Here is a 56,662-nt window from a genome sequence, read left to right as displayed (position 1 = left end):
GTTCGAGGCGATCCGCAACGCGGGCGCGGCCTTCGGCTTCGGCGAGGCCTTCACCGTGATCTTCACGGTGATCGCGGCGGCCGTGATCGTGGTGATCGCCCGGCTCGCCCGCAAGCTCTACAGCCTGCCCTGGGCGATCGCGCTCGGGCTGCTCCTCGGCGGTGCGCTCGGCAACCTCACCGACCGGATCTTCCGCTCGCCGGGCGTCTTCGAGGGCGCCGTCGTGGACTTCATCGCGCCCAAGCACTTCGCGGTGTTCAACCTCGCGGACTCCGCGATCGTGTGCGGCGGCATCCTGATCGTGCTGCTGTCCTTCAAGGGACTGGACCCGGACGGGACCGTCCACAAGGACTGAGGGGCGGCGGGCGCGGCGGGGGCGGGGTTGTCCACAGGCTCGCGTCGGGGGCGTCGGCGCTGTCCGGCATACTCGTCGGGTGAGCACGATTCCCGAGATCCGCACCCTGCCCGTGCCCGACGGCCTGGAGGGCGAGCGTGTCGACGCCGCCATCTCCCGCATGTTCGGCTTCTCCCGCACCAAGGCCGCCGAGCTTGCCGCGGCGGGGAAGGTCACGGTCGACGGCTCGGTGGTCGGGAAGTCCGAGCGGGTGCACGGCGGCGCCTGGCTCGAGGTGGAGATGCCGCAGGCGCCCGCGCCCGTGCAGATCGTCGCCGAGCCCGTCGAGGGCATGGAGATCGCGTACGACGACGATGACGTGGTCGTGATCGTCAAGCCGGTCGGCGTCGCCGCGCACCCCTCGCCCGGCTGGACCGGGACGACCGTCATCGGCGGCCTCGCCGCGGCCGGCTACCGGATCTCGACCTCCGGCGCCGCCGAGCGCCAGGGCATCGTGCACCGCCTCGACGTCGGCACCTCCGGCCTGATGGTGGTCGCCAAGTCCGAGCGCGCGTACACGTCGCTCAAGCGCCAGTTCAAGGAGCGCACGGTCGACAAGCGCTACCACACCCTCGTGCAGGGCCACCCGGACCCGACGAGCGGCACCATCGACGCCCCCATCGGCCGCCACCCGAACCACGACTACAAGTGGGCGGTCACCGCCGAGGGCAAGCCGTCGATCACCCACTACGACCTCATCGAGGCGTTCCGCGCGGCCTCCCTGCTGGACGTGAAGCTGGAGACCGGCCGCACCCACCAGATCCGCGTCCACATGGCCGCCCACCGCCACCCCTGCGTCGGCGACCTCACCTACGGCGCCGACCCGACCCTCGCCAAGCGGCTGGGACTGACCCGGCAGTGGCTGCACGCCGTCCGCCTCGGCTTCGAGCACCCCGGGGACGGCGAGTGGGTGGAGTTCGCCAGCGACTACCCGGCCGACCTCCAGCAGGCCCTGGACCAGGTCCGCGAGGAGACGTACGGATGAGCCTGCCGCCGTACACCGTGCGCGTCGCCGAGGACCCCGCCGACCGCGAGCTGTGCTTCGCGGTGCGCAAGGAGGTCTTCGTCGCCGAGCAGGGTGTGCCGGAGGATCTGGAGTACGACGAGTACGACGCCGTCGCGGTCCATGTCCTGGCCGTCCGTGCGGACGGGGTGCCGCTCGGGACCGGGCGGCTGCTGTACGGCCCCCAGGCCGCGGAGAAGGTCGGCGGTGACCTGACGCTGGGGTCGCTCGGGCGGCTCGCCGTCGCGCAGGAGGCGCGCGGGCTCGGGGTCGGGGTCGCGCTGGTGCGGGCCATCGAGGACGCGGCACGCGCGCGGGGCCTGGCGGCGGTGGATCTGCACGCGCAGACCCATGCGCTGGGGTTCTACGAGCGACTCGGGTACGAGGGGTACGGGCCGGAATACCTGGAGGCGGGGATCGCCCACCGGGGGATGCGGCGCGCTCTGTAGCACGGGCGCTGAAAACGCTGGTGGGAATGGTGGCGTGGCAGGCTTGAGGTCTGTCGTCCGAACGCCGAGAGCCCATCGGAGTACTGACCGTGGATCAGTTGGCCCTGTTGTTCGTGCTGTTGCTCGGGGCCGTGGTGAGTGTCCCGGTCGGGGACCGGTTCGCGTTGCCGGCGCCGGTCCTGATGACCCTGCTCGGGATAGTCCTCGCGCTGCTCGACTTCGTACCGAACGTCGAGATCTCGCCGGAGCTGATCCTGCCGCTCCTGCTGCCGCCGCTGCTCTACGCGGCCGTACGGCGCACCTCCTGGCGGCAGTTCGCGGCCAACATCAGGCCGATCTTCCTGCTGGCCGTGGCGCTGGTGTTCGTCACCACCCTGTGTGTGGCCGTCGTGGCCCACGCGATCGTGCCGGGGCTGCCGATCGCCGCCGCGGTGGCGCTGGGGGCGCTGGTCGCGCCGCCCGACCCGGTCGCGGCGACCGCCGTCGCCGGGCAACTGGGGCTGCCGCGCCGACTGGTGTCGATCCTGGAGGGCGAGGGGCTCTTCAACGACGTGACGGCGATCGTGCTGTACCACGTGGCCATCGCCGCGGCCGTCAGCGGCACGTTCTCCCCGTGGCAGGCCGGCCTCGACCTGGTGCTGTCCGCCGTGGTCGCCGTCGTGGTCGGGGTGGTGCTCGGCTGGGGCGCCAACAAGCTGATGGACCTGCTCGGCGACGCGACCCTCCAGATCGGCCTGACCCTCCTGGTGCCGTTCGCCTCCTATGTGCTGGCCGAGGAACTGCACGGCTCCGGAGTGCTGGCCGTGCTCGCCACCGCCCTCTTCCTCGCCGAGTACGCCACGGACCCCGACGACGTGCTGACGCGGCTCGCCGGGCACACCTTCTGGGACATCGTCGACACGCTGGTCACCGGCGTGGCCTTCGGGCTGATCGGTCTGGAGCTGCACAACGCGATCCGGACCGCGTCCGGGCGGTGGGGCGAGCTGCTCGGCTGGGCGGCCGCGATCGTGGGGGTCGTCATCCTCGTACGGCTGCTGTGGCTGCTGCCCGCGACCTGGGTCGCCAAGCGGCTGCACGCCAAGCAGGACTACGCCGAGGAGGTCCCGATGAGCTGGCGGGAGACCGTCGTCATGTGGTGGTCCGGGATGCGCGGGGTGGCGTCCGTGGCACTGGCGCTGGCGGTCCCGCTGAAGACCGACGAGGGGTCCCCCTTTCCCGACCGGGACGAGATCGTGTTCATCGCGTTCGGCGTCATCATGGCGACCCTCGTCCTCCAGGGCCTGACCCTGCCGTGGCTCGTGCGGAAGCTCGGGGTGAAGGCGGACACCGAGCGGGAGAAGGAGTTCGAGAAGGTGCTGGCGGTCCGGGCGGCCAAGGCGGCCAAGCGCAGGTTGCGGGAGATCGAGGAGGACGAGGAGCTGTCGGAGGAGCTGACCGAGCAGCTGCTGCGGCGGGCGTTCGAGATCGGGGTGCGGATCAGCCCGGACATGGCGGACGAGGAGCGGCGGGAGGCGCACGAGCAGCGGGTGAAGCGCCTGCGGCGGATCCGGCGGATCCAGGCCGAGATGATGAGCGCCGCGCGGCACGAGGTGCTGGCCGCGCGCAGTGAGGCGGGGTCCGATCCCGAGGTCGTGGACCGGGTGTTGCGGCACCTGGACGTGCGCAGTCTGCGGTGATCCGACCGTCGTATGGCGGTCGTGTAAAGGGCAACGACTTTGCGGGCGGGCCTTCTTAGGGTGGGGGCATGGCTCGCAACATCGTGATCAGTGGTGGCGGAACGGGAATCGGGCTCGCGGCGGCGCAGGCCTTCGCGGCGGACGGGGATCGGGTGCTGCTCCTCGGGCGGCGGGCCGAGGTGCTGGAGAAGGCCGGGGTGCCGGGGGCGCTGACGTACGCGGCCGATCTGAGCGACCCGCGGGAGGTGCGCGGGGTCGCCGCCTTCGTGGCCCGGGAGTTGGGGACCGTGGACGTGCTGGTGCACGGCGCCGGTGGTGCCGGGCAGCTCGAACCGCAGGCCGAGAGCGACGATCCGCTCGATGTCGTCGCCCATCGCTGGACCGTCAACTTCCGGATCAATGTGCTGACCGCCGCGCTGCTCACCGAGGCCCTGAAGGACCGGCTCGCCGAGCCCGGCGGGCGGGTGCTGTTCATCAGCTCCGTCGCCGCGTACCGGGGCTCCGGGACCGGGGCGTACGGGGCGGCCAAGGCGGGGCTGCATCCGTACGCCCATGACCTGGCCCGGGAGCTCGGCCCGCGCGGGATCACCGTGAACGTGGTCGCGCCGGGCTACATCGAGGACACCGAGTTCTTCGGCGCGGCCATCGACCCCGCCCGGCGCGAGCGGCTCGTCGCCGAGACCGCGAACGGGCGTGCCGGGACGCCCGGAGACGTCGCCGGCACGCTGCACTGGCTGGCCTCCCCGGGCGCCGCGCACGTCACTTCGCAGATCGTGCAGGTCAACGGGGGTGCCGAGCGCGGGCGTTGAGGGTCGGGGGTCAGCGGTCCGCTCGGGGTGTGTCGTGGGCGCGGCGTGGGCCGTCGCCGTCCAGGGACGGCCGGTGGCCGTTGACGCCTTGCGGCAGGGCCGCGTCCGCGGTGTTCACGCGGGGCAGGGCGTACGGGTGGTGGTCGGACAGCCAACGGAGCATGCGTTCGCGGACCGTGACCCGGACCGTCCAGATGTCGTCCGCGTCCTTGGCTGTCACCAGGGCCCGCACCTGCATGGTGTTCGGCGTGGAGTCCGTGACGGTCAGATCGCAGGCGCGGCCGTCCCAGGCCGGGCAGTCGCGCAGGATGTCGCGCAGCTGCTGACGCATCGCCTCCATCGGCGCCGAGTGGTCGAGATGCCAGTAGACGATGCCGGTCATCTGGGCACCGCCGCGCGACCAGTTCTCGAACGGCTTGGAGGTGAAGTACGAGACGGGCATCGTGATCCGGCGCTCGTCCCAGGTCCGCACGGTCAGGAAGGTCAGGGTGATCTCCTCGACCGTGCCCCACTCGCCGTCCACCACGACCGTGTCCCCTATGCGCACCATGTCGCCGAACGCGATCTGGAGCCCGGCGAACATGTTGCTCAGCGTGGACTGGGCCGCGACACCGGCGACGATGCCGAGGATGCCGGCCGAGGCCAGCAGCGAGGCACCGGCCGCGCGCATCGCCGGGAACGTCAGCAGCATCGCCGCCACCGCCACCACACCGACGACCGCGGTGACCACTCGCGTGATCAATGTCACCTGGGTTCGGACGCGCCGGACCCGGGCCGGATCACGCTGGGCCCGCGAGTAGCGCGTGTACGTCGTCTCCACGACGGCGGCCGCGATCCGGATCGTCAGCCAGGCCGCCGCCCCGATCAGTATCAGCGTCAGCGTTTTGCCGATGCCGATCCGGTGCGCCTCCAGCACCTTCGCCGAGTCGTACGACCCTCTGAGCAGGGCCGCGCAGATGACGAGCTGGTAGGGGATGCGGGCCCGGCGCAGCAGGCCCCACAACGGGGTCTCGCCGTGCCGTGCGTCGGCCTTGCGCATCAGGAGGTCGGTCGCCCAGCCGATGAGGAGCGTGAGCACGACCGAGCCACCGATGACGATCAACGGGCGCAGTACGTTCTCCATGCCTTCGACCGTACTGGCACGATGGCCTCATGAACATCATGCTCTTTCACTCGACGTACGGTCTGCGGCCCGCGGTGCGCGCGGCCGCGGACCGGTTGCGCGCCGCCGGACACGAGGTGTGGACGCCGGACCTCTTCGAGGGGCGCACGTTCGAGACGGTCGAGGAGGGCATGGAGTTCAAGGAGGGCGTGGGCAAGGACGAGCTGCTCAAGCGGGCCGTACTGGCCGCCGCGCCCTACTCGGAGCGGGGGCTCGTCTACGCCGGGTTCTCCTTCGGCGCCTCCGTCGCGCAGACCCTCGCCCTCGGCGACGAGCGGGCGCGCGGGCTGCTGCTTCTGCACGGCACCTCCGACATCGCCGCCAACGCGTCCGTGGACGAGCTGCCGGTGCAGCTGCATGTCGCCGAGCCGGACCAGTTCGAGACGGACGACTGGCTGAGCTCCTGGTATCTCCAGATGGGCCGGGCGGGCGCCGACGTCGAGGTGTACCGGTACGCCGGGGCCGGTCATCTCTACACCGACCCCGACCTGCCGGACTACGACGAGGAGGCCGCCGAGGCCACCTGGCGGGTGGCGCTCGGCTTCCTCGACTCGCTCTAGAGGGCTCAGCCGGCCGCCCGGTACGCCGCCCAGTTCTGCTGCATGCGCGTCACCTGGCCGGAGGTGAACTGGTACATGCAGTCGTCGTACGTGTAGTCCATGAAGTTGTGGATCGGGTCGACGCCCGTCTTGTTGGTGCAGGTGTCGCGGCCGGTCGGGCACTCGTAGGCGGCGCTCTTCTCGGCCGGGGTGTCGTCGACGTAGTCGCCCTTGCCGTTACAGCCGCCCTGGAAGGTGTGGTAGAGCCCCATCCAGTGGCCGACCTCGTGGGTGCCGGTGTCGCCCTTGTTGTAGTTGGTGGCCGAGCCGCCGGGCAGGGACTCGTCGAGGATGACGACACCGTCCATGCTGGGGCTGGACTTGTAGGAGCTGGGGAAGGTGGCCCAGCCGAGGAGGCCGTCGCCGAGGTTGGCGGTGTAGACGTTGAGCGCGTTCGCGCCGCCCTTGCGCAGGGCCGACTTCATCGCCTTCTCCGCCGCGGAGCCGTAACCGACGTTGTACCAGGTCGCGTTGTCGGTGTAGTCGGTGCCGGCCAGCGTGAACCGGTAGCCGGAGTCGACGTTTCCGGTGCCCTGGCCGGCGTAGGCCGCGTTCAGGACGTTCAGCTGGGCGCTGATGTCGGAGGAGCTGAGCTGTCCGGTGGCGCCGTCGTGGATGACGTGGAAGTACACCGGGATGGTCGTCGAGGCGGCGGCGGTGAGGCTGCGGCTGCCCGAGGACGGCAGCTTGTCGAGCTTTCGCTGGAGGTCGGCGTCCATCGACTGGGCCTTGGCGGCGCTGACCTCGTTGGGCTCGGCGACGCTGTTGCCGTGTGCGGGGTGGGCTTCGCGGGCCGCAGCGTGGGTGTCCGTGTCGGCGCAGTCGGCGGTGGCCGACAGCTGGGTCGCCGCGAGTCCGGCGGGTGCCGACAGCGGGGAGAGCATCAGGGTTCCGGCCACGACGCCGGTGGCGAGCAGACGTCTGGATATCCGGGCAGGCGCACGCATGTTGGCTCCTGGGGAGATGCGGTGAGGGATGGCGCACAGGGGTCTTCCTGGCCGCCGCCCGGGAGATTACGTGTACATGCTCATCCTGTAAATGCCCCTGGCGGGGCCGGTGGTGCGACCGGATCCGAACGCGGTTCGCACCACCGACCGTTGGCCTGAAAACGCCCTATGGTGAGATCGACTCACACGGGGTCGTACGTCCGCTCCACCTTCTGCGTGCCGCTGCGCGTGCGGTACGAACGGGCCCAGGACGAGGTCGCGTTGGCCTTCGTCTTGTCGGAGAGGACGTAGTAGTCCATCTGCGCCCGTTCGGCGGTGATGTCCAGGACGCCGTAGCCGTGGCGGTCCGTGTCGACCCAGTGGACATGCCGGTTGGCGGCCTTGATGATCGGCGAGGCGAGCGCGGAGACCACGCCCTCGGGGACCTTGAGGATGTCGTCGAGGTTGTCGGAGGTCACCGAGGTGACGACGAACTCCGTGGCGGCCGAGGCGGACAGCGGATACGTACCGGCGTCCACCGGTACGTCGTTGGCCCAGGCCATGTGGATGTCGCCGGTCAGGAAGACGGTGTTGCGGATGGCGTTCGAGCGCAGATGGGCCAGCAGTTCGCGCCGGTCGTCCGTGTAGCCGTCCCACTGGTCGGTGTTGAGGGCGAGGCCCTCCTTCGGCAGGCCCAGCAGCTCGGCGAGCGGCTTGAGGAGATCCGCGGAGAGGGAGCCGATGGCGAACGGCGAGATCATCACCGAGTTGCCGACCAGCCGCCAGGTGGCGTCGGAGGACTTGAGGCCCGCCTTCAGCCAGTCGAGCTGGGCGCGGCCGGTGAGCGTACGGTTCGGGTCGTCGACCGAGCCGTTGCCCACGGCCACCTGCTGCGAGCGGAACGAACGCAGGTCGAGCAGCGACAGATCGACCAACTTGCCGAAGCGCAGCCGGCGGTAGGTGGTGCCGGCGATCGCCGTGCGCACCGGCATCCACTCGAAGTACGCCTGCTTGGCGGCGGCCTGCCGGGCGGCCCAGGCGCCCTCCGCGCCCTCGGTGTGGTTCTCCGCCCCGCCGGACCAGGCGTCGTTGGCGAACTCGTGGTCGTCCCAGATGGCGACGACCGGCGCGGCCGCGTGCAGCGCCTGAAGATCGGCGTCGGTCTTGTACTTCCCGTGCCGGGTGCGGTAGTCGGCCAGCGAGAGGATCTCGTGCGTCGGCGCGTGCTGTCGTACGACGGTGTCGCGCGTCCCGTACTCGCCGGTGCCGTACTCGTAGATGTAGTCGCCCAGGTGCAGCCAGGCGTCCAGGTCGCCGCGGGCCGCGAGATGGCGGTACGAGGAGAAGTAGCCGGCCTCCCAGTTGGCGCAGGAGACCACGCCGAAGCGGAGGCCCGTGACGGCCGCGTCCGCCGCCGGCGCGGTGCGGGTGCGCGCCGCCGGGGAGTCGGTGCCGCCCGCGGAGAAGCGGAACCAGTAGTCGGTGGCCGGTGCCAGACCGCGGACGTCGGCCTTGACGGTGTGGTCGGAGGCGGCGGTCGCCGTGACGGAACCCTTGGCGACGACGTTCGTGAACGCCTTGTCCCGGGCGACGATCCAGCCGACCTCGGTGTCCGGGCCGAGCCCGGAGCCGGGTATCGCCTCGGCGGTGGGCGTCACCCGGGTCCACAGCAGGACGCCGTCGGGCAGCGGGTCCCCGGAGGCGAGCCCGTGCAGGAAGGCGGGGGTGTCGGAGGCGGCCCGGGCCGGCAGTGCGGCGGCGAGGGGACCGGCCAGAACGGCGCCGGCCGCCGCGGCCTTGACGACCGTACGGCGGCGCGGTGACAGGGAGTTGAGACGCTCGGATGCTCTGAATCTACTGGTCACGAGCGATCAGGTTACTGGCCGGTATGCACGAGAGCGGGCGAACCGGTGAAAGTTCGCCCGCTCTTCAGCCCGCGGTTGTCTCAGGCCCTGTTCAAAGCCTGGTCAGGCCTTGAGGGCCGCCGTGATCGCCGTGTTGAAGTCGGCCACCGTCATCGGCGCGTTGTCGCTGCCGGGGCTGGTCAGGGCCTTGCCGTCCATCTTCAGGGTCGGGGTGCCCTTCACACCGCTGTCGTCGAACTTCTTGGACATCTCCAGCGCCCACCTGTCGTAGGTGCCGTTCTTCACGGCGTTCTGGAAGGTCTTGTTGTCCTTCAGGGCGTCGACCGTGTTCGCGATCTCGATGAGGTAGGAGTCGTCCTTGAACTTGTCGTCGCTCTCCTCGGGGTGCCACTTCTTCGAGTACATCGCGGTCTTGTACTCGAGGAAGGCCTCGGGGCTGACGTTGAGCGCCGCGCCGAGCGCGCTCAGCCCGTTCTTCGAGCCCTCGCCGCCCAGGCCGTTGTCGAGGAAGGTGGCACCGATGTACTGGATCTTGTACTTGCCGTCCTCGACGCCCTTGTCGACCGTGGCACCGACGGTCTCCTCGAACTGGGCGCAGACGGGACAGCGCGGGTCCTCGTACATCTCGAGGGTCTTCTTGGCGCTGCTCTTGCCGATGACGACCGTCGTGCCGTTGGTGCCCGTGGTGTTGGCCGGCTTGACGAGCTTGTCGTCCTTCGCGGCCTCCCAGTACGCGGGCTTGTTGTTCTGGACCACGGCGTAGCCGATGCCACCGGCTATCGCGAGGACGCCGACGACGGAGCAGGCGACGATGACCTGCCGCTTGATCTTGTCCTTCTTGGCCTGGCGCTCGCGCTCCTGGCGCAGCCGCTCGCGCGCCGCCGTCTTCGCCGACTGGCTGTTCCGCTTGCTCATGGGTGATCTCCGTAAGGGGACGCGCACACGTCGTGTGCGGGGATACGTAAAGAGGGGTGGTGGTGCTCGGATGCTCGCGTGGTTCAGGCGAGCGCGGCCGAGCACGGCGGTCCACGCCGTCCCAGGGAGTGCACGAGAATCCGGTCCCGGACCAGGGTCGTACGGCGACCGGGGTGCCGCGGGGCACGCGCCGCCGGGGTCCGGCGTACCGCCACCGCGGCGACGGCCAGCAGGAGCGGGCGGAACGTGGTCGCCGTCGCCGCGCCGAGCAGCTGGGCCAGGGCCCGCTCACCTCGGCGCAGCCAACCCGCCGCGAGCAGGCCGACGCCGATGTGCGCGGCGAGCAGCAGCCAGGCGGCGCGCGGGTCGGTGTGGGCGAGGGCGCCCGCGAGGCGGTCGGTGTCGGTGCCGGTCACGCGGGCCAGCGGGCTGCCGACGCTCGTGCCGTCGCCGCAGAACACGTCCCAGCCGACCGAGCGCAGGGGGCCGGTGACCGGGCCGCCCGCGGCGCCGTAACAGATGTGCTGACCGGCGGTGAAGACGGTGTCGGCGGCCAGCTCCAGCGGGATCAGCAGGGCGGCGATCCGCCCGAAGCTCCGCTCGCGGCCGGCGAGGGCGTAGGCGAGCAGGAACACGGTGGCCGCCACGAGGGCCACCGTGTTCAGCGGCAGCGGGACCCGGGACAGCAGCACGTGCGACGCGGTGCTGAGCGTCACGACGAGTGCCGTGAACAGCGCCGCGCGCAGCGCTCGCAGTCGGGTCCCGGATATGTCCATAGCGCAGAGAGTCTGTCACGCGGGCCTGTAAGGGACCCCTAAAGGGAGCCTGTGCGCGGCCCTATCGTTATCGATCCCACAGCCTGATCCGGGCTAGAGGCCCGGGATGCGGCCGTTGCGGAACAGGTCCACGAAGATCTGGTGGTCGGTACGCGCGCGTGCGCCGTAGTCGTGGGCGAAGGAGACCAGCAGGTCCGCGAAGCCGTCCTCGTCGGCAGCGATGGCCGCGTCGATGGCCCGCTCGGTGGAGAAGGGCACCAGGGACTCGCCGGACTGGTCGTCGGCGGCCGCGTGCATGGTGGCGGTGGCCCGGCCGAGGTCGGCGACGACCGCCGCGATCTCCTCCGGGTCGTCGATGTCGCCCCAGTCCAGGTCCACCGCGTACGGCGAGACCTCGGCGACCAGCTGGCCCGAGCCGTCCAGCTCGGTCCAGCCCAGCCACGGGTCGGCGTGCTGCTGGAGGGCGCGCTGGGAGAGCACTGTGCGGTGGCCCTCGTGCTGGAAGTAGTCGCGGATCGCCGGGTCGGTGATGTGCCGGGAGGCGGCCGGGGTCTGGGCCTGCTTGATGTAGATCACCACGTCGTTCTCCAGGGCGTCGCTGTGCCCCTCGAGAAGGATGTTGTACGACGGCAGCCCCGCCGAGCCGATGCCGATGCCGCGCCGGCCGACGACGTCCTTGACCCGGTAGGAGTCCGGGCGGGCCAGCGAGGTCTCCGGCAGCGTCTCCAGGTAGCCGTCGAAGGCCGCGAGGACCTTGTAGCGCGTGGCCGCGTCCAGCTCGATGGAGCCGCCGCCCGGCGCGAACCGGCGCTCGAAGTCCCGGATCTCGGTCATCGAGTCCAGGAGGCCGAAGCGGGTCAGCGAGCGGGCGTCGCGCAGCGCGTCCAGGAGCGGGCCCTCGGCGGTGTCCAGGGTGAAGGGCGGCACCTCGTCGCTCTTCGCGCCCGTGGCCAGGGCGTGGACGCGCTCGCGGTACGCGCCCGCGTACACCTGCACGAGCTCGGTGATCTGCTCGTCGCCGAGCGCCTTCGCGTAGCCGATCAGCGCGATGGAGGCGGAGAAGCGCTTGAGGTCCCAGGTGAAGGGGCCGACGTAGGCCTCGTCGAAGTCGTTGACGTTGAAGATCAGCCGGCCGGTGGCGTCCATGTACGTGCCGAAGTTCTCGGCGTGCAGGTCACCGTGGATCCACACGCGCGAGGTGCGCTCGTCCAGGTACGGGCCGCCCCGCTTGTCCGAGTCGAGGTCGTGGTAGAAGAGGCACGCCGTACCCCGGTAGAACGCGAACGCCGAGGCCGCCATCTTGCGGAACTTCACGCGGAACGCGGCCGGGTCGGCGGCCAGGAGCTCGCCGAAGGCGGTGTCGAAGACGGCGAGGATCTCCTCGCCGCGACGCTCGTCATTGAGCTGCGGTACCGACATCGCTGGGTGCCTCCTGGTGCATGTGTACGACAGCGTTTCTGTCGTCTCAACGGTCGGGACGGGACGAAAGTGCCCGCGACTCTCCCGCTGTGAAGGTACGTGGGGAACCGGTCCGAGTGTCAGTGCCGAGGCATAGACTTCGACGCTGTCCCCCAGACTGTCCGGAGCCGGTGGGACACCCTTTGCCGTCTGTTTCCCCTGGAGGCCGAAGCCGTGTCAAAGCCGCCGTTCACGCACCTGCACGTCCACACCCAGTACTCGCTGCTGGACGGTGCCGCGCGGCTCAAGGACATGTTCAACGCGTGCAACGAGATGGGCATGACCCATATCGCGATGTCCGACCACGGCAACCTGCACGGGGCCTACGACTTCTTTCACACCGCGAAGAAGGCCGGGGTCACCCCGATCATCGGCATCGAGGCCTATGTCGCCCCCGAGTCCCGGCGCAACAAGCGCAAGATCCAGTGGGGCCAGCCGCACCAGAAGCGGGACGACGTCTCCGGTTCGGGTGGTTACACCCACAAGACGATCTGGGCGGCCAACGCGACGGGCCTGCACAACCTCTTCAAGCTCTCCTCGGACGCGTACGCCGAGGGCTGGCTCCAGAAGTGGCCCCGGATGGACAAGGAGACCATCTCCCAGTGGTCCGAGGGGCTCATCGCCTCCACCGGCTGCCCGTCCGGCGAGCTCCAGACCCGGCTGCGCCTCGGCCAGTTCGACGAGGCCCTGAAGGCGGCCTCCGAGTACCAGGACATCTTCGGCAAGGACCGCTACTTCCTGGAGCTGATGGACCACGGCATCGAGATCGAGCACCGGGTCCGCGACGGCCTCCTGGAGATCGGCAAGAAGCTCGGCATCCCGCCGCTGGTGACGAACGACTCGCACTACACGTACGCGCACGAGGCGACCGCCCACGACGCCCTGCTGTGCATCCAGACCGGCAAGAACCTCTCCGACCCGGACCGCTTCCGCTTCGACGGCACCGGCTACTACCTGAAGTCCACGGACGAGATGTACGCCGTCGACTCCTCGGACGCCTGGCAGCAGGGCTGCGCCAACACCCTCCTGGTGGCCGAGCAGATCGACACCACCGGCATGTTCGAGGCCAAGAACCTCATGCCGAAGTTCGACATCCCCGAGGGCTACACCGAGGTCACCTGGTTCCGCGAGGAGACCATGCGCGGCATGCACCGCCGCTTCCCGAACGGCATCCCGGACGACCGGATGAAGCAGGTCGAGTACGAGATGGACACCATCATCTCGATGGGCTTCCCGGGCTACTTCCTCGTCGTCGCCGACTTCATCATGTGGGCCAAGAAGCAGGGCATCGCGGTCGGCCCCGGCCGAGGCTCCGCGGCCGGTTCGATCGTCGCCTACGCCATGGGCATCACCGACCTCGACCCGATCCCGCACGGCCTGATCTTCGAGCGGTTCCTCAACCCCGAGCGCATCTCGATGCCCGACGTCGACATCGACTTCGACGAGCGTCGGCGCGTCGAGGTGATCAGGTACGTGACGGAGAAGTACGGCGCCGACAAGGTCGCCATGATCGGCACCTACGGCAAGATCAAGGCCAAGAACGCCATCAAGGACTCCGCGCGCGTGCTGGGCTACCCGTACGCGATGGGCGACCGCCTCACCAAGGCGATGCCCGCCGACGTCCTCGGCAAGGGCATCGACCTCGACGGCATCACCAACCCCTCGCACCCGCGCTACAACGAGGCGGGCGAGATCCGGGCGATGTACGAGAACGAACCGGACGTGAAGAAGGTCATCGACACCGCCAAGGGCGTCGAGGGCCTGGTCCGGCAGATGGGTGTGCACGCGGCCGGCGTGATCATGTCCAGCGAGCCCATCGTCGACCACGCCCCGATCTGGGTGCGGCACACCGACGGCGTGACCATCACGCAGTGGGACTACCCGCAGTGCGAGTCGCTCGGCCTGCTGAAGATGGACTTCCTCGGCCTGCGCAACCTGACGATCATGGACGACGCCGTCAAGATGGTGAAGTCCAACAAGGGCATCGACCTCGACCTGCTGGCCCTGCCGCTCGACGACCCCAAGACCTTCGAACTCCTCCAGCGCGGTGAGACCCTCGGCGTCTTCCAGTTCGACGGCGGCCCCATGCGCTCGCTGCTGCGCCTGATGAAGCCCGACAACTTCGAAGACATCTCCGCCGTGTCGGCGCTGTACCGACCGGGCCCGATGGGCATGGACTCGCACACCAACTACGCGCTGCGCAAGAACAAGCTCCAGGAGATCACCCCGATCCACAAGGAGCTGGAGGAGCCGCTCGAGGAGGTCCTCGCGGTCACCTACGGCCTGATCGTCTACCAGGAGCAGGTGCAGAAGGCCGCCCAGATCATCGCCGGGTACTCGCTCGGCGAGGCCGACATCCTGCGCCGCGTGATGGGCAAGAAGAAGCCCGACGAGCTGGCGAAGAACTTCGTCCTCTTCCAGCAGGGCGCCCGGAAGAACGGCTACAGCGACGAGGCCATCCAGGCCCTGTGGGACGTCCTGGTCCCCTTCGCCGGCTACGCGTTCAACAAGGCGCACTCCGCCGCGTACGGACTGGTCTCGTACTGGACCGCCTACCTCAAGGCGAACCACCCCGCCGAGTACATGGCCGGACTGCTCACCTCGGTCAAGGACGACAAGGACAAGTCCGCGATCTATCTGAACGAGTGCCGGCGCATGGGCATCAAGGTGCTCCCGCCGAACGTCAACGAGTCGGTGCACAACTTCGCCGCCCAGGGCGACGACGTGATCCTCTTCGGCCTCGAAGCGGTGCGCAACGTCGGTACGAACGTGGTCGAGTCGATCATCAGGAGCCGCAAGGCCAAGGGGAAGTACGCCTCCTTCCCCGACTACCTCGACAAGGTCGAGGCGGTCGCCTGCAACAAGCGCACCACGGAGTCGCTGATCAAGGCGGGCGCCTTCGACACCATGGGGCACACCCGCAAGGGCCTCACCGCGCACTTCGAGCCGATGATCGACAACGTCGTGCAGGTCAAGCGCAAGGAGGCCGAGGGCCAGTTCGACCTCTTCGGCGGGATGGGCGAGGAGGAGAGCAGCGAGCCCGGCTTCGGACTCGACGTGGAGTTCACCACCGACGAGTGGGACAAGGCCTATCTGCTCGCCCAGGAGCGGGAGATGCTCGGTCTCTACGTCTCCGACCACCCGCTCTTCGGCCTGGAGCACGTGCTCTCCGACAAGGCCGACGCCGGCATCGCCCAGCTCACCGGAGGTGAGCACGCGGACGGCGCGGTCGTCACCATCGGCGGCATCATCTCGGGCCTCCAGCGCAAGATGACCAAGCAGGGCAACGCCTGGGCGATCGCCACCGTCGAGGACCTCGCCGGCTCCATCGAGTGCATGTTCTTCCCGGCGACCTACCAGCTCGTCTCGACCCAACTCGTCGAGGACGCCGTGGTGTTCGTCAAGGGCCGCCTCGACAAGCGCGAGGACGTGCCGCGCCTGGTCGCGATGGAGCTCCAGGTCCCCGACCTGTCCAACGCGGGCACCAACGCGCCCGTGATCCTCACCATCCCGGCGACGAGGGTCACCCCGCCGATGATCAGCCGCCTCGGCGAGATCCTCACCCACCACAAGGGCGAGAGCGAGGTCCGGATCAAGCTCCAGGGCCCGACGAAGACCACGGTGCTGCGCCTGGACCGGCACCGGGTGAAGCCCGACCCGGCGCTCTTCGGCGACCTGAAGGTGCTGCTCGGCCCGTCCTGCCTGGCGGGTTAGCGCAGGAGAAGACACAGGAGGAGAGGGCGTGCCCGCAAGCCGGGTACGCCCTCTCCGTGTGCCTGGGTCTCAACAACCCGTTACGCAGATTCAGTTGTGGCCGAAGCGCTTCTGCTTACCCTTGCGGGCCATGTCACCCGGAGTCACCTGGGTCATGCGCTGCTCGGCCTGCGCCTCCATGGAGGACTGCTGGGCCTGCTGCTGACCACGCTCGGACTGCGGCTGCTTGCGGTCACTCTTCTTGTTCTTGGCCATGGTGATCTGCCTCCTGAGGGGGATCTAGGGGCCAGGGCCGGGACCAGATTCACATAGGCTGACAAAGAACGCATTTCGGATAATTACCGTCTGTGACAGGGCTTGTCGCCCGGCGATGTTCCGAAACGCCACGCCGAAGATCGAGTTCCGGCCGTTAACCTCCGCGCGGTCGGGCAGACTCGAAGGAAGCCCGAAGTAAACCGCCTCGGAAGAGGGTGAGTCGCGTGGACCGCTGCATCGTCCTGGTGGACGCCGGGTATCTGCTGGGCGCCGCCGCCTCCCTCCTCGCGGGGGAGCCATCGCGATCCCGGATCACCGTCGACCACGCCGCCCTCATCCAGGGACTGCGCGACCGCGCCGAGTCGGACACCGAACGGCCCCTGCTGCGCATCTACTGGTTCGACGGCGCCCCCGACCGCGTCCCGCAGCCCGAGCACCGCCGGCTGCGCGTGATGCCCCGGGTCACCGTCCGGCTCGGCGCACTGACCCGCAGCGACGGCCGCTGGGCCCAGAAGGGCGTGGACGCGGCCATGCACGCCGAGCTCACCGAGCTGGCCCGCAACCGCGCCTGCTCCGACATCGTCCTGGTCACCGGCGACGGCGACCTGCTGCCGGGCATGATGGCGGCCAAGGAGCACGGCGTCGCCGTACACCTGTGGGCCGTGCAGGCCGCCGACGGGGACTACAACCAGTCCGAGGACCTGGTCGCCGAGGCCGACGAGCGGCGCGTCCTGGACCGTACCTGGATCACCAAGGCCGTACGCGCCAAGGAGCTCGGCGGGATCTGCGCGCCGCCGCCCGCGCCGCGGCCCGAGATCGCCGCGATCCTGTCCGCGCCGCTGCCCGACTCCGCGCTCGCCGCGGCCGCCGAGCGGTCCGCCGAGGAGGGCGAGCACGCCACGGCCGGCACCGGCTCGGAGAACGGCACCCAGGAGCGGGTGCCCGCGCCCAAGGGCGTGCCCACCCCGAAGGACCTGGCCGCGCTGCGGGCCCCCGGCGTCCAGCCCCAGCAGCCCGCGAACGCCACCCTGCGCTGGTCCTCCGACAAGGGCTGGGTCGACCGCCCCGGCGGCGCCGCCGAGCCGCCCGAGGTCGCCTCCATGCCCACCCTCGCCCAGGTGACCACCGCCGAACAGCGCTGGGCGGACCGCGAGGAGGACATCACCACGGTCGGCGGCGATCCCTTCGAGGTCGGACAGGTCTTCGCGCGGCGCTGGATGGAGCGGCTCGGCGACCAGAGCCACCTCCAGAAGCTGTCCGGCATGTATCCGCGCATCCCGCACCGCATCGACGGCGAGCTGCTGCGCTACGCCGCCCGCTTCGGTCTGCTGGCCCACAAGGACGACCAGATCGACGAGCACGACCGCTACGCCATCCGTGCCGGGTTCTGGCGTGAGATCGACGTACGGACCGCCGCCGAACACGCGTCCGCGGGGGAGTGAAACGGCACATACGCCGCCCCCAGGGGCGAGCGGAGCCGACCGACCCCGTACTCTCGTCCCTTGTGAGTACGCGCGCGGCACAGGCATTTCGACACGGTGACGATGTCGTGTGCGCGGTGCGCGGGCTGACCAAGACCTATCCGGCGGTACGCGGCCGGCGCGGGGTTCCCGCGACTCCCGAGGTGCGGGCCACCGACGACGTGCGGCTCGACATCGGGCGCGGTGAGATCTTCGGGCTGCTCGGGCCGAACGGCGCCGGCAAGTCCACCCTCGTACGCCAGCTCACCGGGTTGATGCGGCCCGACCGGGGCAGCGTCGAGATCCTCGGCCACGACATCGTGCGGCACCCGGAGCGGGCCGCGCGGATCCTGGCCTACCTGGGGCAGGAGTCCACCGCCCTCGACGAACTGACCGTCTCGCTCGCCGCCGAGACCACCGGGCGGCTGCGCGGGCTCGAGGCGCGGGCGGCGCGGGCCGAGCGGGACGCCGTACTCGACGAACTGGGGCTCGCGCCGCTGGCCGGGCGGGCGATCAAGAAGCTGTCGGGTGGCCAGCGGCGGCTGGCGTGTCTGGCCGCCGCGCTGGTCGGGGAGCGGCCGCTGCTGGTCCTCGACGAGCCGACCACCGCGATGGACCCCGTCGCCCGCCGGGCCGTGTGGTCCGCCGTGGACCGGCGGCGGGCCGAACGCGGGACGACCGTGCTGCTCGTCACCCACAACGTCATCGAGGCCGAGACCGTGCTCGACCGGGTCGCCGTCCTCGACCAGGGACGCGTGATCGCCTGCGACACCCCCGCCGGGCTCAAGGAGCGGGTCGCCGGGGAGGTCCGGGTCGACCTCGTGTGGCGCGAGGCCGCGCCGCTGCACGTCCCCGAGGTCGCGGCCCTCCAGGACCGGGCCGTCGCCTCCGGGCGCCGCTGGACGCTGCGGCTGGCCCCCGAGGAGGCCCGCGCGGTCGTCGCGACCGTGACCGGCGGTGCCGCGTTCGCCGCGCTGGACGACTTCACGCTGGCCACGCCGAGCCTGGAGGACGTGTACCTGGCGCTGGGCGGGGCGGCGCAGCAGGGGCTGGTGAAGGCGTGAGGGCGACGAGAGACCTTGAGCCGGGCTTGAGCGCGCGGGCCGTAGCATCCGTACGGAAGGCGAACGCCGGAGTGAACCCGTTTGTGAAAGGGAGCAGCGCCACGTGAGTGTCGTACCCGCCGAGGTTCTGCCGGGCAGCGCACGGGCCGTCGAGAAGACGACCCGCGACGCGGCCGAGCTCGGGCCGCGCGCGCGGCTGTGGCCGTCGCTCGTGGCCGTGTACCGGGCGCAGCTGTCCCGGGCCCGGGTCGCGCGTATCCCGCTGCTGTTCGTGGCGACCTTCCAGTCGGTCGGGATCATGATCCTGATGCGCGGGGTCGTCGACGGCGGGGCCGAGGCGCAGGCCGTGGTCGCGGGCTCCTCGGTGCTCGTCGTGGCCTTCGTCGCGCTGAACCTGCTCGCGCAGTACTTCGGGCAGCTGCGGGCGAGCGGCGGCCTCGACCACTACGCCACGCTGCCGGTCCCGCCGGCCGCCGTCGTGCTCGGGGCGGCGGGGGCGTACGCCTCCTTCACCGTGCCGGGGACGGTGGTGACCGCGGTGTTCGGGTGCGTGCTGTTCGGGCTGCCGCTGACCCATCTGTGGGTGCTCGTCGCGGTGATCCCGCTGGCGGGCGCGGCGCTCGCGGGGCTGGGGGCCGCCTTCGGGCTGCTCGCGCCGCGGCCGGAACTGGCCACCGTGCTCGGCCAGTTGGGCATGTCCGCGGCGCTGCTGCTCGGAGTGCTCCCCGCCGACCGGATGCCGGAGGCGGTGCGGTTCCTGCGGGATCTGCTGCCCTCGACGTACGGCGTGGAGGCGTTCGCGCGGACGTTCGGGCCGCATCCCGACTGGGCGTTCGTGCTCGGTGACCTCGCCGTGTGCGGGGTCGTGGGCGTCGTGTCGCTGGCCGTGGCCACCTGGGCGTACCGTCGGGCGGCCGTCCGGTGACGCGCCGCACAGGGGCGCCTGGCACGATGTCAGTGTGACCGCACCGTTGACTCCGCCTCCGCCGCCGAACGAACCGTCCGCGCACCCCGCGTGGCAGTCGCCTGCCACGGGGTACATGGCTCCTGCGCCCCACGAGGCCGTGTACGACGGCCCCGGCATGGCGACCGAAGTGCGCGAGGCCGCCATCGTCACCGTCGCCATGGCGCTCGGCGGTGTGCTGCTCGGGGTGCTGTGGTGGTGGCTGGCCCCGCATGTGCCGCTGGTCGGGGACATCGTCAACAAGCGCTGGACCGTCTTCATCCAGGACAGCGAGGGCGAGCAGGCGATCGGCGTCGACGGAACGTTCACTCTGCTGGCGCTGGCCTTCGGCCTGGTGAGCGCGCTCGTGGTGTTCCTGGTGCGGCGGCGCGGCGGTGTACCGCTGGTTGTGGCGCTGGGTGTGGGCGGGCTGCTCGGGTCGCTGCTGGCCTGGCGGGTCGGGGTCTGGCTCGGGCCCGCCCAGGACGTCATCGCCCACGCCCGGTCGGTGGGCCGGGGGGTCACCTTCTCGGCGCCGCTGAAGCTGGAGGCGAAGGGGGCGTGGCTGGCGTGGCCGCTGGCGGCGCTGCTGGTGCACCTGGGGCTCACGGGGCTCTTCGGACCCCGGGACGCCGACCCGTATCTCCAGCAGCAGGGGCCGTATCAGCAGCAGGGGCCCTACGGGGCTCCCGGGAAGCCGTCGGCGTAGGACGGGCGTAGGACTGGGGGCTGCGGGCCCCCAGACCTCCGGTCCGGCCTGAGGATCGCGCTATGCCGGTCGCCTGCCGTGGTTCGAGCGGCCCTTCTTGATGCGCCACTTCCGCTTCCGCGTTTTCTTCGACATGTCCCTCGTACTTAACCGAGGAACCGACCCGCGTCGAGAGGTCACGCACGCCCGACGGGGGCCACCACCGCTTCGGTCAGCTTCGCCAGGTCCTCGGGGGAGAGCTCGACCTCCAGGCCGCGGCGGCCCGCCGAGACGCAGATCGTGCCGTGCGCCGACGCCGAGGCGTCCAGGACCGTGGGGAGCTTCTTGCGCTGGCCCAGCGGGGAGATGCCGCCCCGGACATAGCCCGTGGTGCGCTCCGCCAGCGCCGGGTCGGCCATGGCGGCTCGCTTGCCGCCCACCGCTGTCGCCAGCGCCTTCAGGTCCAGCTGCCCCGCGACCGGGACCACCGCCACCGTCAGGGCGCCGTCGACGTCGGCCACCAGGGTCTTGAAGACGCGCTCCGGCGAGACGCCCATCGCCTGGGCCGCCTCTTCGCCGTAGGAGGGGTGCGCCGGGTCGTGGTCGTAGGCGTGGACCGTGTACTCCACGCCGGCCGCCGTCAGAGCCACCGTCGCGGGTGTGCCGCCCGGCTGCTGCTTCTTGGACTTCTTCGCCATCGAGGGTCCCCGGCTCAGTTCAGACTCGTCGGGCCGCGCGTCAGGTCCGACGCGGGCAACGACGGCAGGTTACGGATGATCGAGGTCTCGGAGCGAAGGAGTTTCAGCTCGTCGCGCAGCCGGGACGCGGCGTCGGGAGCCTGGAGCAGACGCTGCTTGGTCGGGGTGTCCAGCATCATCGCCGCGGCCACCAGGTAGGAGACCACGGAGGGTTCGTCCGGCAGCTCCGAGCCCGTGGTGAGCGAGCGTTCACGGGCGCCCGCCAGCCGCTTCTGGTACTGCCGGAAGGCCCGCAGCACCCCCTCCGCCAGCGCCCCCGCCTCCTCGCCCGGCGACTCCGGCAACTCCTCGAGCTCCGCCGTCAGGAACGGGCCCGAGGCGTCCACCGACAGCAGACGCACCCGCTGTGTGCCCGTGGCCAGCACCTCGAACGTGCCGTCCTCCCGCTCCCGGATCGTCGCCGCGTCCGCCACGCACCCGGTGCCGTGGAACGCCTTGATCGGGTCGGTGCCGAACCCCGCGGCGGGCCCGCGGTCGGGCAGGGCCGTGGGGTCGGGCATGCCGGGTGAGCTCGCGGCGACCTCCAGGCCGTCGCGGATCGCCACGACGGCGAAGCGGCGCGGTTCTTCCTCGGGGGTCTTCAGCAGGTCGCGCATCATGGCGCGATAGCGCTCCTCGAAGACGTTCAACGGAAGCACCAACCCCGGGAACAGCACCGAGTTCAGGGGGAAGAGCGGGAGACGGACGGTGGTCACGGCGCAAAAGCCTAATGGTCGTCGGAGTGTGCGCGTCCGGCGTGCCCACGTTGTGGATGTCCGGAGGCCGAGCGGAGGCGGATCTCCTCGCGCAGTTCCAGGAAGCGGCCCAGCGGATCGTCCGAGAGCCGGTCCCAGGGGAACGAGGTCGCGTAGGGGCCGATGAGCCTCACCTGTTCGAGCGCGTCCGTCCAGCGGTCCAGCCGGGACAGGACGTACACCAGCTTGTTCCGCATCTCCGCCGGCCACGGGTCGGCCGCCGGGAACCGGGCCGACAGCGCGATCGCCCGGTCCGCCGCCGCGTCGAGCCGCTCGCGCGGTACCTCGGGGCCGCAGCCGTCGGTCAGATAGGCGAAGGCGGCGCGCGTCGGCAGCGCCTGGACCAGGGAGTCGGCGGGGGCGTCCTGTGCGGCCGTCTCGGCGAAGTCGAAGCACTCGCGGTGCGATCCGTGCCAGCTGTCGGCGAGATAGCGCAGGGCGGCCGCGTGACAGCCGTAGTGGTGCGGGGCGCGGCGGATCGCCGCCTCCCAGAGCTCCTCGAAGTACTTGTGCCCGGCGTTGGAGCCGTGCGCGTGGTCCAGGGCGAGCCGCCACGGCACCGGGTCGCGGTCGTCGCCGCGCGCGGCGGCCGTGATCAGGGGGCTCAGCTCGCGCAGCAGCTCCGCCCGGGCGGGCGACTCCCAGGCGCGGGCCACCGCGAGCTGGGCGCCGACCAGCAGCTGGTCCGGGTCGTGCGGGGCGGCCTTGCGCCAGTCCAGGAACCACTCGGGACGCGAGTACGCGAAGGACGCCAGGCGTACGACGTACCGGTCGCGGTTCTCCCAGGCGGCGCCCGCGCGGGTCGCGGTGAGCAGCTCGGAGGCGGTTTGCCAGCTGCCCTGGCCGGCCGCGACGAGGGCGGGGCCGAGGTTGTCGTCGGGCGCGTCGAGGAGCACCTCGTCGTCGGCCGGAAGCACGACGGCGGGATGCTGGGCGACGGTCCTGGCCGTCCGCGAGGTGCGGACGAACGGGGGCAGCAGAGCCATGGTGTCGACCATTGAAAAGCGGCTGGTCGGGGATGCGCCAGAGGTTCCGGGCAAAGGACGGAAAGTTGTACGCTCTTCGGTCAAGAGTCGGTAAAGCGTTTACTGTTCAACAACTGTTCGAACGTTGTGGGCCGCACCGGGCCCGGGCGGCTAACTCCGGCGCAGCAGCCTCGTCGCCCCCGCCGCCACCGTGGTGGCCAGGATCCAGCCCAGCAGGATCATCGCCGCCGCCAGCCACTGCCAGCCGCCCCTGAGCTGCCAGAACCCGACCTGCCCCAGGTCGATGACCGGCAGCAGCAGGTCCAGGGCGAACAGCGCCGGGTTCCAGTACGGCGCCTCGCCGCTCTTGATCGGCGGATGGTGGGCGTGCGCGAAGGCCAGCGAGCCCGCCGCCCACAGCACCGCCATCCAGACCAGGGCCCGCCCCGGCCGGTACCCGTAGGCGACCGTCCAGTCCTGGACGTACCCCCACAGCTTGGCCGCGGGCGGCAGCGTCTCGCGGCGCCGGCGCTGCTTGGCGAGCAGCACCTCGCGCGCGTCCTCGTCCTCGCCGCCGGACCGCAGCACGGTCGCCAGCCGCTCGTACGGCTCCGGGTTGTACTCCGCGGTCGCCGCGGTCACCCACTCCAGCCGCTCGTCCAGCGGGAACGGGCCCCTCGGCACCAGGTTCTCGTAGCTGAAGCCGCCCATGTGCAGCCGCCCCGGGCCCGGCCAGCTGTCCGTGCGGTCCATCAGGTTGACCACCCGCGCACCCGACAGCACCACCCGCCCGCGCGCCGGCCGCTCCCCGAGGAAGCGCAGCTCCGGCGTCTGGATGCGGCGCAGGGACACCTCCTGGTCGTCGGTGAGGGTGAACCGGGCCCGCTCGAAGTCCAGCGCGTCCCCGAACCGCCCGTCGTCCAGGCGCAGCCCGCCCTCGCAGGTGAACCGCTGGATGCGCGTCCCCTGCGCCGGGGTCGCCCCGCTCAGCAGCGAGCTGCCGATGCCTGCCGGGGTCAGGTACATCGAGCGCTCGACGGTCAGCTGCGGGGCGTTCAGCGCGAGCCGCGTGTAGGGGTTGGCCAGCTTCGCGCCGCGCAGGCTCAGCGAGACGCCGATCTTGGCGCTGCGCAGGCTCAGCTCGCCGTGCGACTCCAGCAGCTCGGCCTGGAGGTCCTGCCCGACGGTCATGCCGTCCGCGGCGATGGAGCGGCCGCTGCGGTCCCGGTAGACGATCGCCTGGTTGAGCAGCAGATCGGTGCCGATGTGGGCGTCGGTCAGCCGGACGCCGTTGTGGAAGCGGCAGCGGGGCAGGTGCAGATCGCCCTCGGTGTGGATGCGGGCCGCCTCCAGGCGGGGCACCGAGCAGTCCACCATCCGCAGGGTCGTGAAACGGGCCTCCGGCAGCAGGACGTCCCGCTCGAAACGGCAGCCGCGCAGCTCGACGTAGGGCACCACGATGCCGCCGGCCAGCTCCAGCGTGCCGCTGATCTGCACCCCGCTGAGCTTCAGGGACGACACCCGGCCCGCCAGCGCGGGCGGCCCGTCCAGCAGCAGCCAGCACACGATGCGGGCCCGTACGGTCCGCTCCGGGCCCCACGGGTGCCCGCCGTGCGGATCGTCGACGATCGCGTCGCCGCTGCTCAGGTCGTACACGCTGCCGTTGCGGAAGGCCTGCCACATCCCGGCCTCGGCGGCGGTCAGATCGTCCGGCAGATCCCCCTCGGTCACCGCTCCTCCCTCCCTGTTCCCGCACCACCGGTGATGCCCGCTGCGTCACACCCGAAGCACAGGACGTGAAGGAGATCTTCCGGGTTGCGTACCAGGCCGCGTATCAGCCACTGGAATGCCCGAACGACGCCCAACCGCGGTCTGAGAGAATTGTTGTCGTGATCTCCCGAATCGATCTGCGCGGCGACGCCCTCCCCGAGGGCCCCGCCCTGCGCGACCTGCTGCCCCGAGCCGACTTCGACGTCTCGGCCGCCCTGGAGAAGGTGCGTCCGATCTGCGAGGCCGTGCATCATCGGGGCGACGCGGCGCTGATCGACTTCGCGGAGAAGTTCGACGGAGTGCGGCTGGAATCCGTACGGGTCCCGGCGGAGGCGATCGCCAGGGCGCTCGAGGAGCTCGACCCGGCCGTCCGCGCGGCCCTCGAGGAGTCCATCCGGCGCGCGCGTCTCGTCCACCGCGAGCAGCGCCGCAGCACCCACACGACCCAGGTCGTGCCCGGCGGCTCGGTCACCGAGAAGTGGGTCCCCGTCGACCGCGTCGGGCTGTACGCGCCCGGCGGGCGGGCCGTCTACCCGTCGTCCGTGATCATGAACGTGGTCCCGGCCCAGGAGGCCGGCGTCCCGTCCCTCGCCCTCGCCTCCCCGGCGCAGGCCGAGTTCGGCGGACTGCCGCACCCGACGATCCTCGCCGCGTGCGCGCTGCTCGGCGTCGACGAGGTGTACGCCGCCGGTGGCGCGACCGCCGTCGCGATGTTCGCCTACGGCACCGAGTCCTGCCCGCCCACCGACATGGTCACCGGCCCCGGCAACATCTGGGTCGCCGCCGCCAAGCGCTACTTCACCGGCAAAATCGGCATCGACGCCGAGGCCGGCCCGACCGAGATCGCGATCCTCGCGGACGACACCGCCAACCCGGTGCACGTCGCCTCCGACCTGATCAGCCAGGCCGAGCACGACCCCCTCGCGGCGGCCGTGCTGGTCACCGACTCCGTGGCGCTCGCGGACGCGGTCGAGAAGGAGCTGGAGCCGCAGGTCGCGGCCAGCAAGCACATCGAGGACCGGATCCGCCCCGCGCTCGCGGGCCGGCAGTCCGCGATCGTCCTGGTCGACGGCGTCGACGAGGGGCTGCGGGTCGTCAACGCCTACGGCGCCGAGCACCTGGAGATCCAGACGGCCGACGCCGGCGCGGTCGCCGAGCGGGTCCGCAACGCCGGCGCGATCTTCATCGGCCCCTGGGCGCCCGTGTCCCTCGGCGACTACGCCGCCGGGTCCAACCACGTGCTGCCCACCGGCGGCTGCGCCTGCCACTCCTCCGGGCTCTCCGTGCAGTCCTTCCTGCGGGGCATCCACATCGTCGACTACACGCAGGACGCGCTGGCGGACGTCGCGCATCACGTGGTCACGCTGGCGGAGGCGGAGGACCTGCCCGCGCACGGCGCGGCGATCAAGGCTCGGTTCGGTTGGAAGGTACCTGAGAGCAAGTGACCGGCATCGACGATCTCCCCGTACGGGACGAGCTGCGCGGCAAGTCCCCCTACGGCGCGCCCCAGTTGGACGTGCCCGTACGGCTGAACACCAACGAGAACCCCTATCCGCTGCCCGAGCCGCTGGTCGAGCGCATCGCCGAGCGGGTCCGGGAGGCCGCCCGGAACCTCAACCGCTACCCGGACCGGGACGCCGTCGAGCTGCGCACCCGGCTCGCGAAGTACCTGACGGACACCTCCGGCCACGAGGTCGGGCTCGCCAACGTGTGGGCCGCGAACGGCTCCAACGAGGTCCTTCAGCAGCTGCTCCAGACCTTCGGCGGACCGGGCCGTACGGCGATCGGCTTCGAGCCGTCGTACTCCATGCACGGGCTCATCTCGCGCGGCACGGGCACGGGCTGGATCTCCGGTCCGCGCAACGAGGACTTCACCATCGACCTCGCCGCCGCCGAGAAGGCGATCGCCGAGCACCGGCCGGACGTCGTCTTCGTCACCACGCCCAACAACCCCACCGGCACGGCGGTCCCGGCCGAGACGGTCCTCGCGCTGTACGAGGCCGCGCAGGCCGCCAAGCCCTCGCTGGTCGTGGTGGACGAGGCGTACATCGAGTTCAGCCACGGCGCCTCGCTGCTGCCGCTGATCGAAGGCCGGCCGAACCTCGTCGTCTCCCGGACGATGTCGAAGGCCTTCGGCGCGGCAGGGCTGCGCCTCGGCTACCTCGCCGCGCACCCCGCGGTCGTGGACGCCGTACAGCTCGTACGGCTGCCCTACCACCTGTCGGCGATCACCCAGGCGACCGCCCTGGCCGCCCTGGAGCACACCGACACCCTGCTGAAGTACGTCGAGCAGCTGAAGTCGGAGCGGGACCGGCTGGTCACCGAGCTGCTGGCGATCGGGTACGAGGTCACGGCGTCGGACGCCAACTTCGTGCAGTTCGGGCGGTTCGACGACTCCCACGCCGTATGGCAGAAGATCCTCGACCGGGGTGTCCTGGTCCGGGACAACGGGGTGCCGGGCTGGCTGCGGGTCACCGCCGGGACCCCCGAAGAGAACGACGCGTTCCTGGACGCGGTCCGTGACATCAAGAAGGAGCAGAGCGCATGAGCCGCGTTGGACGTGTGGAGCGAGTCACGAAGGAGACCTCCGTGCTCGTCGAGATCGATCTCGACGGCAGTGGCAAGGTCGATGTGTCGACAGGCGTCGGCTTCTACGACCACATGCTCGACCAGCTCGGCCGGCACGGCCTGTTCGACCTCACGGTGAAGACCGAGGGCGACCTGCACATCGACTCGCACCACACCATCGAGGACACCGCCCTCGCCCTCGGCGCCGCCTTCAAGCAGGCGCTCGGCGACAAGGTCGGCATCTACCGCTTCGGCAACTGCACGGTCCCGCTGGACGAGTCCCTCGCCCAGGTGACGGTCGACCTGTCGGGCCGGCCGTACCTCGTGCACACCGAGCCCGAGAAGATGGCGCCGATGATCGGCGAGTACGACACCACGATGACCCGGCACATCCTGGAGTCCTTCGTCGCCCAGGCCCAGATCGCGCTGCACGTGCACGTGCCCTACGGCCGTAACGCGCACCACATCGTGGAGTGCCAGTTCAAGGCGCTGGCCCGGGCGCTCAGGTACGCGAGCGAGCGCGACCCGCGCGCGGCGGGCATCCTCCCCTCCACGAAGGGCGCGCTGTGAACGGCCTGTCGACCGTCCTGATCGTCGTCGGCCTCTTCCTGGTCGGCGGGATCTACTCCTTCGTCAAGCAGGGGATGCCGAAGCAGCTCATCGTGCTGCTGTCCATCGGCGCCGCGATGTGTCTCGTCGCCGGTGTCCTGAGGCTGGAGGTGTGGAATTGAGCGCGTCCACCGCCAAGAAGGTCGTCGTCTTCGACTACGGCTTCGGCAATGTGAGGTCCGCCGAGCGCGCCCTCGCGCGTACCGGGGCCGAGGTCGAGATAACGCGTGACTTCGACAAGGCCATGAACGCCGACGGGCTGCTGGTGCCGGGCGTCGGCGCCTTCGCCGCCTGTATGAACGGCCTCAAGGAGGCACGCGGCGACTGGATCATCGGCCGCCGGCTGTCCGGCGGGCGCCCGGTCATGGGCATCTGCGTCGGCATGCAGATCCTCTTCGCGCGCGGCATCGAGCACGGCGTGGAGACCGAGGGCCTCGACGAGTGGCCCGGCTCGGTCGAGCCCCTCCAGGCCGACATCGTGCCGCACATGGGCTGGAACACCGTGGACGCGCCGGCCGGCTCCGAGCTGTTCGCCGGCCTGGACGCGGACGCCCGCTTCTACTTCGTGCACTCCTACGCCGTCCACGACTGGACCCTGGAAACCGCCAACCCGGCGATGAGGGCCCCCCAGGTCACCTGGTCGACGCACGGCAAGCCCTTCGTGGCCGCCGTGGAGAACGGCGCCCTGTGGGCCACGCAGTTCCACCCCGAGAAGTCCGGCGACGCCGGTGCGCAGCTGCTGAACAACTGGATCGGAACCCTCTGATGCCTTCCCAGCTCGAACTCCTCCCCGCCGTCGACGTCCGCGACGGCCAGGCCGTCCGCCTCGTGCACGGCGAGTCCGGCACGGAGACCTCCTACGGCTCCCCCCTGGAGGCCGCCCTCGCCTGGCAGTCGGCGGGCGCCGAGTGGCTGCACCTGGTCGACCTGGACGCCGCGTTCGGCACCGGCGACAACCGGGACCTGGTCCGCCAGGTCACCGAGGCGATGGACATCAAGGTGGAGCTGTCCGGCGGCATCCGGGACGACGCCTCGCTGGCGGCGGCCCTGGCCACCGGCTGCACCCGGGTGAACCTCGGCACGGCCGCCCTGGAGACCCCGGAGTGGGTCGCCAGGATCATCGCCGAGCACGGCGACAAGATCGCGGTCGGCCTGGACGTACGCGGTACGACCCTGAAGGGCCGCGGCTGGACCCGCGACGGCGGCGACCTCTACGAGACGCTGGAGCGCCTCGACAAGGAGGGCTGCGCGCGGTACGTCGTCACCGACATCGCCAAGGACGGCACCCTCCAGGGCCCGAACCTGGAGCTGCTGCGCAACGTCTGCGCGGTGACGGACCGGCCGGTCGTCGCGTCGGGCGGTGTGTCCTCCCTAGACGACCTGCGCGCGATCGCCGAGCTGGTACCCCTCGGCGTCGAGGGCTCCATCGTCGGCAAGGCCCTGTACGCGAAGGCCTTCACCCTGGAAGAGGCCCTGGAGGCGGTGGCCAGGTGAGCGAGCTGCGACGCGTCTCGAACGGCACGCCCTGGGAGGAGGCCTTCGGCTACTCCCGCGCGGTGGAACTGCCCAGCGGCCTGGTGCTGGTCTCCGGCTGCACGTCGACCGTGGACGGCGAGATCGTCGGGGGCGGTCCGTACGAGCAGACGGTCAACGCCTTCAAGGTCGCGTTCGGCGCGCTGGAGCAGCTGGGGCTCGGCCCGGAGCATGTCGTGCGGACGCGCCTGTACCTCACCCATGCCCGGGACGTGGAGGAGGTCGGACGCGCTCACAAGGAGCTGTTCGACGCCGTCCGGCCCGCCGCATCCATGATCATCGTCTCCGGCTTCGTGGACCCCGGTCTGGTCGTCGAGGTCGAGGTGGAGGCGTTCCGCCCCGGCGGAGAACACGGAGTGACCGCATGACCCTCGCCGTACGAGTCATCCCCTGCCTGGACGTGGACAACGGCCGGGTCGTCAAGGGCGTCAACTTCCAGAACCTGCGCGACGCGGGCGACCCCGTCGAGATGGCCAAGGTCTACGACGCCGAAGGCGCCGACGAGCTCACGTTCCTGGACATCACCGCCTCGTCGGGCAACCGCGAGACGACCTACGACGTGGTGCGCCGCACCGCCGAGCAGGTCTTCATCCCGCTGACGGTCGGCGGTGGCGTCCGCACCGCCGAGGACGTGGACAAGCTGCTGCGGGCGGGCGCGGACAAGGTCGGCGTCAACACCGCCGCGATCACCCGCCCCGACCTGATCCGCGAGATCGCCGAGCGCTTCGGCCGCCAGGTGCTGGTCCTGTCGGTGGACGCGCGCCGCACCCCTTCCCGCAGTGGCTCGGAGAGCTCCTTCGAGGTCACCACCCACGGCGGCCGCAAGGGCACCGGCATCGACGCCGTCGAGTGGGCGCACCGGGCCGCCGAGCTGGGCGCGGGCGAGATCCTGCTCAACTCGATGGACGCGGACGGCACGAAGGACGGCTACGACATCGAGATGATCCAGGCCGTACGCAAGCACGTGACGGTCCCCGTCATCGCCTCCGGCGGCGCCGGCCGACTCGCCGACTTCCCCCCGGCCGTCGAGGCGGGCGCGGACGCGGTGCTCGCCGCGTCGGTGTTCCACTTCGGAGACCTGCGCATCGGCCAGGTGAAGGACGCGCTGCGCGGGGCCGGGCACCCGGTGCGGTGACGGTTCACGAGCGATGAGGTAAGCCCCGGGCACCTGGTGGTCGGGGCTTACCCATGAGCGCAGTCGATCTTGTTCAGTCGTTCAGAGGCCCAGTTCCTTGGCCTCGTGCAGCTTGGCGATCGCGTCCTTGTCGCCGTCCAGTTCCACGGTGGCGGCGTTCTGCCGGCCGTAGAGGAAGAGCAGCAGCTCGGAGGGCTCGCCGGTGGCCGTGACGACCGGGGTGCCCCGGTGGGCGACCGCTGTCTGGCCGTCAGGGCGGCGCAGGACGAGGCCGGTGGGGGTGCCCCGACCCATGAGGCGGGCGGTGCGTTCCAGGCGGGTCCACAGGGCGTCCTGGAAGACCGGGTCGAGCTCGCGTGGGGTCCAGTCGGGCTGGGCACGGCGGACGTCCTCGGTGTGGACGTAGAACTCGATCGTGTTGGACGCCTCGTCGATCTGCTTGAGCTGGAACGGCGAGAAGCGCGGCGGGCCGGTACGGATCAGCTGGATCAGTTCCTCGTACGGCTTGGCCGCGAACTCCTCCATCGCCTTGTCCAGGCGGGCGGCGAGCTGCTTGATGAGCAGGCCCGCTGAGGCGTCGGGGCGGCGCTCGCGCACCACCACGTGCGCGGCGAGGTCCCGGGTCTGCCAGCCCTCGCACAGGGTGGGGGCCTCGGGACCGGCGGTCTCCAGGAGGTCGGCGAGCAGAAGTCGTTCACGCTTGGCGAAAGTCGACATGCCGTCAGCCTACGACCGCGCCGAAGGTCCGCACAGTGGACGCCACCCCTGAGCTGTCAGTGGCGCGCGGCACAATGGCACCCATGACCAGCACGCCCCCGCCCAGCAGCCTCGCCCCGGAGATCGCAGCGCGCCTCAAGCGCAGCGCCGACGGGCTCGTCCCCGCCATCGCCCAGCAGTACGACACCGGTGAGGTGCTGATGCTCGGCTGGATGGACGACGAGGCGCTGCACCGCACGCTCACCACCGGCCGCTGCACCTACTGGTCGCGCAGCCGCAGGGAGTACTGGGTCAAGGGCGACACCTCCGGCCACTTCCAGTGGGTCAGGTCGGTCGCGCTGGACTGCGACGCCGACACCCTGCTGGTCAAGGTCGACCAGGTCGGCGCCGCCTGCCACACCGGAGCGCGTACCTGCTTCGACGCCGACGTACTGCTCAAGGACGGCGCCGGCACCGACCAGGGCGCCGCCGATTCCGGCGTACCCGCCTCGGATCAGTAAGGTCAGCCGCCATGGACCTCGAGACCTTCCGCAAGCTCGCCACCGACCGGCGTGTCATCCCGGTCACCCGCAAGCTCCTCGCCGACGGCGACACCCCGGTCGCGCTCTACCGCAAGCTCGCCGCCGAGCGCCCCGGCACCTTCCTGCTGGAGTCCGCGGAGAACGGCCGCTCCTGGTCCCGCTACTCCTTCGTGGGCGTGCGCTCCGCCGCGACCCTCACCGCGCGCGACGGCCAGGCCCACTGGGTCGGCGCCCCGCCCGTCGGCGTCCCCGTCGACGGCGACCCGCTCGCCGCCCTGCGCGCCACCATCGAGGCCCTCCACACCCCGCACCAGGAGGGCATGCCGCCCTTCACCGGCGGCATGGTCGGCTACCTCGGCTACGACATCGTGCGCCGCCTGGAGAAGATCGGCCCCGGCGAGCGGGACGACCTGAAGCTGCCCGAGCTGACCATGCTCCTGACCAGCGACCTCGCGGTGATGGACCACTGGGAGGGCTCGGTCCTGCTGATCGCCAACGCGATCAACCACAACGACCTCGACACCGGCGTCGACGAGGCCTACGCCGACGCGGTGGCCCGCCTCGACACCATGGAGGCGGACCTCTCGCGCGCGGTCGCCCAGCCGCCCGCCGTGCTCCCGCCCTCCGAGCTCCCCGAGTACACCGCGCTGTGGGGCGGCCCCGACTTCCAGGAGGCCGTCGAGGACATCAAGGAGCGCATCCGTGCGGGCGAGGCCTTCCAGGTCGTCCCCTCCCAGCGCTTCGAGACACCGTGCACGGCAAGCGCGTTGGACGTGTACCGGGTCCTCAGGGCCACGAACCCGTCGCCGTACATGTACCTCTTCCGGTTCGACGGCTTCGACGTCGTCGGCTCGTCCCCCGAGGCCCTCGTCAAGGTCGAGGACGGACAGGCGATGGTCCACCCCATCGCCGGCACCCGGTGGCGCGGGGCGACCCCGCAGGAGGACCAGGCCCTCGCCGACGAACTGCTCGCCGACCCCAAGGAGCGCGCCGAGCACCTGATGCTCGTCGACCTCGGCCGCAACGACCTGGGACGGGTCTGCGAGCCGGGCTCGGTCGAGGTCGTGGACTTCATGTCCGTCGAGCGGTACTCCCACGTCATGCACATCGTCTCGACGGTCACCGGAAAGGTCGCCCAGGGCCGCACCGCCTTCGACGTCCTCACGGCGTGCTTCCCGGCGGGCACCCTCTCCGGCGCCCCCAAGCCCCGCGCGATGCAGATCATCGACGAACTCGAGCCCTCCCGGCGCGGGTTGTACGGTGGCTGCGTCGGCTACCTCGACTTCGCGGGCGACTCCGACACGGCCATCGCCATCCGCACGGCCCTGCTCCGCGACGGCACGGCCTACGTCCAGGCGGGCGCCGGCATCGTCGCCGACTCCGACCCCGTCGCCGAGGACACCGAGTGCCGCAACAAGGCCGCGGCGGTGCTGCGCGCGGTGCACACGGCGAACCGACTCGGGCAATAGGGCGCTTCTCATACGAACCCCGGGTGACGGTTCGCCCGGGGTTCGGGCGATAGTGGAGTACGTGACTGCCGTACCGCACCCCCGTTCCGAAGCCGCAGGACCCGCCAGGGCCGGCCGCCTCAGCCTCGCCGTAGCACTGCTGTCCGGCGCGCTCGGCGCCGCCGTGGCGCTGCTCGCGACCCGCCAGCAGTGGTCCCAGGGCACCGCCACGGTGGCCGGCGGCGACTTCCCGCTGACCGCCACCGGCAGCGACGTCACCGGCGTCCCCGCGGCCCTCGCCATAGTGGGCCTCGCCGCGCTCGTCGCCGTCTTCGCCGTTCGCAGGGCGGGCCGCTTCGCGGTCGCCGCGCTGCTCGCGCTCGCCGGCGCGGGGATCGTGGCCGCCTCCCTGTTCGGCGCGTCCGACAGCTCCGCGCTCGACGAGCAGGCCGCGAAGGCCTCCGGCGACGCGTCGGCGACGGTGACTGCGCTGAGCCACACCGCGTGGCCGTACGTCGCCGCGGCCGGCGGGGCGCTGATCCTGCTGGCCGGGTTGCTCGCGCTGCGGTACGGGCGGCTGTGGCCTGCGATGTCCGGTCGGTATGAGCGGAGTGGGGCGCCGCGTCCCGTCCGTAGGCCGAAGGCGGTCGATCCTGACCGGCCCGAGGAGATGTGGAAGGCCCTGGATCGAGGGGAAGACCCCACAGGGGCGTAGCGGTCGCGTGGAAGCTGCGGGCCGGTGGGGGCTTGTCGCGCCCGCGCGGCGGTAGCCGCAGATCAGATACAGCCCCGCGCCCCTTAGGTTGGTTGGACCACCCCCGATCACTTTGTCCGCGCGCGTGCGGAACAATGGATGCTGAGCGTCCGGCTCAGACACGTTTACAGCAACGAGGAGCAAGTCATGGCGGGCAGCAGCCACGGTCACACCCCGGCCGCCTGGACCGGTGTCACTATCGCCTTCATCGGTTTCTGCGTCGCGGGCGCCTTCATGGTGCTGGCCGAGCCGCTGGGATTCTGGGCGGGCATGGTGATCGTGGTCGCCGGTGGCATCATCGGCTGGATCATGAGCGCGATGGGTCTGGGTATGCCGAAGGACGCACACAAGGCGCTCGTGACCTCGGCGCAGACCGAGAGCTGATCGCCGTACGGCAGTCGCGTACGACTTCTCGAGGGGCGGCCCCGTGCCGCCCCTCACGCGCGTCCGGGCCCGGGCGGGGCACAATGCGAGGCGTGAACGCCGACAGCCACAGGGTGACGCCGTACGCGGCGCGGGCGGGCCGCCTGGCCGTGCCCGCGGGGATCCTCGCGGCCGTCGCCGGGGCCTTCGCGTACGTCGCCGCCGTGGACCCCAACGAGCCGGGCCACTACCCGGTCTGCCCGCTGCTGCGTCTCACCGGCCTGTACTGCCCGGGCTGCGGCGGACTGCGCAGCGCGCACGCCTTCGCCCACGGGGACTTCCTGACCGCGCTCCAGGCCAACGCGCCCGCCGTGCTCGGCTATCTGGGGTTCGCCGTGCTGTGGACCGTCTGGGTGGTGCGTACCGCGCGCGGACGACCGCTGCGGCTCGATCTCGGGTCCGTGCACCTCTGGACGGTCGGCGTATCGCTGCTGGTCTTCACCGTTGTCCGGAACCTGCCGTTCGGTGGCTGGCTGCATCCTTGATCAATTGGCGAACGTCCAGGTAGTGGGACCGGCGTCAACCGGATGTGAGGCCTACGCCTTCCTCCGGATACCATCGAAGTGACCACCTGTTCTCACTGGTCGCTGGAACTGTCAACCGTCTGGAAGGGGGCCGCTCGCGTGAGTGTGCTCGACGAGATCATCGACGGAGTCCGTGCCGACCTCGCGGAGCGGCAGGCGCGCGTCAGCCTCGACGAGCTCAAGGAGCGCGCTGCGAAGGCTCCCGCCGCCAAGGACGGGGTGGCCGCGCTGCGCGGCGACGGCGTCAAGGTCATCTGCGAGGTCAAGCGCTCCAGCCCCTCCAAGGGCGCGCTCGCCGCGATCGCCGACCCGGCCGGGCTCGCCGCGGACTACGAGGCGGGTGGCGCGGCCGTCATCTCCGTCCTCACCGAACAGCGGCGCTTCGGCGGCTCGCTGGCCGACCTGGAAGCCGTCCGCGCGCGCGTGGACATCCCGGTCCTGCGCAAGGACTTCATCGTCACGTCGTACCAGCTCTGGGAGGCCCGCGCGTACGGCGCCGACCTCGCCCTGCTGATCGTGGCGGCCCTCGACCAGCCCGCCCTGGAGTCGCTCATCGAGCGCGCGGTGTCCATCGGACTCACCCCGATCGTCGAGGTCCACGACGAGGACGAGGTCGAGCGCGCGGTGGACGCCGGTGCCAAGGTCATCGGTGTCAACGCCCGCAACCTCAAGACCCTCGAGGTCGACCGCGGCACCTTCGAGCGCGTCGCCCCCGAGATCCCGGACCACATCGTCAAGATCGCCGAGTCCGGCGTCCGCGGCCCCCACGACCTCATCGCCTACGCCAACGCCGGCGCCGACGCGGTCCTGGTCGGCGAGTCCCTGGTCACCGGCAAGGACCCGAAGTCCGCGGTCTCCGACCTGGTCGCGGCGGGCGAGCACCCGGCCCTGCGGCACGGGCGCAGTTGATCTTTCGATAGGCTTGTTCCGATGACGCTCACCATGACACCCACGGACAGGTACGCCCGCCTCGCGCGTGGCTGCCGCCCCCGTGGCTGCCGCGCCCCCGCACGCAGGGTGCACGGCAGGCGTGTGCGCTACGTCATCGGGGACGAACCCGGGCAGGTGAACGGCATGCGATGGCAGCGCCCCGTCAGGGGCGCGGGGAACTGCGCGACCAGCCACAACGGTCCCGCAGTCCACTGACCATCCCTGCCCCCACGGCGATCAGTGCTGTTCACACACCACTCACCGTGAGGTTCACCCATGCCCAGCGAGTTCTTCATCCCCGACCCCGAGGGTCAGGTCCCCAGCGCCGAGGGCTACTTCGGCGCGTTCGGCGGCAAGTTCATCCCGGAGGCCCTCGTCGCCGCCGTGGACGAGGTCGCCGTCGAGTACGACAAGGCCAAGCACGACCCCGAGTTCGCCCGCGAGCTCGACGACCTGCTCGTCCACTACACCGGCCGCCCCAGCTCCCTCACCGAGGTGCCGAGGTTCGCCGAACACGCCGGTGGCGCCCGGGTGTTCCTCAAGCGCGAGGACCTCAACCACACCGGCTCGCACAAGATCAACAACGTGCTCGGCCAGGCCCTGCTCACCAAGCGCATGGGCAAGACCCGGGTCATCGCCGAGACCGGCGCGGGCCAGCACGGCGTCGCGACGGCCACGGCCTGCGCGCTGTTCGGCCTCGAGTGCACGATCTACATGGGTGAGATCGACACCCAGCGCCAGGCCCTCAACGTGGCCCGGATGCGAATGCTCGGCGCCGAGGTCATCGCCGTGAAGTCCGGCAGCCGCACACTGAAGGACGCGATCAACGAGGCGTTCCGCGACTGGGTCGCCAACGTCGACCGCACGCACTACCTCTTCGGCACGGTCGCGGGGCCGCACCCCTTCCCGGCCATGGTCCGCGACTTCCACCGGGTCATCGGTGTCGAGGCCCGCCGGCAGATCCTGGAGCGGACCGGCCGGCTCCCCGACGCGGCCGTCGCCTGTGTCGGCGGCGGCTCCAACGCCATCGGCCTGTTCCACGCCTTCATCCCGGACGCCGACGTACGCCTCATCGGCTGCGAGCCCGCCGGGCACGGCGTGGAGACCGGCGAGCACGCGGCGACCCTGACCGAGGGCGAGCCCGGCATCCTGCACGGCTCCCGTTCCTACGTCCTTCAGGACGAGGAGGGCCAGATCACCGAGCCGTACTCCATCTCGGCCGGTCTGGACTACCCGGGCATCGGCCCGGAGCACTCCTACCTCAAGGACAGCGGCCGCGCCGAGTACCGCGCGGTCACCGACGACGCGGCCATGCAGGCACTGCGCCTGCTGTCCCGCACCGAGGGCATCATCCCGGCCATCGAGAGCGCCCACGCGCTGGCCGGTGCCCTGGAGGTCGGCAAGGAGCTCGGCAAGGACGGGCTGATCGTCGTCAACCTGTCCGGCCGCGGCGACAAGGACATGGACACGGCCGCGCGCTACTTCGGCCTGTACGACACCGACGCCGCCGTCGCGGCGAACGAGGCCGGCACCGGCGCGGAGATCGAGGGGGACGCCAAGTGAGCGGCAACATCCAACTGCTGTCCGACACCCTCGCCGCCGCCAGGGCCGAGGGACGCTCCGCGCTCATCGCCTACCTCCCGGCCGGGTTCCCGACCGTGGACGGCGGCATCGAGGCGATCAAGGCCGCCTTCGACGGCGGTGCCGATGTCGTCGAGGTCGGTCTGCCGCACAGCGACCCCGTCCTCGACGGCCCCGTCATCCAGACCGCCGACGACATCGCCCTGCGCGGCGGCGTCAAGATCGCGGACGTGATGCGCACGGTCCGGGAGAGCCACGAGGCGACCGGCAAGCCGGTGCTCGTCATGACGTACTGGAACCCCATCGACCGCTACGGCGTCGAGCGCTTCACCGCCGAGCTGGCGGAGGCGGGCGGTGCCGGGTGCATCCTGCCCGACCTGCCCGTCCAGGAGGCGGCCCTGTGGAGGGAGCACGCCGAGAAGCACGGGCTCGCCACGGTCTTCGTGGTCGCGCCCAGCAGCAAGGACGCGCGGCTCGCCGAGATCACCGCGGCGGGCAGCGGCTTCGTCTACGCCGCCTCCCTCATGGGCGTCACCGGCACCCGTGAGTCGGTGGGCGCGCAGGCCCAGGACCTGGTCGAGCGCACCCGTGCCACCCGCGCCGACCTGCCCGTCTGTGTCGGGCTCGGGGTCTCCAACGCCCAGCAGGCCGCGGAGGTGGCCGGCTTCGCCGACGGTGTGATCGTCGGCTCGGCGTTCGTGAAGCGGATGCTGGACGCGCCGGACGACAAGGCCGGCGTCGAGGCCGTCCGTGAGCTCGCGGGTGAGCTGGCGAAGGGCGTGCGCGGCCAGGCGTAGCAAGGTCGGACATTTCGTACAGGTCACTCGAACGGGTGGACCTGGGACCGGGGAGGCGCGCTGCGCCTCCCCGGTTCGTTCTGCGGGTGTGAGCGAGAAGAACCGTGAGGGAAAGCGCACCGCCCGCGAGCGGCTGGCGGTCGAGCGTGAGAAGCAGAAGGCCGCGGAGAAGCGGCGGCGAACGCTGATCGTGGGCGCGAGCGTGGTCTGTGTCCTGGGCCTCGCGGCGGTGATCGGAGTGGTCGCCGCCAACGCGGGCAAGGACGACGGCAGCGACTCCGCGGGCCCGGTCGTGGTGCCCTCGGGGGCCAACGGCGACGACAACCTGGCCCTCCCGGTCGGAAAGGCGAGCGCCAAGTCCTCGCTCACGATCTGGGAGGACTTCCGCTGCCCGGCCTGCAAGTCCTTCGAGGACGCCTACCGCTCGACCATCCACGAGCTGACGGCGTCCGGCGAGCTCAAGGTCGAGTACCACCTCGCGACGATCATCGACGGCAACATGGGCGGCTCCGGCTCCCGCAAGGCGGCCAACGCGGCGGCCTGCGCCCAGGACGCCGGCAAGTTCACGGCGTACCACGACGTGCTGTACGAGAACCAGCCGCAGGAAACCGACGACGCCTTCGCGAAGAACAGCAAGCTCATCGAGCTGGCGAAGAAGGTCGACGGCCTGGACACCGCCACGTTCCGCACCTGTGTCGAGGACGGCACCCACGACAGCTGGGTCACCAAGTCCGCGGCGGCCTTCCGCAACGGCGGATTCAGCGGCACCCCCACCGTCCTCCTCGACGGCAAGAACATCTACCAGGACCAGACCATGACCCCGGCCAAGCTGAAGAAGCAGGTGCAGGAGGCGAACAAGGGGTAAGAGTTCCGACCTTCCCGTTATGGACCCGTAGCCGGGCTGCCTGCCGTGGGCGGCGCCCGGCACGGTAGCGTCGGACCTGCCATGGAACTTGCCTATATTCCCAGTCCGTCGCACGGGGTGTACCACCTCTTCGGCGTCATTCCGCTGCGCGGCTATGCGTTCTGCATCATCATCGGCGTCTTCGTTGCCGTCTGGCTCGGCAACAAGCGCTGGCTCGCCCGGGGCGGGCGGGCCGGCACGGTGGCCGACATCGCTGTCTGGGCCGTGCCGTTCGGTCTGCTCGGCGGTCGGCTCTACCACGTGATCACGGACTACGAGCTGTACTTCAGCGCGGGCCGTGACTGGGTGGACGCCTTCAAGATCTGGGAGGGCGGTCTCGGCATCTGGGGCGCGATCGCGCTCGGTGCGCTGGGCGCCTGGATCGGCTGCCGCCGCCGGGGCATCCCGCTGCCGGCCTACGCCGACGCCATCGCCCCCGGTATCGCCCTCGCCCAGGGGATCGGACGCTGGGGCAACTGGTTCAACCAGGAGCTCTACGGGCGGGAGACGGACCTTCCGTGGGCCCTGCACATCACGTCCTCGACGGACGGCCGGGTACCGGGCTACTACCACCCGACCTTCCTGTACGAGTCCCTGTGGTGCATCGGCGTCGCCCTCCTCGTCATCTGGGCCGACCGCCGCTTCAAGCTGGGACACGGACGGGCGTTCGCGCTGTACGTCGCCGCGTACTGCGTGGGCCGGTTCTGGATCGAGTACCTCCGCGTCGACGACGCCCACCACATCCTGGGCCTGCGCCTGAACAACTGGACCGCGCTGGTCGTGTTCCTGCTCGCGGTGGCCTACATCGTGGTGTCGGCGAAGAAGCGGCCCGGCCGCGAAGAGGTCGTCGAGCCGAACGCCGACGGTCCTGACGGTGAGACCGCGGACGAGGGCAAGGCCGTGGACGCCGACTCCGCCGACGCCGCGGAAGACACCGAGGCCAAGGCCGAGACAGCGGACGAAGCCGAGGACGAGGCCAAGGACAAGGACGAGGCCGGGTCCGCGAAGAAGACCTGACAGTCTGTCGTACGACGACGAGGGCGCCCGGAGATCTCCGGGCGCCCTCGTCGTGTGTGCGGGCGTCAGTCTCTTCGGGCCAGCGTGAGTGTGCGCTGGGCTGCCGACACCACCGCCGCGTCGATGAATCTGCCGTCCGGGAGGGCCTGGGCGCCCTGTTGTGCGGCCGCTGCCTTCACCACCGTTTCGGCCTCCTGGATCTCCCGCTCCGTCGGGAGGTAGGCCCGTTCGATCACCGGGAGCTGGCGGGGGTGGATCGCGGCGCGGCCCAGGAAGCCCAGGGCGCGTCCGTGGGCGCAGGAGGCCGCGAGGGCTTCGAGGTCGCGGACGTCCGGGTGGACCGACTGGGGTGGGGGAGGCAGGCCGGCCGCTCTCGCCGCCACGACGACACGGGAGCGCGACCAGTCGAGGCCCCTGTCGTCCCGTACGCCGAGGTCGGCGCGGAGGTCCGCCTCGCCGAGGGCGATACCGCGCAGGGCGGGATGGGCGGTGGCGATCGCGTAGGCGTGCTCGATGCCTAGTGCCGACTCCAGGAGGGCGTACAGCGCGACCACGCCCGTGGCGGCCACGGCGGTGATCTGCTCCGGGGAGATCACCTTGGGCAGGCGGAGGCCGGCCAGGCCCGGGAGGGCGGCCAGAGCTTTCAGGTCGGTCGCGGCGAAGGGGGTGTCCAGGGCGTTCACCCGGACATGGATCGGGTGGGAACGGGGCTCGGAGAGGAGTTCGGCGGTGGCGTCCCGGGCGTAGGCCTTGCGGTCGGGGGCGACCGCGTCCTCCAGGTCGATCACCACGACGTCGGCGCCGGCCGTCAGGGCCTTCGCCACCACATGTGGGCGGTCGCCCGGGACGTACAGCCAGGTGACCGGTGTCGTCATACCGCGCCCTCCTCGCGCAGGCACGCCAACTCGGCCTCCGACAGGCCGAGTTCGGTCAGGACCTCATCCGTGTCCGCGCCGTGCGGGCGCCCCGCCCAGCGGATGCCGCCGGGGGTGGCGGAGAGCCGGAAGAGGACGTTCTGCATGCGCAGGGGGCCCAGTTCCGGGTCGGCGACGGTGGTGATCGTGTCGAGGGCCGCGTACTGGGGGTCAGTCATCACGTCCCGTACGTCCTGGACGGGGGCGACCGCCGCCTCCGCCTTCTCGAAGGCCGCCAGGACCTCGGTGCGGGTGCGGGCGGCGATCCAGGTGCCGACCGCCTCGTCGAGGACGTCGGCGTGGCGGGCCCGGTCGGCGCCGGTGGCGAACCACGGCTCGGCGGTCAGGTCCTCGCGGCCCACCAGGCGCATGACGCGCTCGGCGACCGACTGGGCCGAGGTGGAGACGGCGACCCAACTCCCGTCCGTGGTGCGGTAGGTGTTGCGTGGGGCGTTGTTGGCGGAGCGGTTGCCGGTGCGCTGCTGGACGTAGCCCAGCTGGTCGTACCAGGTGGGCTGGGGGCCGAGGACGGCGAGGATCGGTTCGATGATCGCCATGTCCACGACCTGGCCCTCGCCGGTGCGGTCCCGCGCGGCGAGGGCCGTCATGACCGCGTACGCCGTCGCGAGGCCCGCGATGGAGTCGGCGAGGCCGAAGGGCGGGAGGGTCGGGGGTGCGTCGGGTTCGCCGGTGATCGCGGCGAAGCCGCTCATCGCCTCGGCGAGGGTGCCGAAGCCGGGGCGATGGGATGCGGGGCCGAACTGGCCGAAGGCGGTGACCCGGGCGAGGACCAGCCGGGGGTTGGCGGCGGAGAGTTCGTCCCAGCCGAGGTCCCACTTCTCCAGGGTGCCCGGGCGGAAGTTCTCGATGACGACGTCCGCGGTCTCGGCCAGGCGCAGCAGGGTGGCGCGGCCGCCCGGCTTGGAGAGGTCGAGGGTGATGGTGCGTTTGTTGCGGCCGAGGAGCTTCCACCACAGGCCGATGCCGTCCTTGGCGGGGCCGTGGCCGCGGGAGGGGTCCGGCTTGGTGGGGTGCTCGACCTTGACGACCTCCGCGCCGAAGTCGCCGAGCATCGTGGCGGCCAGGGGGCCGGCGAAGAGGGTGGCGAGGTCGAGGACGCGGAGGCCGGTGAGGGGTGCGGCCCGGTTCATGAGGCGAACTGCTTGTCGATCTCCGGGCGGTACGGCATCGACGTCGAGGCGCCGGCCCGCTGGACCGAGAGGGCCGCCGCCGCGGCCGCCCACTCCAGTGCCTCCTTCATGGGACGGCCCTCGCCGAGCGCCACCGCGAGGGCGCCGACGAAGGTGTCGCCCGCGCCGGTCGAGTCGAGGGCGGTCACTCGCGGGGCGGGGACGGTGAGCGGTTCGGCGTCGCGGGACATGTACAGGCTGCCCGCGTCGCCCAGGGTGACGACCACCTCCGGCACCTCGTCGAGCAGGGCGATGGCCGCCGAGCGCGGGTCGATGCGGCCAGTGAGGGTGGTCGCCTCGTGCTCGTTGGGGACCAACAGGTCGGTGGCGGCGAGGAGTTCGATGGGCAACGGCTGGGCGGGGGCGGGTGTGAGGATCGTACGGACGCCGTGCGCGCGGGCCGCCTCGGCGCCCGCCACGACCGCGGCCAGCGGGATCTCCAGTTGGAGGAGGAGGGCGTCGGCGCCGGCGATGAGGCTCTCGTCGCCGGGGGCGAGGTGGTCGACGGTGCCGTTCGCGGCGGGGATCACGACGATCGCGTTGCCGCCCTCGTCGTCGACGACGATGTGGGCGGTGCCGGACGCGCCCTCGATGGTGCGCAGATGGTCGGTGTCGACGCCGGAGTGTTCGAGGGTGGAGCGCAGCTGGGTGCCGTGGGCGTCGTTGCCGACCGCGCCGATCATCGAGACGGTGGCCCCGGCGCGGGCCGCGGCGATGGCCTGGTTGGCGCCCTTGCCGCCGGGGATCGTACGGAACTCCCGTCCTGTCACGGTCTCTCCGCGCTGCGGGGCCTTCGCGACGTAGGCGACCAGGTCCATGTTCGTGCTGCCGAGTACGGCGATGTGGGTCATGGGCGGGAAGCCTCCACGTGGGTGAGGTGGGCGAGGGCGTCGAAGCCGGTGCCGTCGAAGTCGGCGACGGAGGTGGCGAGTCGGTTCTTGAGGGGGGCGGTCCAGCGGTCGGGGAGCCGCTCGGGGTCGCCGGTGAGGAGGGCGGCGATGCTGCCCGCGGTGGCACCGTTGGAGTCGGTGTCCCAACCGCCGCTCACCGCTTTGCAGATGGAGCCGGTGAAGTCGCCGTCCGCGTGGGTGAGGGCGGCGGCGATAAGGGCGGTGTTGGGGATCGCGTGGACCCAGTGGTGGGTGTGGGCGTAGGTGGCGTGGAGTTCGTCCACGACCTCGTCGAAGTCGGCGGTCTCCGCCGCGAGTCGGATCGCGTGCCGGATCGCCTGGGAGAGGCGGGAGGCCGGGGGGATCACGGTCAGGCCGGTGCGCAGACAGGCGTGGATGTCGTGGGTGCCGGTCGCCGCGCCGGCGATGGTGGCCGCCGTGAACATCGCCGCGTAGACGCCGTTGGCGGTGTGGGTGAGCGTGGCGTCCCGGTGGGCCTGCTCCGCAGCGGCCGCCGGGTCGCCGGGGTTGGTCCAGCCGTGGACGTCGGCCCGGATCAGGGCGCCGATCCATTCGCGGAAGGGGTTGCGGTGGCGGGCGGTGTGCGGGGGTTCCAGGCCCAGGAGGAGGTTGCGGTAGGCGATGCGCTCGGCGGTGAAGGTGCGGCCGGCGGGGAGTTCGTCGAGCCAGAGGGTCGCCACGTCCTGGGTGGTGAAGGCCCTGCCGTGGCGGCGCAGCAGGAGCAGGTTGAGGAGGGGGTAGTTGAGGTCGTCGTCCTCGGGCATGCCGTCGATGTTCTCGGCGAGGGAGGTGGGTGCCGAGCGGCGGTTCCAGGGGTGGGACCGCAGGAGTTCGGCGGGGACGCCCCGGGCTGTGAAGTAGGTGTTCAGGGGCCAGTTGCCGGTGGATCCGGCCAGTTGGCGGATGGCTTCGAGGGGGAGCTTCTCGACGGGCTTGCCCAGCAGACAGCCCACCGCGCGGCCCAGCCAGGCCGCTTCCAGGGCGAGGGCACGACTGCCCGCGGCTCGAGCCGGCGCGGGCCAGTCCGGGCAGCAGGCCTTGATCTTCTCCAGGTCGGTCGGCTCCCGGCCCGCCAACCTGCTGGGCAGGTCCGCCAGTTCGTCCAGCAGGTCTCTCGCGAGTTGTCGTAGGTACCTCGACGGCTGGTCGGGGGACGCTCCCGCTCGCAGCGGGGCCTCCTTGCCGCCCGCCGCCTTCCACCGTGCCGCGATCACCGTTGCCTCGCGGCCGTCCAGGGCCGCCTGGCGGAGCTCGTGGCCCAGCAGGTCCTCCGGCTGGACCCAGGTCAGTCGGTGCATCTCGGGCCGCCGATCTCGGCGAAGGCCGACTCGTGGGCCCGGCGGCGGCGTACGTCCCGTTCGAAGATCTCCCGGGTCACCTCGGTGAGCGTCGTCGCGGGTTCCCACAGGTCCAGGCGGCTGGCCTCGGACACCGTCTTCGCCCAGTCGTCCGGGGGCGGTGAACCGAGGGCGCCGGCGATCGCGCCGGTCATCGTCGCGATCGAGTCGCAGTCCCGTCCGTAGTTCACCGCTCCCAGCACCGCGTGCCGGTAGTCACCGCCGGCCACCAGCAACATGCCTAGGGCGACGGGGAGTTCCTCGATCGCGTGCAGACGGGAGGGGCGGCGGGCGCCGAGGGAGGGGGCACGGTAGTCGGGGCCCACCGTGTCGTAGGGGGCGACCGCTTCCCGCAGGGGGGTGAGCGCCGACTCGAAGTCCGTGTGGTCGTGCGCGACTTCGCAGACCCGTCTGATCGCTTCCCGGGTGCCGTCCTTGGCCAGGGAGAGACAGGCGGTGACGACCGACTCCGGGGTCGCGTTCGGCCGGCACGCCGCCGCCACCGCCGCCGCGAAGACTCCGGCCGCCTCCCGGCCGTACGACGACTGGTGGGCGCCCGCGATGTCCAGGGCCTCGGCGTAGGCGGTCCGTGGGTCCGCGGCGTTGACCAGGCCCACCGGGGCCATGTACATGGCCGCACCGCAGTTGACGATGTTGCCGACGCCCGCTTCGCGGGGGTCGACATGGCCGTAGTGGAGCCGCGTGGCCAGCCACTTCTCCGCGAGGAAGACGCGGTGCAGGGGGAGGGCCTCCTGTTCGAGCTCCGGGATCCAGCGGGGGTTCGTCATCAGGTCGGGGACCAGGTGGTCGGCGATCGCGTACGCGTCCAGGTGGTCGCGGACCCGGGCGTAGACCCTGATCAGGGCGTGCGTCATCAAGGTGTCGTCGGTGACGTGGCCGTCGCCCTTGTGGTACGGGGCGATGGGACGGGCGGTGCGCCAGGCGTCGCCGTTCCAGGGGCCGACGATGCCGTGGACGCGGCCGGCGTGGCGTTCGAGGATCTGGTCGGGGGAGTAGCCCTCCACCGGGCCGCCCAGGGCGTCGCCGACCGCCGCGCCCACGAGGGCGCCGGTGATTCGGTCCTCGATATGGGTTTCTGAAGCTTTGGGCGTCATGCCCGAATCATCCCCCCGGTGGGGGCGGTTGTGTGGCTTCCAGGAGTCCGGCGAGTTCCACGAGGTCGGTGCCGGTGAGACGGGGCAGGGCGCAGCCGGAGAGGGTGCGGCAGGCGTCCCGCCAGGTGGCGGGGATCGCCTGTCCGCCGCTCAGAGCGCCGGTGAGGGCGCCGGTCAGGGCCGGGGCGGAGTCGGCGACCCGGGAGAGACAGGCCGCCGCCGGTACGGCTTCGGCGATGCGGCCGTTCGCCGCGGTGGCCAGGGCGAGGGCCACCGGGACCGTTTCGGCCGCCGCGATGCCGTAGCTGTAGACGTGGTCGACGATTTGGTGTTCGAGGAGGGGGATCAGGGCGAAGGCGCTCTCCGCGTCGCGGGCCAGTGCGAGGGCGTGGCGGGCGTTGCGGCCGATCTCGGTCTCCGGGGGGAGTTCGGTGAGGGCGGCGGCGGTGCAGGCCTGGATGTCGGCGCCGGTCAGGGCGAGGGAGACGGCCGCCGCCATCGCTCTCGCGCCGTGCACGCCGTCGCCGTCCTGGGTGTAACGGGCGTCGAACTCGGCCAGATCCGCGGCGAGTCGGGGGCTGCCGGGGTGGGCCGCCGCGAGGACGCAGGCGCGGACGCAGGCCGCGTCGTCGAAGTAGTGGGGGTTGTCGTGGCCGGTGGCGGGCGGGCGCAGGCCGGTGGCGAGGTTGCCGAGGCCTGCCCTCACGGAGATACGGGCGCGCAGGGGGAGTACGGCGGACTCGACCTCCGGGGCGCGGTCGGCCGCCGCGGCGACTTCGCTGGCGAGCGCGTTCCAGGTGAGGTCGATCGCGGCTCTTGTACGGCGTGCTCGGCTCAGGTCGCTGAGGACGGTGTCGTCGCCTGCGCGCAGGAGGGCTTCGGCGGCGAAGGCAGCCCATTCGGCGTCGTCGGAGGGGCCCAGGCGGAGGGGTTCCGGGGGTTGGTTGAGGGCGATGGGGACGGGGAGGGTGGTGGTGGCGTTCTGTTCGGCGAAGGTGTCGAGTTCGCGGGTGAGGCGGCGGGTCCAGTCGGGCATGCGGGCGGCTCGGTGGCGGGCCGCGGGCCAGCCGGCGGCGTCGCCTGCGGCGAGTCCTAGGAGGAGGCCTTCGATACGCCGGGGGCCTGTGGCGGGGTCGCTGACGGACATAGTCGCCCCCGCCGCCCCTACCCGTTCCCGTCCTCCAGGGGCTGCCGCCCCTTCGACCCCGCCTCCAGGGGGCTCCGCCCCCTGGACCCCCGTCGGCCCTGAAGGGGCCTCGTCCTCAAACGCCGGACAGGCTGAAAGATGCGGGCTCATCGGATCGCCCCCGGCTCCTCGTCCGCCGCCAGCGTGAAGGCCGTCGGGTCCGGGGGCGGCCAGGGTGTTTCCGTGTGGGTCGGGTCTGATTCTCGTAGCGCTTGTGTCAGGCGGTCCGCCACGTCCAGTACGTGGTGGCCCGCCATCGCCGGGAGGCAGCTGCCCTTCGCCGGGCCGATGGCCACCGCCCAGTCCGCCGGGATCGAGGAGGCGCCCCTGGTCGCGCCTGCCAGGGCGCCCGCCACCGCTGCCGTCGTGTCGGCGTCGCGGCCCATGTTGACCGCGGTGAGGACCGCCTCGACGAAGTCGCCGTCGGCGGCCGCGTAGGCGCCGAAGGCCAGGGCCACCGCCTCGGGGGCCAGGTCGGTCCAGGGGTAGCCGCCGATCACGACCGCGGAGCGGACCGCTCGTTCGCCTCGGTGGGCGACGGCCACGGCGCGGCGGAGTGAGCGTGCCGTCCAGGAGTCGTCCGGGATCACGGCCAGTGCCGATGCCACCACGGCGATGGTGGGGGCGCCGGCCATCGCCGCGGCCACGCCCGCCGCCACCGCCTGGCCGCCGTAGATGCCCTCGCCGTCGTGGCTCACCGAGCCGTCGATCGCCACCAGCCGGGCCGCCTCCGCCGGGCGGCCCGCCGCGAAGACGCCGAAGGGGGCCGCCCGCATGGCCAGGCCGTCGCTCCAGGCGTGGCGGTGCTGGGCGGAGATGGGGGCGGCCAGGCCTCGGCGGAGGTTCTCCAGGGTGCCGCGTTCGCTGAAGCCGGCGCCTCGGAACGGGCCCTCGTCCCGGTCCGCGATCCACTCGTGCCAGGCCGCCTCCACGTCCGCCGGAGTCAGTGCCGAGCCGTGGCGGGACAGCAGCAGGCCCGAGAAGATCGCGTACTCCGTGTCGTCGGTGCCCGCGGGGCTCTCCGCCACGTAGCCCGTGATGCGGCCCCAGCGGGCCCGGATCTGCGAGGGCTTCATGTTCTCGGCGGGGGCCCCGAGCGCGTCGCCGACCGCCAGGCCCAGCAGTGCGCCGCGGGCCCGCTCGCGGAGTCCGGTGGCGTCCCCGGGGGCCGGGACCGAGGGAATGCAGGCGATGGATGCCATACGGGGCCTCTCCTCCGGAGGCTCCGCACAGCGCGCGGGGCCTTTGCGGATGTGTCCCACCGGCGCGCGTCACCAGAGCATCAGGGGGCACAGCATCACCCGGTCGACATCTGAGCGGCCTCCCGATCGTATGCGCATTCGACGGTAAAGCCGCAGGTTAGCCCAGCCTTTCCTTTCTGGCGGGCGGGAATTCCGGAGCGTAGAGTCTGGTTGTCAAGGATTAGAATCAGTCCAAACTCAGCTTTGGCTTAGCTTGGTTTAGCTTCCTGGGGGATCCCGCATGGCCATCATCGAGACCGAGGCGCCGCTGCACGAGGCGCACCGTGACAACCACACGCACCGGGATGTGAACGGCGGCTGGCTGCGGCCCGCCGTCTTCGGGGCGATGGACGGGCTGGTGTCCAACCTGGCCCTGATGACCGGTGTCGCCGGAGGGTCGGTGGGGCAGCAGGTGATCGTGGTGACCGGACTCGCCGGGCTGGCCGCCGGTGCCTTCTCCATGGCCGCCGGTGAGTACACCTCCGTCGCCTCGCAGCGGGAGCTCGTCGAGGCCGAGCTGGATGTCGAGCGGCGGGAGCTGCGGAAGCATCCGCAGGACGAGGAGGCCGAGCTCGCGGCGCTCTACGAGGCCCGGGGTGTCGAGCCGTGGCTCTCCCGTGAGGTCGCCAAGCAGTTGTCGCGCGATCCCGAGCAGGCCCTGGAGATACACGCGCGCGAGGAGCTCGGGATCGACCCCGGGGATCTGCCGTCGCCGCTGGTCGCCGCCGGGTCCTCGTTCGGGGCGTTCGCGCTGGGGGCGCTGCTTCCCGTGCTGCCGTATCTGCTCGGTGCGAGCGCGCTGTGGCCGGCGGTGCTCGTGGCCCTCGTCGGACTGTTCGCCTGCGGTGCCGTGGTGGCCAAGGTGACGGCGCGGAGCTGGTGGTTCAGCGGACTGCGGCAGCTCGCTCTCGGCGGTGCCGCGGCCGGTGTGACGTACGCCCTGGGCAGCTTGTTCGGAACCGCCGTAGGATAGGTCGACTGGAACTTATGCGTTGGGCCGTATAAGTAGCCGTTACTCACTGGTTTCGAACGCTTAACCACTGGGCATGAGCCGTAAGCGCTGTGGGCAATGACGCCTGCCGCGCACCCGCGAGGTGGACGACCACGTCTGTCTCGCCCTGGATCGGCGGACACTGATCTGTCTCGTTCGGTCCCACACACTTCAAGCCATGTGCGCGATACCCGCGTCGCGACCCCGTGGCGTCCGCATGTTGGAACGGAGTATCCGGTTCCCGAGATCCGCTCCATCATGTAACCTGCACGAAATTTTGCACTTACGCAGAGGGCCAACGTCGTCCCTTCGCAAGTTCACATGCCACTTGAGACGACGACGGGAGAGCCGATGCGTACGCCGCGCCAGCCGTCCCAGCACTCCGCGAATGGCCAGAAGTGGTCCTTCATGGATGCTCGCCCTGCTGCGCAGGGTATGTACGACCCCCGCAACGAAAAGGACGCCTGTGGCGTCGGTTTCGTGGCCACCCTCACCGGCGAGGCGAGCCACGCGCTGGTCGAGCAGGCGCTCACGGTTCTGCGCAACCTGGAGCACCGCGGTGCCACCGGCTCCGAGCCCGACTCGGGTGACGGCGCGGGCATCCTGACCCAGGTCCCGGACGCGTTCTTCCGCGAGGTCGCCGGGTTCGAGCTGCCCGAGGCCGGTGCGTACGCCGTCGGTATCGCCTTCCTGCCCGAGGAGGGCACCGAGGACGCCGTCTCACGTATCGAGACGATCGCCGGCGAGGAAGGGCTCACCGTTCTGGGCTGGCGTGAGGTTCCCATCGCCCCCGAACTGCTCGGCGCCACCGCCCGGTCGACGATGCCCGTCTTCCGCGAGGTCTTCGTCGCCGACGGCTCCAGCGCGGGTATCGAGCTCGACCGCAAGGCGTTCGTGCTGCGCAAGCGTGCCGAGCGCGAGGTCGACGTCTACTTCCCCTCGCTGTCCGCGCGCACGATCGTCCACAAGGGCATGCTGACCACCGGCCAGCTCGAGCCCTTCTTCCCGGACCTGTCCGACCGCCGCTTCGGCTCGGCCGTCGCCCTCGTCCACTCGCGCTTCTCCACGAACACCTTCCCGTCGTGGCCGCTCGCGCACCCCTACCGCTTCGTCGCGCACAACGGTGAGATCAACACCGTCAAGGGCAACCGCAACTGGATGGTGGCCCGCGAGTCGCAGCTCGTCTCGGACCTGTTCGGGAACGACGACAAGGCGCTGGACCGCGTCTTCCCCGTCTGTACGCCGGACGCCTCCGACTCGGCGTCCTTCGACGAGGTGCTGGAGCTGCTCCACCTCGGTGGCCGCTCGCTGCCGCACTCCGTGCTGATGATGATCCCGGAGGCGTGGGAGAACCACGACTCCATGGACCCGGCCCGCCGCGCCTTCTACCAGTTCCACTCCACGATGATGGAGCCCTGGGACGGCCCGGCCTGTGTCACCTTCACCGACGGCGTCCAGGTGGGCGCGGTCCTCGACCGCAACGGCCTGCGCCCGGGCCGCTACTGGGTCACCGACGACGGCCTCGTCGTCCTCGGCTCCGAGGTCGGCGTCCTCGACATCGACCCCGCCAAGGTCGTCCGCAAGGGCCGCCTCCAGCCCGGCAAGATGTTCCTCGTCGACACCGCCGAGCACCGCATCATCGAGGACGACGAGATCAAGGCGCAGCTCGCCGCCGAGGCCCCCTACGCGGAGTGGCTGGAGGCCGGCGAGATCGAGCTCTCGGACCTGCCCGAGCGCGAGCACATCGTGCACACCCACGCCTCGGTCACCCGCCGCCAGCAGACCTTCGGCTACACCGAGGAAGAGCTGCGCATCATCCTCGCGCCGATGGCCAAGACCGCCGGCGAGCCGCTCGGTTCGATGGGTACGGACTCGCCGATCGCCGCGCTGAGCGAGCGTCCGCGTCTCCTCTTCGACTACTTCACCCAGCTGTTCGCGCAGGTCACCAACCCGCCGCTGGACGCGATCCGCGAGGAGCTCGTCACCTCGCTGCGTTCCTCGCTGGGCCCGCAGGGCAACCTGCTGGAGCCGACCGCCGCGTCCTGCCGGACCGTCACCCTGCCCTTCCCGGTCATCGACAACGACGAGCTCGCCAAGCTCATACACATCAACGCCGACGGCGACATGCCCGGCTTCAAGGCCGCGACCCTCTCCGGTCTGTACCGGGTCTCCGGCGGTGGCGACTCCCTCGCCGCGCGCATCGACGAGATCTGCGCCGAGGCCGACGCCGCCATCGACAACGGCGCCCGGCTGATCGTCCTGTCGGACCGGCACTCCGATGCCGAGCACGCGCCGATCCCGTCGCTGCTGCTGACCGCGGCCGTCCACCACCACCTCATCCGCACCAAGCAGCGCACCGAGGTGGGCCTGCTGGTCGAGGCCGGTGACGTCCGCGAGGTCCACCACGTCGCCCTGCTGATCGGCTTCGGCGCCGCGGCCGTGAACCCGTACCTCGCCATGGAGTCGGTGGAGGACCTGCTGCGCGCGGGCACCTTCCTGAACGGCATGGAGCCCGAGCAGGCGATCCGCAACCTGATCTACGCGCTCGGCAAGGGCGTCCTGAAGGTCATGTCCAAGATGGGCATCTCGACCGTCGCCTCCTACCGCGGCGCCCAGGTCTTCGAGGCCGTCGGTCTCGATACGGCCTTCGTCGAGAAGTACTTCAACGGCACGGCCACCAAGATCGGCGGCGTCGGCATCGACGTCATCGCCAAGGAGGTCGCCGCCCGGCACGCCAAGGCGTACCCCGCCTCCGGCATCGCCCCGGCGCACCGCGCCCTGGAGATAGGCGGCGAGTACCAGTGGCGCCGCGAGGGCGAGCCGCACCTGTTCGACCCGGAGACGGTCTTCCGCCTCCAGCACTCCACGCGCACCGGCCGCTTCGACATCTTCAAGATGTACACGGACCGGGTCAACGAGCAGTCCGAGCGGCTGATGACCCTGCGCGGGCTCTTCGGCTTCAAGTCGGACCGTCCCTCGATCTCGATCGACGAGGTCGAGCCGGCCAGCGAGATCGTCAAGCGCTTCTCCACCGGCGCCATGTCGTACGGCTCCATCTCCAAGGAGGCGCACGAAACCCTCGCCATCGCCATGAACCAGTTGGGCGGCAAGTCCAACACCGGTGAGGGCGGCGAGGACCCGGACCGGCTGTACGACCCGGCCCGCCGGTCCAGCATCAAGCAGGTCGCCTCCGGCCGCTTCGGTGTGACCTCCGAGTACCTGGTCAACGCGGACGACATCCAGATCAAGATGGCCCAGGGCGCCAAGCCCGGCGAGGGCGGCCAGCTGCCCGGCCACAAGGTGTACCCGTGGGTCGCGAAGACGCGTCACTCGACGCCGGGCGTGGGCCTGATCTCCCCGCCGCCGCACCACGACATCTACTCCATCGAGGACCTGGCCCAGCTGATCCACGACCTGAAGAACGCGAACCCGCAGGCGCGGATTCACGTGAAGCTGGTCTCCGAGGTCGGCGTCGGCACGGTCGCCGCGGGTGTCTCCAAGGCGCACGCGGACGTCGTGCTCATCTCCGGCCACGACGGCGGCACGGGCGCCTCGCCGCTGACGTCCCTCAAGCACGCCGGTGGTCCCTGGGAGCTCGGTCTCGCGGAGACCCAGCAGACCCTGCTGCTCAACGGCCTGCGCGACCGCATCGTCGTGCAGACCGACGGTCAGCTCAAGACCGGCCGTGACGTCGTCATCGCCGCGCTGCTCGGCGCCGAGGAGTTCGGTTTCGCGACCGCGCCGCTCGTCGTCTCCGGCTGCGTCATGATGCGCGTCTGCCACCTGGACACCTGCCCGGTCGGCATCGCCACCCAGAACCCGACGCTGCGCGACCGGTTCGCCGGCAAGGCCGAGTACGTCGTGAACTTCTTCCAGTTCATCGCCGAAGAGGTCCGCGAGATCCTCGCCGAGCTGGGCTTCCGCTCCATCGAGGAGGCCGTCGGCCACGCCGAGACCCTCGACGTCGCGCGGGCCGTCGACCACTGGAAGGCGCAGGGCCTGGACCTGGCCCCGCTCTTCCACGTGCCCGAACTGCCCGAGGGCGCCGCCCTGCACCAGGTCATCGAGCAGGACCACGGTCTGGAGAAGGCGCTCGACAACGAGCTCATCAAGCTCGCCGCCGACGCCCTGGCCGCCGACTCGGCGACCGACGCCCAGCCGGTGCGCGCCCAGGTCGCGATCCGCAACATCAACCGCACGGTCGGCACCATGCTCGGCCACGAGGTGACGAAGAAGTTCGGTGGCGCGGGCCTGCCCGACGACACCATCGACATCACCTTCACCGGCTCCGCCGGCCAGTCCTTCGGCGCCTTCCTCCCGCGCGGTGTCACGCTGCGCCTGGAGGGCGACGCCAACGACTACGTCGGCAAGGGCCTCTCCGGCGGCCGCGTGATCGTCCGTCCCGACCGGGGCGCCGACCACCTCGCCGAGTTCTCCACGATCGCGGGCAACACCATCGCGTACGGCGCGACCGGCGGCGAGCTGTTCCTGCGCGGTCGTACCGGTGAGCGCTTCTGCGTCCGCAACTCCGGTGCGCTGGTGGTCTCGGAGGGCGTGGGCGACCACGGCTGCGAGTACATGACCGGCGGCCACGCGGTGGTCCTGGGCGAGACGGGCCGCAACTTCGCGGCCGGTATGTCCGGCGGTATCGCGTACGTCATCGACCTGAACCGCGACAACGTCAACGTGGGCAACGTCGGCGCGGTCGAGGAACTGGACGACAGCGACAAGCAGTGGCTGCACGACGTGGTGCGCCGCCACGCGGAGGAGACCGGCTCGACGGTCGCCGAGAAGCTGCTCGCCGAGTGGGACACCGCCGTGGAGCGCTTCAGCAAGATCATCCCCAGCACGTACAAGGCAGTGCTCGCCGCCAAGGCCGCCGCCGAGCAGGCCGGTCTCTCCGAGACCGAGATCACCGAGAAGATGATGGAGGCGGCGATCAATGGCTGACCCGAAGGGCTTCCTGAACCACGGCCGTGAGGTCGCCAAGTCCCGCCCCGTCGACGTACGTCTGAAGGACTGGAACGAGGTCTACGTTCCGGGTTCGCTGCTGCCGATCATCTCGAAGCAGGCGTCCCGCTGCATGGACTGCGGTATCCCGTTCTGTCACAACGGCTGTCCGCTGGGGAACCTCATCCCCGAGTGGAACGACTACGCCTACCGCGAGGACTGGGCGGCGGCTTCGGAGCGGCTGCACGCGACGAACAACTTCCCCGAGTTCACGGGGCGGTTGTGCCCGGCTCCCTGCGAGTCGGCGTGTGTGCTCGGCATCAACCAGCCCGCCGTGACCATCAAGAACGTCGAGGTCTCGATCATCGACAAGGCGTGGGACAGCGGTGACGTCGAGCCGCAGGCCCCCGAGCGCCTGTCCGGCAAGACCGTCGCGGTCATCGGCTCGGGCCCGGCGGGCCTGGCCGCCGCCCAGCAGCTCACGCGGGCCGGCCACACCGTCGCCGTCTACGAGCGTGCCGACCGCGTCGGCGGACTGCTCCGCTACGGCATCCCCGAGTTCAAGATGGAGAAGCGGCACATCAACCGCCGCATCGAGCAGATGCGCGCGGAGGGCACCCGCTTCCGTACCGGGATCGAGATCGGCCGCGACCTCAAGGCGACCGACCTGAAGAAGCGGTACGACGCCGTCGTGATCGCCGCCGGTGCGACGACCGCGCGTGACCTGCCGGTGCCGGGCCGCGAGCTCAAGGGCATCCACCAGGCCATGGAGTACCTGCCGCTGGCCAACAAGGTGCAGGAGGGCGACTTCGTGGCGCCCCCCATCACCGCCGAGGGCAAGCACGTCGTGGTCATCGGCGGTGGCGACACCGGCGCCGACTGCGTGGGCACCGCCCACCGCCAGGGCGCGGCCTCGGTCACCCAGCTGGAGATCATGCCGCAGCCCGGCGAGGACCGTGCCCCGCACCAGCCGTGGCCGACCTTCCCGATGCTGTACAAGGTCACCTCCGCGCACGAGGAGGGCGGCGAGCGGGTCTACTCCGTCTCCACGACCCACTTCGAGGGCGACGAGGACGGCAACGTCCAGTGGCTGCACCTCACCGAGGTCGAGTTCATCGAGGGCAAGCTGACCTCGAAGCCGGGCACGGAGCGCAAGATCCCCGCCCAGCTGGTCACCCTCGCGATGGGCTTCACCGGCACCGACCGGGAGAACGGTCTGGTCGAGCAGTTCGGCCTGGCCCTCGACGAGCGCGGCAACATCGCCCGCGACGCCGACTTCCAGACCAACGTCCCCGGCGTGTACGTCGCCGGTGACGCGGGCCGCGGCCAGTCGCTCATCGTGTGGGCCATCGCGGAGGGCCGCTCGGCCGCCCGCGGTGTGGACCGCTTCCTGACCGGCGCCAGCGAACTGCCGGCCCCGATCCGCCCGACGGACCGCTCCCTGATGGTCTGACGGCTCGTCAAAAAGCCCTGACCGGCTCAGAGAACGTCCCGTACAAAGGCGTACGGAACACTGACGGCGCCCGCCTTCCTCGTCCCCGACCGGACGGAAGACGGGCGCCGTCGCATGCCGTCAGCCCGAACCGGCCTCCAGGCCCTCGAACTCCACGGTGGCGTCCTCGGTGTACGCGCCCACCCGGCCCTGGAGATAGGGGCGTTCGGCGTCGGTGAAGTCCACCAGTGGCTTGCCGCCCACCGACACCTTCAGCTCGGCGCCGCGCTGCTCCACCGCCACCGACGACCAGTCGCCCACCGGGAACTCCTCGTGCCCCGTGGCCAGGAACCGCTGCCCGCCCGGATACGCCGGGTCCCGCTTGCCGAGCTCCCAGCCGTTCGGCTTGAGGGTGATGTAGTAGAAGTGCTCCGCGTCGGTGTACGCCCAGACCAGCCACGGCACCTCCCACGGATTGGGGTGCGGGATGCGCAGCTGCTCGACCGTCCGCATCCGAGCGTCGAGCCGTACGTCGTCGTAGGAGGCGGTGCTGACGACGAGCCCGGCATGGGTGGTGCCGGGGTCCTCGGCGGGCATCGGGGACAGGGTCAGGGAGTCGTCGTCGCCGGTGTTGGTGCCGTGGCCGTTGAACACCGAGGTCCAGCGGCCGTGGGTGGAACCGTCGGCCCAGGGAGCGGTCCGTGGTGGCTCGGGGTCCGAGCCGCACTGGCTCAGGGTGACGGACAGGACGACCGCCAGCCCGAGCGCCAGTGCCACTGCGGCGACGATCCGGCTCCTGCGCCCCGGCGGGGGCACCGACGGTTCTCCGGACGGCGGCCCCGGCGGACGCGCCGACCGGATCCCCGTCCGGAAACCCGTCCGGATCCCGGTCCGAAGTCCCTGTGGAATCAGGGGGATTCGGCCGCGGGAGCGCAGGAGTGACGGCGTCATGCCGTCGAGTATGGCCCGGATGCCGTCAGACCGACCGGGACATCGGCGGCGAAGTCCTCCGCCAGTTGGGCCAGGATCCGGCGCGCGGCCGTGCCGTCGCCGAACGGATTGCCCGCGTCCGCCATCCTGCGGTACTCCACCGGATCGTCGAGGAGCCTCTCCGCCCAGGTCACGATGGCCTCCGGGTCGGTGCCGACCAGCCGGGCCGCCCCGGCCTCGACCGCCTCGGGCCGCTCGGTGGTGGTCCGCAGCACGAGCGAGGGCTTGCTCAGGCTCGGGGCCTCCTCCTGGATGCCGCCGGAGTCGGTGAGGACGAGGTCGCACTCGGCCAGGGTGGCCGCGAAGTCCAGGTAGCCGAGCGGTTCGACGAGGAAGATGCCCTCGTGGTCGCCGAGTTCCGGCAGTAACACGTCCCGCACGGCCGGGCTCTTGTGCAGCGGCAGCACGATCTCCACGTCCCCGCGCCGGGCGAGCCGGGTCAGCGCCCGGCCCATGCCGCGCATCCGCTCGCCCTGGTTCTCCCGGCGGTGCAGGGTGACCAGGATCCGCTTGGGGCCGCCCTCCCGGCGGACCGGCCCGTTCGGATCGATGCCGGGAGCC

Annotated in this window: 54 protein-coding genes (2 of these 54 only partly in view); 33 read left to right on the top strand and 21 right to left on the bottom strand. The window is 71.1% G+C overall.

Going from position 1 to position 56,662, the window contains the following annotated elements; all coding sequences use genetic code 11:
* From lspA to ABKA17_RS34285, 5 genes are all read left to right on the top strand, one after another.
* Positions 1-355: the 3' portion of a signal peptidase II gene (gene lspA, locus ABKA17_RS34305; protein WP_353696224.1), read on the top strand. Its footprint begins 245 nt before the window's first position; only the last 355 of its 600 coding nucleotides appear in the window; its start codon lies beyond the left edge, outside the window; the stop codon is at positions 353-355.
* A 79-nt stretch (positions 356-434) separates the two neighbouring features.
* A complete protein-coding gene (locus tag ABKA17_RS34300) occupies positions 435-1,379 on the top strand; it encodes an RluA family pseudouridine synthase (RefSeq protein WP_353696223.1) in 945 nt (314 codons plus the stop codon).
* Positions 1,376-1,846, top strand: coding sequence for a GNAT family N-acetyltransferase (locus ABKA17_RS34295; RefSeq protein ID WP_353696222.1), 471 nt, complete (start codon positions 1,376-1,378; stop codon positions 1,844-1,846). Before ABKA17_RS34300 ends, ABKA17_RS34295 begins: the two co-directional genes overlap by 4 nt.
* An 89-nt stretch (positions 1,847-1,935) precedes the next feature.
* Complete coding sequence (locus tag ABKA17_RS34290; protein WP_353696221.1) at positions 1,936-3,522, top strand: Na+/H+ antiporter; 1,587 nt, start codon at positions 1,936-1,938, stop codon at positions 3,520-3,522.
* Positions 3,523-3,590: 68 nt separating this feature from the next.
* A complete protein-coding gene (locus ABKA17_RS34285; RefSeq protein ID WP_353696220.1) occupies positions 3,591-4,331 on the top strand; it encodes an SDR family NAD(P)-dependent oxidoreductase in 741 nt (246 codons plus the stop codon).
* 10 nt (positions 4,332-4,341) lie between these two features.
* Here ABKA17_RS34285 and ABKA17_RS34280 read toward each other — a convergent pair whose 3' ends face one another.
* Positions 4,342-5,454, bottom strand: a complete 1,113-nt coding sequence (locus ABKA17_RS34280; protein ID WP_353696219.1) for a mechanosensitive ion channel family protein — start codon at positions 5,452-5,454, stop codon at positions 4,342-4,344.
* 29 nt (positions 5,455-5,483) lie between these two features.
* Here ABKA17_RS34280 and ABKA17_RS34275 point away from each other — a divergent pair, with 29 nt between their 5' ends.
* Positions 5,484-6,053 carry a dienelactone hydrolase family protein gene (locus ABKA17_RS34275; RefSeq protein ID WP_353696218.1) on the top strand — a complete coding sequence of 190 codons (570 nt, stop codon included), beginning with the start codon at positions 5,484-5,486 and terminating at the stop codon, positions 6,051-6,053.
* 5 nt (positions 6,054-6,058) lie between these two features.
* Here ABKA17_RS34275 and ABKA17_RS34270 read toward each other — a convergent pair whose 3' ends face one another.
* The 5 genes from ABKA17_RS34270 to ABKA17_RS34250 form a co-directional block, all read right to left on the bottom strand.
* The gene (locus tag ABKA17_RS34270; protein WP_353696217.1) at positions 6,059-7,039 is read right to left on the bottom strand and encodes a zinc metalloprotease; all 981 of its coding nucleotides are present in this window, start codon (positions 7,037-7,039) and stop codon (positions 6,059-6,061) included.
* Between the two features lie 182 nt (positions 7,040-7,221).
* A complete protein-coding gene (locus ABKA17_RS34265) occupies positions 7,222-8,883 on the bottom strand; it encodes an alkaline phosphatase D family protein (RefSeq protein ID WP_353696216.1) in 1,662 nt (553 codons plus the stop codon).
* A 102-nt stretch (positions 8,884-8,985) separates the two neighbouring features.
* Positions 8,986-9,798 (bottom strand): thioredoxin domain-containing protein, encoded by an 813-nt coding sequence (locus ABKA17_RS34260; protein WP_353696215.1) that lies wholly within the window; start codon positions 9,796-9,798, stop codon positions 8,986-8,988.
* An 83-nt stretch (positions 9,799-9,881) separates the two neighbouring features.
* Entirely contained in the window at positions 9,882-10,574 is a 693-nt protein-coding gene (locus ABKA17_RS34255; protein WP_353696214.1) for a hypothetical protein, read from the bottom strand.
* A 93-nt stretch (positions 10,575-10,667) separates the two neighbouring features.
* Positions 10,668-11,993 (bottom strand): DUF2252 domain-containing protein, encoded by a 1,326-nt coding sequence (locus ABKA17_RS34250; protein ID WP_353696213.1) that lies wholly within the window; start codon positions 11,991-11,993, stop codon positions 10,668-10,670.
* Between the two features lie 213 nt (positions 11,994-12,206).
* Between ABKA17_RS34250 and dnaE the strand changes: the two genes are divergently transcribed.
* On the top strand, positions 12,207-15,746 hold the full coding sequence (gene dnaE / locus ABKA17_RS34245) for a DNA polymerase III subunit alpha (RefSeq protein ID WP_353696212.1): 3,540 nt from the start codon (positions 12,207-12,209) through the stop codon (positions 15,744-15,746).
* A gap of 90 nt (positions 15,747-15,836) precedes the next feature.
* Here dnaE and ABKA17_RS34240 read toward each other — a convergent pair whose 3' ends face one another.
* On the bottom strand, positions 15,837-16,001 hold the full coding sequence (locus ABKA17_RS34240; RefSeq protein ID WP_353696211.1) for a hypothetical protein: 165 nt from the start codon (positions 15,999-16,001) through the stop codon (positions 15,837-15,839).
* A gap of 224 nt (positions 16,002-16,225) precedes the next feature.
* Here ABKA17_RS34240 and ABKA17_RS34235 point away from each other — a divergent pair, with 224 nt between their 5' ends.
* The 4 genes from ABKA17_RS34235 to ABKA17_RS34220 all read left to right on the top strand — a co-directional run bounded on the left by ABKA17_RS34235 (position 16,226) and on the right by ABKA17_RS34220 (position 20,177).
* Positions 16,226-17,443 carry an NYN domain-containing protein gene (locus tag ABKA17_RS34235; protein ID WP_353696210.1) on the top strand — a complete coding sequence of 406 codons (1,218 nt, stop codon included), beginning with the start codon at positions 16,226-16,228 and terminating at the stop codon, positions 17,441-17,443.
* A gap of 107 nt (positions 17,444-17,550) precedes the next feature.
* On the top strand, positions 17,551-18,525 hold the full coding sequence (locus tag ABKA17_RS34230) for an ABC transporter ATP-binding protein (protein WP_353696311.1): 975 nt from the start codon (positions 17,551-17,553) through the stop codon (positions 18,523-18,525).
* 103 nt (positions 18,526-18,628) lie between these two features.
* Positions 18,629-19,450, top strand: a complete 822-nt coding sequence (locus tag ABKA17_RS34225) for an ABC transporter permease (protein WP_353696209.1) — start codon at positions 18,629-18,631, stop codon at positions 19,448-19,450.
* Positions 19,451-19,484: 34 nt separating this feature from the next.
* Complete coding sequence (locus ABKA17_RS34220) at positions 19,485-20,177, top strand: AAA family ATPase (protein WP_353696208.1); 693 nt, start codon at positions 19,485-19,487, stop codon at positions 20,175-20,177.
* Between the two features lie 176 nt (positions 20,178-20,353).
* On the opposite strand, the gene ybaK is transcribed toward ABKA17_RS34220, so the two are convergent.
* From ybaK to ABKA17_RS34200, 4 genes are all read right to left on the bottom strand, one after another.
* Entirely contained in the window at positions 20,354-20,854 is a 501-nt protein-coding gene (gene ybaK, locus ABKA17_RS34215; protein WP_353696207.1) for a Cys-tRNA(Pro) deacylase, read from the bottom strand.
* 14 nt (positions 20,855-20,868) lie between these two features.
* The gene (locus ABKA17_RS34210; RefSeq protein WP_353696206.1) at positions 20,869-21,609 is read right to left on the bottom strand and encodes an LON peptidase substrate-binding domain-containing protein; all 741 of its coding nucleotides are present in this window, start codon (positions 21,607-21,609) and stop codon (positions 20,869-20,871) included.
* Between the two features lie 11 nt (positions 21,610-21,620).
* Entirely contained in the window at positions 21,621-22,646 is a 1,026-nt protein-coding gene (locus ABKA17_RS34205; protein WP_353696205.1) for a hypothetical protein, read from the bottom strand.
* 138 nt (positions 22,647-22,784) lie between these two features.
* Positions 22,785-24,344 carry an oxidoreductase gene (locus ABKA17_RS34200; protein ID WP_353696204.1) on the bottom strand — a complete coding sequence of 520 codons (1,560 nt, stop codon included), beginning with the start codon at positions 24,342-24,344 and terminating at the stop codon, positions 22,785-22,787.
* A gap of 158 nt (positions 24,345-24,502) precedes the next feature.
* On the opposite strand from ABKA17_RS34200, the gene hisD reads away from it, so the two are divergent.
* Genes hisD through hisF form a run of 8 tightly spaced genes read left to right on the top strand, consistent with a single transcriptional unit; the run spans position 24,503 to position 30,228 of the window.
* Positions 24,503-25,828: a histidinol dehydrogenase gene (gene hisD / locus ABKA17_RS34195; RefSeq protein ID WP_353696203.1), complete on the top strand. Its 1,326-nt coding sequence runs from the start codon at positions 24,503-24,505 to the stop codon at positions 25,826-25,828.
* Positions 25,825-26,931 carry a histidinol-phosphate transaminase gene (locus ABKA17_RS34190; protein WP_353696202.1) on the top strand — a complete coding sequence of 369 codons (1,107 nt, stop codon included), beginning with the start codon at positions 25,825-25,827 and terminating at the stop codon, positions 26,929-26,931. The genes hisD and ABKA17_RS34190 overlap by 4 nt, the downstream gene beginning before the upstream one ends.
* On the top strand, positions 26,928-27,521 hold the full coding sequence (gene hisB / locus ABKA17_RS34185) for an imidazoleglycerol-phosphate dehydratase HisB (RefSeq protein WP_020137489.1): 594 nt from the start codon (positions 26,928-26,930) through the stop codon (positions 27,519-27,521). The genes ABKA17_RS34190 and hisB overlap by 4 nt, the downstream gene beginning before the upstream one ends.
* Entirely contained in the window at positions 27,518-27,682 is a 165-nt protein-coding gene (locus ABKA17_RS34180) for a CG2302 family histidine operon protein (RefSeq protein ID WP_266828395.1), read from the top strand. The genes hisB and ABKA17_RS34180 overlap by 4 nt, the downstream gene beginning before the upstream one ends.
* The gene (gene hisH / locus ABKA17_RS34175; protein ID WP_353696201.1) at positions 27,679-28,326 is read left to right on the top strand and encodes an imidazole glycerol phosphate synthase subunit HisH; all 648 of its coding nucleotides are present in this window, start codon (positions 27,679-27,681) and stop codon (positions 28,324-28,326) included. Before ABKA17_RS34180 ends, hisH begins: the two co-directional genes overlap by 4 nt.
* On the top strand, positions 28,326-29,054 hold the full coding sequence (priA, locus tag ABKA17_RS34170; protein WP_353696200.1) for a bifunctional 1-(5-phosphoribosyl)-5-((5-phosphoribosylamino)methylideneamino)imidazole-4-carboxamide isomerase/phosphoribosylanthranilate isomerase PriA: 729 nt from the start codon (positions 28,326-28,328) through the stop codon (positions 29,052-29,054). Before hisH ends, priA begins: the two co-directional genes overlap by 1 nt.
* A complete protein-coding gene (locus ABKA17_RS34165) occupies positions 29,051-29,461 on the top strand; it encodes a RidA family protein (RefSeq protein WP_353696199.1) in 411 nt (136 codons plus the stop codon). Before priA ends, ABKA17_RS34165 begins: the two co-directional genes overlap by 4 nt.
* A complete protein-coding gene (gene hisF / locus ABKA17_RS34160; RefSeq protein WP_353696198.1) occupies positions 29,458-30,228 on the top strand; it encodes an imidazole glycerol phosphate synthase subunit HisF in 771 nt (256 codons plus the stop codon). The genes ABKA17_RS34165 and hisF overlap by 4 nt, the downstream gene beginning before the upstream one ends.
* Positions 30,229-30,309: 81 nt before the next feature.
* Here the strand turns inward: hisF and ABKA17_RS34155 are convergent, their stop codons facing one another.
* Entirely contained in the window at positions 30,310-30,945 is a 636-nt protein-coding gene (locus tag ABKA17_RS34155) for a TIGR03085 family metal-binding protein (protein ID WP_353696197.1), read from the bottom strand.
* 83 nt (positions 30,946-31,028) lie between these two features.
* Between ABKA17_RS34155 and hisI the strand changes: the two genes are divergently transcribed.
* The 11 genes from hisI to lgt all read left to right on the top strand — a co-directional run bounded on the left by hisI (position 31,029) and on the right by lgt (position 39,844).
* On the top strand, positions 31,029-31,445 hold the full coding sequence (gene hisI, locus ABKA17_RS34150) for a phosphoribosyl-AMP cyclohydrolase (protein WP_353696196.1): 417 nt from the start codon (positions 31,029-31,031) through the stop codon (positions 31,443-31,445).
* Positions 31,446-31,456: 11 nt separating this feature from the next.
* Positions 31,457-32,935 (top strand): anthranilate synthase component I, encoded by a 1,479-nt coding sequence (locus ABKA17_RS34145; RefSeq protein WP_353696195.1) that lies wholly within the window; start codon positions 31,457-31,459, stop codon positions 32,933-32,935.
* A gap of 52 nt (positions 32,936-32,987) precedes the next feature.
* Positions 32,988-33,629: a TIGR02234 family membrane protein gene (locus ABKA17_RS34140; RefSeq protein WP_353696194.1), complete on the top strand. Its 642-nt coding sequence runs from the start codon at positions 32,988-32,990 to the stop codon at positions 33,627-33,629.
* Between the two features lie 186 nt (positions 33,630-33,815).
* Entirely contained in the window at positions 33,816-34,052 is a 237-nt protein-coding gene (locus ABKA17_RS34135) for an HGxxPAAW family protein (RefSeq protein ID WP_046261892.1), read from the top strand.
* 83 nt (positions 34,053-34,135) lie between these two features.
* Complete coding sequence (locus ABKA17_RS34130; protein WP_353696193.1) at positions 34,136-34,576, top strand: DUF2752 domain-containing protein; 441 nt, start codon at positions 34,136-34,138, stop codon at positions 34,574-34,576.
* 138 nt (positions 34,577-34,714) lie between these two features.
* Positions 34,715-35,524, top strand: a complete 810-nt coding sequence (gene trpC, locus ABKA17_RS34125; RefSeq protein WP_266828420.1) for an indole-3-glycerol phosphate synthase TrpC — start codon at positions 34,715-34,717, stop codon at positions 35,522-35,524.
* A 21-nt stretch (positions 35,525-35,545) separates the two neighbouring features.
* A complete protein-coding gene (gene trpM / locus ABKA17_RS47990) occupies positions 35,546-35,761 on the top strand; it encodes a tryptophan biosynthesis modulator TrpM (RefSeq protein WP_502994454.1) in 216 nt (71 codons plus the stop codon).
* A gap of 60 nt (positions 35,762-35,821) precedes the next feature.
* Positions 35,822-37,108, top strand: coding sequence for a tryptophan synthase subunit beta (trpB, locus tag ABKA17_RS34120; RefSeq protein ID WP_353696192.1), 1,287 nt, complete (start codon positions 35,822-35,824; stop codon positions 37,106-37,108).
* Entirely contained in the window at positions 37,105-37,923 is an 819-nt protein-coding gene (trpA, locus tag ABKA17_RS34115) for a tryptophan synthase subunit alpha (RefSeq protein WP_353696191.1), read from the top strand. Before trpB ends, trpA begins: the two co-directional genes overlap by 4 nt.
* Positions 37,924-38,011: 88 nt before the next feature.
* Positions 38,012-38,788: a DsbA family protein gene (locus ABKA17_RS34110; RefSeq protein WP_353696190.1), complete on the top strand. Its 777-nt coding sequence runs from the start codon at positions 38,012-38,014 to the stop codon at positions 38,786-38,788.
* An 81-nt stretch (positions 38,789-38,869) separates the two neighbouring features.
* Entirely contained in the window at positions 38,870-39,844 is a 975-nt protein-coding gene (gene lgt / locus ABKA17_RS34105; protein ID WP_353696189.1) for a prolipoprotein diacylglyceryl transferase, read from the top strand.
* Between the two features lie 65 nt (positions 39,845-39,909).
* On the opposite strand, the gene ABKA17_RS34100 is transcribed toward lgt, so the two are convergent.
* From ABKA17_RS34100 to ABKA17_RS34070, 7 genes are read right to left on the bottom strand one after another with little or no spacing between them, the layout of a single operon-like run.
* Positions 39,910-40,719: an HpcH/HpaI aldolase/citrate lyase family protein gene (locus ABKA17_RS34100; protein WP_353696188.1), complete on the bottom strand. Its 810-nt coding sequence runs from the start codon at positions 40,717-40,719 to the stop codon at positions 39,910-39,912.
* Positions 40,716-41,909 (bottom strand): CaiB/BaiF CoA transferase family protein, encoded by a 1,194-nt coding sequence (locus tag ABKA17_RS34095; RefSeq protein WP_353696187.1) that lies wholly within the window; start codon positions 41,907-41,909, stop codon positions 40,716-40,718. The genes ABKA17_RS34100 and ABKA17_RS34095 overlap by 4 nt, the downstream gene beginning before the upstream one ends.
* Entirely contained in the window at positions 41,906-42,799 is an 894-nt protein-coding gene (gene rbsK / locus ABKA17_RS34090; RefSeq protein ID WP_353696186.1) for a ribokinase, read from the bottom strand. Before rbsK ends, ABKA17_RS34095 begins: the two co-directional genes overlap by 4 nt.
* Positions 42,796-44,157 carry an ADP-ribosylglycohydrolase family protein gene (locus tag ABKA17_RS34085; protein ID WP_353696185.1) on the bottom strand — a complete coding sequence of 454 codons (1,362 nt, stop codon included), beginning with the start codon at positions 44,155-44,157 and terminating at the stop codon, positions 42,796-42,798. Before ABKA17_RS34085 ends, rbsK begins: the two co-directional genes overlap by 4 nt.
* Positions 44,145-45,311, bottom strand: coding sequence for an ADP-ribosylglycohydrolase family protein (locus tag ABKA17_RS34080; protein WP_353696184.1), 1,167 nt, complete (start codon positions 45,309-45,311; stop codon positions 44,145-44,147). Before ABKA17_RS34080 ends, ABKA17_RS34085 begins: the two co-directional genes overlap by 13 nt.
* 7 nt (positions 45,312-45,318) lie before the next feature.
* On the bottom strand, positions 45,319-46,608 hold the full coding sequence (locus tag ABKA17_RS34075) for an ADP-ribosylglycohydrolase family protein (RefSeq protein ID WP_353696183.1): 1,290 nt from the start codon (positions 46,606-46,608) through the stop codon (positions 45,319-45,321).
* Positions 46,605-47,699, bottom strand: a complete 1,095-nt coding sequence (locus tag ABKA17_RS34070; RefSeq protein WP_353696182.1) for an ADP-ribosylglycohydrolase family protein — start codon at positions 47,697-47,699, stop codon at positions 46,605-46,607. Before ABKA17_RS34070 ends, ABKA17_RS34075 begins: the two co-directional genes overlap by 4 nt.
* A 280-nt stretch (positions 47,700-47,979) precedes the next feature.
* Between ABKA17_RS34070 and ABKA17_RS34065 the strand changes: the two genes are divergently transcribed.
* From ABKA17_RS34065 to ABKA17_RS34055, 3 genes are all read left to right on the top strand, one after another.
* Entirely contained in the window at positions 47,980-48,711 is a 732-nt protein-coding gene (locus tag ABKA17_RS34065; protein WP_353696181.1) for a VIT1/CCC1 transporter family protein, read from the top strand.
* 369 nt (positions 48,712-49,080) lie between these two features.
* Positions 49,081-53,679 (top strand): glutamate synthase large subunit, encoded by a 4,599-nt coding sequence (gene gltB / locus ABKA17_RS34060; RefSeq protein WP_353696180.1) that lies wholly within the window; start codon positions 49,081-49,083, stop codon positions 53,677-53,679.
* On the top strand, positions 53,672-55,132 hold the full coding sequence (locus ABKA17_RS34055) for a glutamate synthase subunit beta (RefSeq protein ID WP_353696179.1): 1,461 nt from the start codon (positions 53,672-53,674) through the stop codon (positions 55,130-55,132). Before gltB ends, ABKA17_RS34055 begins: the two co-directional genes overlap by 8 nt.
* 120 nt (positions 55,133-55,252) lie before the next feature.
* Here the strand turns inward: ABKA17_RS34055 and ABKA17_RS34050 are convergent, their stop codons facing one another.
* Positions 55,253-55,888: a 3-keto-alpha-glucoside-1,2-lyase-like domain-containing protein gene (locus ABKA17_RS34050; RefSeq protein ID WP_353696178.1), complete on the bottom strand. Its 636-nt coding sequence runs from the start codon at positions 55,886-55,888 to the stop codon at positions 55,253-55,255.
* Between the two features lie 170 nt (positions 55,889-56,058).
* Positions 56,059-56,662: the 3' portion of a non-hydrolyzing UDP-N-acetylglucosamine 2-epimerase gene (gene wecB, locus ABKA17_RS34045; protein ID WP_353696177.1), read on the bottom strand. 647 nt of this gene lie beyond the right edge of the window; 604 of the gene's 1,251 nt are visible here — the last part of the coding sequence; its start codon lies beyond the right edge, outside the window — the gene reads right to left on this strand; its stop codon occupies positions 56,059-56,061.

Source organism: Streptomyces sp. RG80, from assembly GCF_040446465.1.
GTDB lineage: Bacteria > Actinomycetota > Actinomycetes > Streptomycetales > Streptomycetaceae > Streptomyces.
This window is presented reverse-complemented; position numbering and strand designations above follow the sequence as displayed.

Excerpts from the sequence above, each read along its gene's own strand:
- ABKA17_RS34280 (WP_353696219.1), bottom strand. The coding sequence starts at position 5,454 with ATGGAGAACGTACTGCGCCCGTTGATCGTCATCGGTGGCTCGGTCGTG.
- rbsK (WP_353696186.1), bottom strand. The coding sequence starts at position 42,799 with ATGACCCACATCGCCGTACTCGGCAGCACGAACATGGACCTGGTCGCC.
- hisI (WP_353696196.1), top strand. The coding sequence starts at position 31,029 with ATGACCAGCACGCCCCCGCCCAGCAGCCTCGCCCCGGAGATCGCAGCG.
- trpM (WP_502994454.1), top strand. The coding sequence starts at position 35,546 with ATGACGCTCACCATGACACCCACGGACAGGTACGCCCGCCTCGCGCGT.
- priA (WP_353696200.1), top strand. The coding sequence starts at position 28,326 with ATGCCTTCCCAGCTCGAACTCCTCCCCGCCGTCGACGTCCGCGACGGC.
- ABKA17_RS34075 (WP_353696183.1), bottom strand. The coding sequence starts at position 46,608 with ATGAGCCCGCATCTTTCAGCCTGTCCGGCGTTTGAGGACGAGGCCCCT.
- ABKA17_RS34155 (WP_353696197.1), bottom strand. The coding sequence starts at position 30,945 with ATGTCGACTTTCGCCAAGCGTGAACGACTTCTGCTCGCCGACCTCCTG.
- ABKA17_RS34070 (WP_353696182.1), bottom strand. The coding sequence starts at position 47,699 with ATGGCATCCATCGCCTGCATTCCCTCGGTCCCGGCCCCCGGGGACGCC.
- ABKA17_RS34240 (WP_353696211.1), bottom strand. The coding sequence starts at position 16,001 with ATGGCCAAGAACAAGAAGAGTGACCGCAAGCAGCCGCAGTCCGAGCGT.
- ABKA17_RS34130 (WP_353696193.1), top strand. The coding sequence starts at position 34,136 with ATGCGAGGCGTGAACGCCGACAGCCACAGGGTGACGCCGTACGCGGCG.
- ABKA17_RS34250 (WP_353696213.1), bottom strand. The coding sequence starts at position 11,993 with ATGTCGGTACCGCAGCTCAATGACGAGCGTCGCGGCGAGGAGATCCTC.
- ABKA17_RS34295 (WP_353696222.1), top strand. The coding sequence starts at position 1,376 with ATGAGCCTGCCGCCGTACACCGTGCGCGTCGCCGAGGACCCCGCCGAC.
- ABKA17_RS34285 (WP_353696220.1), top strand. The coding sequence starts at position 3,591 with ATGGCTCGCAACATCGTGATCAGTGGTGGCGGAACGGGAATCGGGCTC.
- ABKA17_RS34270 (WP_353696217.1), bottom strand. The coding sequence starts at position 7,039 with ATGCGTGCGCCTGCCCGGATATCCAGACGTCTGCTCGCCACCGGCGTC.
- gltB (WP_353696180.1), top strand. The coding sequence starts at position 49,081 with ATGCGTACGCCGCGCCAGCCGTCCCAGCACTCCGCGAATGGCCAGAAG.
- ABKA17_RS34135 (WP_046261892.1), top strand. The coding sequence starts at position 33,816 with ATGGCGGGCAGCAGCCACGGTCACACCCCGGCCGCCTGGACCGGTGTC.
- ABKA17_RS34055 (WP_353696179.1), top strand. The coding sequence starts at position 53,672 with ATGGCTGACCCGAAGGGCTTCCTGAACCACGGCCGTGAGGTCGCCAAG.
- ybaK (WP_353696207.1), bottom strand. The coding sequence starts at position 20,854 with ATGGCGAAGAAGTCCAAGAAGCAGCAGCCGGGCGGCACACCCGCGACG.
- ABKA17_RS34205 (WP_353696205.1), bottom strand. The coding sequence starts at position 22,646 with ATGGTCGACACCATGGCTCTGCTGCCCCCGTTCGTCCGCACCTCGCGG.
- ABKA17_RS34255 (WP_353696214.1), bottom strand. The coding sequence starts at position 10,574 with ATGGACATATCCGGGACCCGACTGCGAGCGCTGCGCGCGGCGCTGTTC.
- ABKA17_RS34080 (WP_353696184.1), bottom strand. The coding sequence starts at position 45,311 with ATGACGCCCAAAGCTTCAGAAACCCATATCGAGGACCGAATCACCGGC.
- ABKA17_RS34100 (WP_353696188.1), bottom strand. The coding sequence starts at position 40,719 with ATGACGACACCGGTCACCTGGCTGTACGTCCCGGGCGACCGCCCACAT.
- hisB (WP_020137489.1), top strand. The coding sequence starts at position 26,928 with ATGAGCCGCGTTGGACGTGTGGAGCGAGTCACGAAGGAGACCTCCGTG.
- lgt (WP_353696189.1), top strand. The coding sequence starts at position 38,870 with ATGGAACTTGCCTATATTCCCAGTCCGTCGCACGGGGTGTACCACCTC.
- ABKA17_RS34065 (WP_353696181.1), top strand. The coding sequence starts at position 47,980 with ATGGCCATCATCGAGACCGAGGCGCCGCTGCACGAGGCGCACCGTGAC.
- ABKA17_RS34095 (WP_353696187.1), bottom strand. The coding sequence starts at position 41,909 with ATGAACCGGGCCGCACCCCTCACCGGCCTCCGCGTCCTCGACCTCGCC.
- ABKA17_RS34260 (WP_353696215.1), bottom strand. The coding sequence starts at position 9,798 with ATGAGCAAGCGGAACAGCCAGTCGGCGAAGACGGCGGCGCGCGAGCGG.
- ABKA17_RS34085 (WP_353696185.1), bottom strand. The coding sequence starts at position 44,157 with ATGCACCGACTGACCTGGGTCCAGCCGGAGGACCTGCTGGGCCACGAG.
- trpB (WP_353696192.1), top strand. The coding sequence starts at position 35,822 with ATGCCCAGCGAGTTCTTCATCCCCGACCCCGAGGGTCAGGTCCCCAGC.
- hisF (WP_353696198.1), top strand. The coding sequence starts at position 29,458 with ATGACCCTCGCCGTACGAGTCATCCCCTGCCTGGACGTGGACAACGGC.
- ABKA17_RS34275 (WP_353696218.1), top strand. The coding sequence starts at position 5,484 with ATGAACATCATGCTCTTTCACTCGACGTACGGTCTGCGGCCCGCGGTG.
- ABKA17_RS34145 (WP_353696195.1), top strand. The coding sequence starts at position 31,457 with ATGGACCTCGAGACCTTCCGCAAGCTCGCCACCGACCGGCGTGTCATC.